Genomic DNA, 57671 nt, shown 5'->3' on the forward strand with positions numbered 1-57671 from the left:
GGTTTAATTACCGGCAGCATCGTCGAGGTTGTTAAAACCGGTTCGGCCATCCCGTTGATGTATACCGATAACTGGCTCAAGGACTTGTACATGAAGTCGCTTGATCCAGAGCGGCTGCGGGCGATGGCTGAAGCCGGCGAGTTCCTGAAAGATGCCCGGGAGGTCGCGGGTCTTAATCTGAAGGAGCTGGCGGAGATTCTCGGGCTCAAGGATGAGGAACTACTTCAGGAGGTTGAAAGCGGGCGTGCGACCCTGCCTTTCGACATGATTTTGCGCATAGCTGCGCTGGTGGCCCGCCACGACCCGATCCCTTTTATCCTTAAATTTGTGCGCACATACAATCCGGCACTTGAACAACGGCTGGATGAACTCGGCATTATGCAACTGCCCAAGCAGTATGAGCGGGAGCGGCGTTACGTAAACCTGCTGCGCAAGCATGACCGACTGCGAGCCATGAGAGACAGCGAATTCGAGCATTTTATCGCGTTACAGGAAAAGGCTGTCGACTTCAGTTTGCATGTGCTGGAGGCTGCGAATACGTCGAAGAACAAGTCGTCGAAGAAACCGAGCAAGAAGAAAAGCGCTTCCAGCTCAAAGAGCAAAAACAGTTAGTGCGTCAAAAAAACTTGCGGAATTCCACGCCGGTATCGGTGAGCCGCAATTCCATCTTGCCGCTCTTGCTACGAAACAGTGTGTCTTCCGGTGCGTAGCGAACCATCGCCATGCTGTCGTTGAAGCCCGGTCGCAGCCAGTTGGCATTGAGCGAGTGCGGGGACGCTTTTTTGACCGCCGCGTGTACTGTTCCCCAAGCAGGTTCACTCTCTTTTCCCGTGTCGGCAAAGCAGGGGTTGCCCATTGCCAGCAGTGCGGCGCATGCAGCGGCGATCAGTTTTTGCTGTAGGCGCAGAAAGCGCGTCAGGGCTTTGAGGGTAATCGACCCACGTTTCAGCAGGACCATGCCGAGCGGGACGCGAGAGGCCTTATGTTGTTCCAGTGCGGCCTGCAATTCTTCTGGCTTAATCTGACCTTCGGCAAGCAATAGGTCACCGAGTCGGCAATGTAGCTGTTCGACATTGTGTTGTTCCGGCGAACGCAGGTGGTCTTGTAGCTTCAGAAGGGCATTTTTTTCAAGCCGGTCTAGGCGCCGTTGACGCTGGAGTACCTGACACAGGGGGACATGATGTCGGCTGGCGATGCTTAGGGCAGACTGCAATTCCCGGCGCGAAATAAAGCCTCCGGCTACCAGCAGGTCACCAATGCGGCTGGGATCCGTCGAAGATGTCAGAGCATGGGGAAGCATGAGCTCTCCTGCGCACCGTCTGCGGGTTTGGGCAGTACAGTATTGGCAGGGAGGCGGGTGGTGAACAATACGTATAGCCCGCAATTGATTCGCTGTTCGGGCTCTACGGCGGGAGCTTTAAATCACGCTCAGACGTAGTTCAATGGCAATGCCGGGCGGTCAACGACCTTGCGCATCACAAAGCTGGAATGCACCCCGGTTACGCCGGGGATGCGGGTGATGCGCTCCAGCAGCAGGGACTGATAGGCATCCATATCCGGCACAATCACCTGTAGCAGGTAATCTGCATCCTGCCCGGTAATTAGGTAGCAGGCTTGCACTTCCGGGTAGCCGGCGACGGTTTTCTCAAAGGTCTCGAAGCGGTCTGGCGTGTGGCGATCCATGCCGATCTGCACCATGGCGGTCAGGGTCAGGCCGAGCTTGCGGGCGTTGAGCACCGTGACCTTGCGCACGATGATGCCGGCCTCTTCCAGCAGTCGGACCCGGCGCAGACAGGGTGACGGCGACAATCCGACCCTGTCGGCCAGATCGGTGTTGCTGAGATCGCCGTTTTCTTGCAGCTGGGCGAGAATGCTGCGGTCAATTCTGTCGAGTTTGACTAAGCTCTTTTCTTCCATTGGTGTAATATTCCAATATTTAGCTTTAGGCTGGAATAAATATCTCATATTGGCGCCAAATAAAGCAACTTAGCAAGAAAATTGCGCGCGGAAGGGCGTAGAGTGGTCACCATCTGACAGGGCAGGCACACCGGCGCGAACATCGCGAGTGTGGGCGCCGGGGCCAAAAGCCCTAAGCGCCACTGCCGCAGGTTTGCGGGCGGGGTGCTTTCCCACCGGAGAGTGCCCTGTCGGTAAAGATCCCCTTAGCTAAAGAACCCGCTGGAGCTCGACATGTCTTTCGACCATCGCAAATACCGCCGCTTTGACGTGCCTAACAAGCCCGACCGTCAGTGGCCTAATCACCGTATCGACAGCGCCCCGCGCTGGTGTGCGGTTGACCTGCGCGATGGTAACCAGGCGCTGGTCAAACCAATGAGTCCGGCGCAAAAGCAGCGCCTGTTTGACCTGCTGGTAAAGGTCGGCTGTAAAGAGATCGAAATCGGTTTCCCTTCGGCCTCGCAGCCCGATTTTGATTTCTGCCGCAAACTGATTGAGGAAAACCGTATTCCTGATGACGTGACTATTCAGGTACTGACTCAGGCTCGCCCCGAGCTGATTGAAAGAAGTTTTGAGGCGTTGAAAGGAGCGCGTCGCGCCATCGTGCATGTCTATAACTCCACCTCGGTGGTGCAGCGAGAGCAGGTGTTTTCGATGGATAAGGCCGGCATCAAACAGATCGCGGTTAGCGGCGCCCAGCTGGTCAAAGATGAAGCCGCTAAGTATCCCGCGACGGAATGGGTCTTCCAGTATTCGCCGGAGAGTTTTACCGGAACCGAAACCGATTATGCGATTGAAGTGATCGACGCGGTCAATGCGGTGTGGCAACCGGAAAACGGGCAGGAAGTCATTATCAACCTCCCGGCCACGGTGGAAATGTCCAGTCCCAATGTCTTTGCGGATCAGGTGGAAACGGTTTGCGAAGGCATCAAACATCGCGAGCATCTCACCATTAGTCTTCACACCCACAATGACCGTGGCTGTGCAGTGGCAGCGGCCGAGCTAGGTGTGATGGCCGGTGCCGACCGTATTGAGGGCACGCTGATGGGTAACGGCGAGCGCACCGGCAATATGGATCTGATCACCATGGCCATGAATCTGTATTCCCAAGGGATCGATCCCAAACTGAATTTTGAAAACATGGCGGAGATTCGCGAGGTGGTGGAGAGCTGCACCGATATCGCGACCCACCCGCGCCACCCCTATGTAGGCGAGCTGGTCTTTACTGCTTTCTCCGGCAGTCATCAGGATGCTATCCGCAAATGTCTGGTGCGGCGCGAGGAGGGGGATATCTGGAATGTGGCCTATCTGCCCATCGACCCTCACGATCTTGGGCGTCGCTACGAAGAAGTGGTGCGCATCAACAGTCAGTCCGGCAAGGGCGGTGTGGCGCATGTACTCGAGCGCGACTACAACATTGATCTGCCGCGTTGGCTGCAGCAGGAGTTTTCGCGTTTGGTGCAGAAGGCCGCGGAAGATCAGGGCGGAGAAATCGATTCACTGACGATTCGCCGTCTGTTTGACGAGCATTATCTGGCGGTGGCCGAGGGGTGGCAGCTGGAAAACTACGATCTGCATCGAAGTGACAGCGGCGTCTCTGCGAAGGTCATTGCCGGTGGTTGCGAATTCAGTGGTGTGGCCCAGGGCGTCCTTGAAGCGGTTGTGCAGGCGGTCAGCGCCCAGACCGGTGCCAGTATTGATATCGATGAATACAACGAGTTTGCGGTTGAGTGGGGGACGCATGCCAGTGCGCTGGCCTGTATTCGTGCAGATATCGACGGCCAAAGTTTTTCTGCGGCCTCTCTGGGTGAAGATACGACCTCGGCCATGCTGCAGGCGCTGTTGTCGGTGGTGGGCCAACAGCAGAAGGTAGCGCAGCGCGCCGCTTAGGCGGAAATGGGGCTGTTATATCGCTCTAAGGGCTTCTTACAGGTTAGATAATTCTATATATGATATTTGAGGGTCTTAATTTATCAGTTAAGGCCTTTTTTTATGTCTAGATAACATAAATTTCGCGCTCCGGGCCGACTATATTTTCAGAAACACTCTGGAAGTCTATCAGTCATGACCCAACGCAAGATTTCTCTCGACGACAAGTATGCCCTCGATACGACCCGCGCCTACCTGACCGGCATTGAGGCTCTGGTGCGGCTGCCGATACTGCAGCACCAGCGGGATCTGGAGGCGGGTTTGCATACGGCCGGCTTTATTTCCGGGTATCGGGGGTCGCCGCTTGGCGGGGTGGATCAGGCCTTGTGGAAGGCCGGCAAATACCTCGACAAGCACAACATCACCTTTCAGCCCGGGGTTAATGAAGACCTTGCCGCCACTGCCGTGTGGGGCAGTCAGCAGGTGGGGCTCTTTCCCGGTGCCAAATACGATGGCGTGTTCGGCATGTGGTATGGCAAGGGGCCGGGGGTGGATCGCAGCATGGATGTGATCAAACACGCCAACGCGGCCGGTACCGCCAAATTCGGCGGCGTGCTGGCCGTTGCGGGTGACGACCATGCGGCCAAATCCTCAACCTTGCCCCATCAGTCCGAACATATGTTTATGGGTGCCTCCATGCCCGTGCTGGCGCCGGCCAATGTTCAGGAAGTGCTCGACCTCGGTATTTATGGCTGGGAGCTGTCGCGTTATAGCGGCTGTTGGGTTGGTCTGAAAGCTATTACCGAAAACATGGATTCGGCCATCTCTGCGGAGATTGATCCGCACCGCATCAATATCGTGATTCCCGATCAATTCGAACTCCCGTCTGATGGTGTGCATATCCGCCACCCGGATAACGCACTGGATCAGGAGCGGCGGCTAAACAAATTCAAGATTTACGCGGCGCGGGAGTTTGCGCGCGTTAACAACCTGAATCGCACCGTTATCGATAGCCCCAAGGCGCGTCTCGGCATCATTACCAGCGGCAAGAGCTACCTGGATGTGTTACAGGCTTTGGAAGATCTCGGCATTGATCAGCGCAAGGCTGCCGATATCGGGCTACGGGTGTTTAAGGTGGGTATGCCCTGGCCGCTGGAGCCCGTCGCCACGCACGCCTTTGCAGATGGGCTGGAAGAGATTCTGGTGGTGGAAGAGAAACGCTCCATTATTGAAGATCAGCTGACAGGGCAGCTATACAACTGGCCGGTGGATCGCCGACCCCGTGTGATCGGCGAGTTCGACGAGCAGGGCAAGGATCTATTGCCCAACCTGAGTGAGCTGACACCGGCGATGGTGGCCCGCGCCATTGCTTCGCGAATCCGCCGCTTCTATCAGAGCGAGGAAATTGAAAAACGCCTGAGTTTCTACAACCAGAAAGAGCAGTCCTTGGCCAGCAAGCGCAACAAGATCGCGCGCTTGCCTCATTACTGTTCGGGTTGCCCGCATAACACTTCGACGCAGGTGCCGGAAGGCAGTCAAGCCATGGGCGGGATTGGCTGTCACTACATGAGCACCTTTATGGAAAGTCGTCCGGCCAAGACCTTTACCCAAATGGGCGGCGAAGGGGTGACCTGGGTGGGGCAGGCCCATTTCACGGACAACAAACACATCTTTCAAAACCTTGGCGACGGCACCTATTTCCACTCGGGTTTGCTGGCCATTCGTCAGGCGGTCGCCTCCGGCGTCAATATCACCTACAAACTGCTCTATAACGATGCGGTCGCGATGACCGGAGGCCAGCCGGTCGACGGCTCGCTCAGTGTCGAGCAGATTATTTTGCAGCTGCGCGGTGAAGGGGTGAAGCGTATTGCGGTGGTATCGGATGCCCCCGAGAAATTTAACTTCAAAAAAGAAGACGACGTCAGTCTCGACCACCGCGATCGTTTGATGGCGGTGCAGAAGGAGCTGCGGGAAATCCCCGGTACCACGGTTCTGATCTACGAACAGACATGTGCCGCGGAAAAACGTCGTCGCCGTAAAAAAGGGCTGATGGAGGATCCGAATCGCCGCATTTTTATCAATCCGGCGGTCTGTGAGGGCTGCGGCGATTGTGGCAAGAAATCCAATTGCTTGTCTGTGATCCCGAAAGAAACCGAGCTGGGTCGCAAGCGTCAGATCGATCAGAGTGCCTGCAATAAAGATTATTCCTGTGTTGAGGGTTTTTGCCCGAGCTTTGTCTCTGTGATTGGCGGTACTCCGCGCAAAAACAAGGCGGCCAGTGGCGTTACCGAATTCGCAGCCCTGCCCGAGCCGGTACATCCTGCGCTGGATCAGCCCTGGAATATCGTGGTCACCGGCGTGGGGGGGACGGGCGTGCTCACCGTTACCGCCGTTCTGGCAATGGCGGCACACATTGAAGGCAAGGGCTGCGCCACCATGAACCAGACGGGCTTGGCACAAAAGTTTGGTCCGGTGGTAAGCCACTTGCGTGTGGCAGCCAAGCAGGACGATATCAATGCGGTGCGGATTCCCGCGGGTGATGCGGATCTCTTGCTGGGCTGCGATCTGGTGGTAAGTACCAACGATGAGGCCATTGCCAAGGTCAATGTCGAGCGCTCCTACGCCGTGATCAACGAAACCGAAGCGCCGACGGCCGAGTTTGTCTACAACCCGGATGCCCAGTTCCCGATGGACTCCATGAAACGCATCATCGTGGAAGAAGTGGGTGAGGGTAAGGTCGACTTTATCGAAGCCACAGATATCGCTACGCACCTGTTGGGCGATGCGGTAGCCACCAACTTTTTCATGCTCGGTCACGCTTATCAGAAGGGCTATATCCCGGTTAGCGCAGAAGCTATTGATGAAGCCATTGCCCTGAACGGTGTTGCGATTGAGTTCAATCGTCAGGCCTTCGTGTGGGGACGCCGCTGTGTGGTAGATAAAGAATCGGTCAAGAAACTCGCAGGCGTCGGCAAAACCCACTGGGAGCCGCTGGAATCACTGGACGAGATAGTGGCGTTTCGAGTCGACCATCTGACCAAGTATCAGGATGAAGCCTATGCCCGTCGTTATCGTGAGCGAGTGGAGCAGGTGCGCGCAGTGGAAGAAACGCTGGATGCCACTGGCGAGCTGAAATTCACTAAGGCGATTGCCAAAGCCCTGCATAAACTGATGGCTTACAAGGATGAATACGAAGTTGCCCGTCTGTTTAGCGACTCGGCCTTTACCGATGCATTGACTGAAACTTTTGAAGGTGACATGAAATTGCAGTTCCACATGGCACCGCCAATCTTGTCAAAAATCGACCCCGATACAGGCTTGCCCAAAAAACGTGTCTTTGGTGGCTGGATGCTGCCGATGTTCCGTGTGCTCGCGCGATTTAAAAACCTGCGTGGCACGCGCTGGGATATTTTCGGCTACAGCGCTGAGCGGAAAACCGAGCGCGCCTTGATAGGCGAGTTTGAAAACACGCTGGACACCATGCTGCCAAAACTGACCGCAGCCAAGTTGCCGTTGGCTATTGAATGTGCCGAATTGGTGCAGTCCATTCGTGGCTTTGGCCATGTAAAAGACGCAGCAATTGCGCAGTACCGCGAGCGTGACAAGGTATTGGCCCAACGCTTTGACGACAACGTCGTGCAAATCGTCGAGATAGAGTCTGCTGCTTAAAGTAGTAAGGAATAGATAATGAGTATTTTTTCTGATCCTGCGTTTGATGGTCACGAACTGGTGGCTTTTCACGAGCATGCCGCTTCCGGATTGCGCGCCATTGTGGCGGTCCATAATGCCAGTCTCGGGCCAGCCGTTGGCGGCTGCCGGATGTATGCCTACGACAGCGACGCCGCAGCGCTCAACGATGTTTTGCGCTTGTCGCGGGGCATGACTTATAAATCCGCGCTGGCCGGCATCCCGCTGGGCGGAGGCAAGTCGGTGATTATTGGCGACCCGAAAAAACTCAAAAACCGAGAGCTGTTGCTGGCCTTTGGTGAGTTTATTGACAGCCTCAATGGTCGCTATGTGACTGCAGAGGATTCCGGTACCACGGTGGCGGATATGAAAGTCATAGGCGAGCGCACCGCCCATGTTTCCGGTGTGACCAGTCAGCAGCGCTTTGGGGGCGATCCTTCGCCTTACACTGCCTATGGCGTGTACTGCGGTATTCGCGCAGCGCTTCGCTTTCAGCGCGGTACTGATGACCTTAAAGGTCTGCGCATCGCGATCCAGGGTGTCGGTGCTGTAGGTCGCCACCTTGCCGAGCGATTGTTGCGACAAGGCGCCGACGTGATTGTTGCAGATGTTTGCCGGGACAACCTGTCACGTGCAGAAAAGCTCGGTGCCCGAATCGTGCCTGTCGAGGATATCCTGTCTGTCCGCTGTGACGTGCTGGCACCTTGCGCTATGGGTGCAGTGATCAACCCACAAACCGTTACTACACTGCGTACCGATATCGTTGCCGGTGCGGCCAACAACCAGCTCGCCACACCACTTCAGTCAGAACAACTGCTACAGCGCGGCATTCTGTACGCGCCGGATTTTGTGATTAACGCTGGCGGCATAATCGACGTCTACTACCAGCAGCAGGGTGGCAGTAGCGAGCAGAGCGAAAAGCATGTGGAGCGGATTGCGGATACGTTGACCGAGATTTTTAACAAGGCTGAAGGCGAGCGGCAGTCAACGCATGCGATTGCAGAAGCCATGGCGGAATCTATATTTCGCGGGGAAAAGGGCTTCGGGGTTAAGGCGAGTGCTTAACCCCATCGAGTCGGTAACCCTGCGGTTCGGCTAACATGGTTACGGGCGATTGCGCCCGTACTGGTCATGGCTTGAGACCCATTCGTCGGATACGATCGCGGCGGCGAGTGACAGATCACCCGCCAGCACCGTCGCGCCGATGATTTCTGCCAATTTTCGCGCCTTGCCCTTGCCGTAACAGCCCATCATTTCCAGACACTCGCGCTGGGTCGCGAGCCCGGTTCCGCCGCCGTAAGACGCACAGATAACCGAAGGCAGTGTGACCGAGTAGTACAGATCTCCCTCGTCAGTCAGTTCCATAAAGGCGATGCCGGTGTGAGATTCCACCACATTGGCTTCATCCTGCCCGGTGGCGATAAATAGCGAGGCGATGCCATTGGCTGAATGAGGGCCGTTGTAGGCCGAGCCCGCCAGCAGACTGCCCAATATGGTCCGCTGGCGCAGTTTGACCATTTTGGCCGGGTCGGCGCGCATGGTATTCAACAAAATATCTTTCTTGATGACAGCTTCGGCTACTACGCGCTTGCCGCGAGGATGCAGCAGGTTCATGTGGGAATGCTTCTTATCGGTTTCGATGCCGCCGGAGAGAGAAAAGTTGGTAAAGGCGCCATCGTAGTTTTTCAATATCCACTGGCAGGCCACATGCGTTGCCTTGCCCGTCATGTTCTGACCGGCGGCATCGCCCGTGGTGTAGTTGAAGCGGGTAAAGAGTTTGTTGGCGATTACCCACTTTTGTATATGCTGTAATTTGGCGACCGAGCTGCTGCTTTCCGCCTGCGCTTTGATGTCGTCGTAGCGTTCTTCCAGCCAGCGGGAAAAGGCAATGGCTTCACGAGCGGTGGCAAATTCAAACAGGGGCGCCCGCTGCATGAATTCATCGACGACGCTGACGGAGACGCCGCCGGACTCGCTCACAACGCGCATCCCGCGAGAATATGAGGCTACCAGCGTGCCCTCCGTGGTCGCCAGCGGAATGTAAAACTCCCCCTGCGCATGTTCGCCATTAATCTGATAGGGGCCCGCAACGCCCACCGGCATTTGCACCACGCCGATAAAGTTTTCGGTATTGCCGGTCAGTGACTCAGGCGGCAGTGAATAGTGGGCCGTATGATTAAGCGCGGCGCCGGTTTTGCGGCTGAGAAAGTCGCGGCGCTGCTGGGCGGCCTCTTCGCTGTAGTCGTTGCCTTTCAGTCTCGGTATTTTGCGATCGTCGCTCATCGGGGTTTCCTTTATTTGATCCATGCGTTTTGTACCGCGTTGCCTGCTGTCTCTGCAACTCTGTGCATCTATTGCCTTTACTCCGCCAGTTTCAATACGCACTATGGGTGCTTGTTGAAACGGGAGGTAGAAAATGAGAACACGCGCCGCAGTTGCACTGGAAGCCGGTAAGCCACTGGAAATCATGGACGTTAATCTCGACGGCCCCAAGGCCGGTGAGGTGCTGGTTGAAATTAAGGCAACGGGCATTTGCCACACCGACGATTTCACCCGGTCTGGCGCTGACCCGGAAGGTCTGTTTCCCGCCATCCTTGGCCATGAAGGCGCCGGAGTGGTGCGGGAGGTTGGCGAGGGCGTGACTACCCTAAAACCGGGAGATCACGTGATTCCGCTCTATACCCCCGAATGTCGTCAGTGCCACGCCTGCCTTAGCGGCAAAACCAATCTCTGTACGGCGATTCGCGGCACACAGGGCCAGGGTCTCATGCCCGACGGTACCACCCGGTTTTCCATGTTGGATGGTACGCCCATCTACCACTACATGGGCTGTTCTACCTTTGCCAACCACACGGTGATGCCGGAGATCGCGCTGGCGAAGGTGCGCGACGACGCGCCTTTCGACAAGATCTGCTACATCGGCTGCGGCGTCACCACGGGCATTGGGGCGGTGATCAATACCGCAGGTGTGGAGATCGGTTCTACCGCTGCGGTGTTTGGTCTCGGAGGCATCGGGCTGAATGTGATTCAGGGCCTGCGCATGGCCGGCGCCGATAAAATCATTGGTGTGGACCTTAATGATGCAAAAGAAGCGATGGCGCGGCAGTTTGGCATGACCGACTTTGTAAACCCTTCAAAACTCAGCGGCTCGGTGACCGAGGCGATCATCGAGATGACCAAAACCGAGCGCGATCCCTTTGGCGGTGTCGACTATTCCTTCGATGCCACGGGTAACGTGAATGTCATGCGCGAGGCGCTGGAATGCTCTCACCGTGGCTGGGGTGTATCGGTGATTATTGGTGTGGCACCGGCTGGCGCGGAGATCAGCACGCGGCCCTTCCAGCTGGTAACCGGTCGTGTCTGGAAGGGCACCGCCTTTGGTGGTGCTAAAGGCCGTACCGATGTGCCGCGAATTGTTGATTGGTATATGGATGGCAAGATCGACATTGATCCGATGATTACCCACACCATGCCGCTGGATGACATCAATACGGCCTTTGATCTGATGCACTCCGGGGAGAGCATTCGATCGGTCGTTTTGTATTGATGGAGGGATGACGCCAATGGAGAAAGTTTCGGAAGTTCGCTGTTTCGATGGCTGGCAGCTGCGCTACAAGCACCGCGCTGCGTCCCTGAATTGTGTCATGCATTTTTCCGTTTATCTGCCACCGCATGCAGAAACACAGCGGGTACCGGTGCTGTATTGGCTGTCGGGACTGACCTGTACCGACGAGAACTTTGTGACCAAGGCGGGAGCGCAGCGCTACGCGGCTGAGCACGGCATTGCGATTGTTGCACCCGACACCAGCCCCCGGGGTGATAATGTGCCCGATGATCCGGAAGGCGCCTACGATTTTGGTCTGGGCGCGGGGTTTTATGTAAACGCCACGCAGCCGCCGTGGTCCAGCTATTACCGGATGTACGACTACATCGTCGATGAGTTGCCCGCCTTGGTGGCTGAGCATCTGCCGGTCGATGCCGGGCGGGAGTCGGTGTTCGGTCATTCGATGGGTGGCCACGGCGCGCTGACCATCGCGCTGAAGAATCCGGGGCGTTTTCGTTCGGTCTCGGCGTTTGCGCCGATTTGCGCGCCAACCCAGTGCCCGTGGGGAGAGAAGGCCTTTACCGGATATCTCGGTAACAATCGGGAAGATTGGCAAGCCTATGACGCGGTTGAACTGATCACTGCCGGTGCCAGGCTGCCGCCATTAAAGGTGGATCAGGGCCGCAGTGATAACTTTCTGGCGGAGCAATTGCACGCGGATCGGCTGATTCAGGCCTGCAAAGCCAAGGGGATCGCTGCCGATATTCAATACCGCGATGATTACGATCACAGTTACTTTTTTATCGCGAGCTTTATCGGTGAGCACATCGCGTTTCACAGTGCGGCGCTTTCTGCGCAGTAGGCTGTGAGCGCCTGATCCAAATAGTCTATGCTTTCGTAAATATTAACTTTTATGGGGACAAACGATGGCTGCAATTTTCCGGGCGCTGATCGTCATTCTGGTCAGCGTCGGTCTGGCTTTGGGGCTTGCGTTAGTTGTCGATAACAGTCAGCAGCAGCTTTTCGGGCTGCCTGCGCTGGTGGCTTTGGCGCTGGTAGCGCTAGGCATTCAGTGGTTGGTGTTTATTCCGTCCTACCTCTTTCAGACCGAAATTTACTATGACCTCACCGGCAGTCTGACCTACCTGCTGGTGACAGGCGTTGCCGTGGCGTTTCTCGCCGGTAGTGAGCCCTCATTGCGCGCGGTATTGTTGGCGGCCTTGGTTGTTATCTGGGCACTGAGGCTCGGCCCCTTTCTTTTTCGGCGCATCAAAAAAGCGGGTAAAGACGGTCGTTTCGACGAGATCAAAACCCGCTGGCCGCGCTTTCTGGTCACCTGGACGCTGCAGGGGCTTTGGGTCTTTATCACCTTGCTGGCGGCGCTGGTTGCCATCACCACGCCGGATGCCAAACCGCTCGGTGTGACGGCACTGATCGGCTTTGCTATGTGGCTGATTGGCTTTACCTTCGAGGCGGTTGCCGATGCCCAGAAATCAGCCTTCAATAGCGACCCCGCCAACCAGGGCCGCTTCGTGGACGTCGGTCTCTGGCGCTGGTCGCGTCACCCGAATTATTTTGGCGAGATTCTGTTGTGGATGGGTGTGGCCGTTATCGCCGCCCCGGTTTTCCAGGGCTTGCAGTGGCTTGCACTCATTTCGCCGCTGTTCGTTATTTTCCTGCTGATGAAGGTCAGCGGTGTGCCCTTGCTGGAAAAACGCGCCGACGAAAAGTGGGGCGATAGCCCCGAGTACCAGCGCTACAAGAAAGATGTTCCCGTGTTGTTGCCAAGGCCCCCTCGATGAAGAAATGTTTGTCCCTGCTAGCCCTTGCGGTTGCGGCACAGGGTATCTATGCCAAGCCCGTGCTTGAGGAAGTTATAGTCACGGCCCAAAAGCGTGAAGAGAGTCTGCAGGATGTGCCGATCTCGGTGGTGGCCGTTGACGCGCAGATGATGCGCGACGCCAACATGGAAGATATGGCGGATATTGCCGTGTTTACGCCCAACCTGAGTGTTTACAGCCATCCGCCCTTTACCTCCTTGCGTGTGCGCGGTCTGGGTTCCCCGTTTGATAAGGGCTTTGAGCACTCGGCCGGGCTCTTCCTCGACGGTGTGTATGTCGGCCGTTTGGCGTTTCTGGATGCTGCCTTTCTCGATGTGCAGAGCGTGGAAATTTTGCGCGGCCCGCAAGGTACCCTGTTCGGTAAAAACACGATTTCCGGCGCGATCAGTATTCGCTCGGTGCAGCCCTCGCAGGATCTTTCCGCCAGTGGTTCTGTCAGCGGCGGCGATGAGAATCTGAAAAAATACTCCCTAGCCGGCAACCTGCCGCTGGGTGACAGGCTGGCTGTGCGTGCGGCTTTTATGTCGAACGAGCGCGACGGACCGGTATACAACACGACACTGGATCGCGATGAAGGCAGTACTGATGCCGAATCCAGCCGCATTCAGGTGCGCTGGGACGCCCTAGATTGGCTGGATGTTACGCTGGCTGCCGCGCAGACCGAGCAGCTATTTCGGCTAGGCAGCTTTCAGGTGATGACGGCGAGCGACGACCAGTTTCAGCTGATGCAGTTTTACGATCCGCAAGTCGAGCGCGATGTAACCGATCACCAGAGCTCACAGAATTTTCCTTCAGAAACCGAGCAGGATGGCAGCAAACTGGATCTTCGTTTTAATGCCAGCTTGTGGGAGCACGAGTTCGCGCTGATAGCCGCGCGCAGTGAGATAGAAGAAGGTTCGCGAACCGACCTCGACTTTTCGCCCATCCCCTTGCTGTTCTTTTTTAATGGCGAAGATTACGAACAGGACAGCGTCGAGCTACGTGTGGTGTCGCCGCTCGGTCTGTTTGATGGCAAGCTCGATTACGTGGCCGGTATCTATGCCGCTGAAAGTGAAACCGCGATTCAGGTCATTATCGATGCCGCGCCCGATCCCGCTGCATTGGCCAATGGCCTGACGGCGACTGGCGGAGGCCTTGGCGCGGTTACCCCACTGCTTGGTCCCGCGGTGGGTAACGAACCCGGCGAACGCCTGTTGATCAACGGGTTTCAGGAAGGCAGCAGTCGGGCCATCTACGGTCAGGCGAGCTGGCATTTCAGCCCCGAGTGGACGCTCACTGCCGGGCTGCGTTTTTCCCGTGAGGAGAAAACGGTCGATCAGACCCTGAAGCTGTTCAGCGGCGGTACGGACGCGGACGGGCCAATCTTTACCCAGCTGGTGACTGCCGAAGAATACCGACTGATAGACAAGCGTGTGGACCGCGACGTAGACCCTAAACTCTCGCTGAGCTGGAACCCCAACGATGAGCTGACCGTATACGCCAGTGCGGCCGAAGGCTTTAAGGGTGGAGGCTATAGCGGCTCTGCGGTGCGCGCGGAGATCACAGAGGTCGAGCCCGAAAACTCCCTGACCTATGAGAGCGGCGTAAAAACGCGTCTGCTGGAAGGTTCGGCAACACTGAACTTCGCCGTCTTTTATACCGAGTTTGAAGACCTGCAGCTGACCATCTTCGAAGGCAATGTGAGCCGGATCTCCAACGCCGCCGGTGCGATATCCAAAGGTGCTGAGCTGGACGCTGCCTTTATCACCGACTTCGGTGTTTCCGGCAATTTCTCTGTGGCCTATCTCGACGCTCGCTTTACCGACTACGAGAACGGCCCCTGCCCGGCGGGCGAGGATCCCCCCTGCGACCTGACTGACGACCACCTGTCCTTTGCGCCGTTCTGGAAAAGCAGCCTGAGCCTGAACTACCAAAATCAGCTGTTCGATTGGCCGCTCACCTGGCTGGTGGGTTTTGATGTGCTGTTCGAGGATGAGAAATTGCTACAACCGGATCAGGACCCCATCGACCAGCAGGGCGCCTACACCACCTACAATGTGCGGGCGCGGCTGGCGGATATCGACGAGCGCTGGTCGCTACAGGCTTTTCTGCGCAATGCCAGCGATGAGCATGCTCTGGATGGCAGCGGCGATATTCCTACCCTCACCGGCGCCCATTTTGGCCGCGCCATCGCCCCCCGGCAGCTGGATATCACCCTGCGTTTTGACTTCTGAAGGGTCTGAAATGGCCCTTTTGGGACCCAAAATCCCGGTTTCTGGCCATTTTCGACCGAAATCGGGGGGAATTTAAAAAATAAACGAGAAATTTTTGCTCACTTCCAGTATCGTAGGCGCCCATTTTTAACCCAGTTTACTTTTCAAGAGAGCGCCGTGACTGACTTATCCTTTTACCGCAACATCGGTATTTTCGCCCACGTAGATGCCGGAAAAACCACCACGACTGAGCGTATCCTCAAGCTCACCGGTAAAATCCACAAGATCGGTGAGGTTCACGAAGGTGAGTCTACGACTGACTTCATGGAGCAGGAAGCTGAGCGTGGTATTACCATCCAGTCTGCTGCCGTTACCTGTGAATGGAACGGTCACCGTCTGAACGTCATCGACACCCCCGGGCACGTTGACTTCACTGTAGAAGTTTATCGCTCGCTGAAAGTGCTGGACGGCGGTATCGGCGTATTCTGTGGTTCCGGCGGCGTTGAGCCCCAGTCTGAAACCAACTGGCGCTACGCGAATGACTCCAAAGTTTCTCGTCTGATCTTCGTGAACAAGCTGGACCGTATCGGTGCTGACTTCCTGCGCGTTACTGACCAGGTTAAGAAAGTACTGGGTGCCACCCCGCTGATCATGACCCTGCCGATTGGCCGCGAAGACACTTTCAAAGGTGTTGTCGACCTGCTGACGCGTAAAGCCTACGTGTGGGACGACTCTGGCCAGCCCGAGAACTACACCGTTGAAGACGTGCCTGCCGATATGGTCGACGACGTTGAAATGTACCGCGAGCAGCTGATCGAAAATGCGGTTGAGCAAGACGACGATGTGATGATGGCTTACATGGAAGGTGAAGAGCCCTCCCTGGAAGACATCAAGCGCTGCATCCGTAAAGGTACGCTGGAACTGGCTTTCTTCCCGACCTACTGTGGTTCTGCGTTCAAGAACAAGGGCATGCAGCTGCTGCTGGACGCGGTTGTTGACTACCTGCCGTCTCCGACCGAAGTTAACCCGCAGCCGCTGACTGACGAAGAGGGTAACCCGACTGGCGAGCACGCCATCGTTTCTGCGGACGAGCCTTTCCGCGCTCTGGCGTTTAAGATCATGGACGACCGTTTCGGCGCCCTGACCTTCGTTCGTATCTACTCCGGTAAGCTGAACAAGGGTGACACCATCCTGAACTCCTTCACCGGCAAGACCGAGCGTGTTGGCCGTATGTGTGAGATGCAGGCGGACGAGCGCAACGAACTGACACACGCGCAAGCGGGTGACATCATTGCGATCATCGGTATGAAGAACGTACAGACCGGTCACACCCTGTGTGACGTGGACCACCCCTGTACGCTGGAAGCGATGGTCTTCCCTGATCCGGTTATCTCTATCGCGGTGACTCCGAAAGACAAAGGTTCAACCGAGAAAATGGGTATCGCCATCGGTAAGATGGTTGCAGAAGATCCCTCATTCCGCGTTGAAACCGACGAAGACTCCGGTGAAACCATCCTGAAAGGTATGGGTGAACTGCACCTGGATATCAAAGTCGACATCCTCAAACGTACCTACGGTGTTGAGCTGGAAGTTGGCCAGCCTCAGGTTGCCTACCGCGAGACCATCACCCAGAAGATCGAAGACAGCTACACCCACAAGAAACAGTCTGGTGGTTCTGGTCAGTTTGGTAAGATCGACTACACCATCGAGCCCGGCGAGCCCGGCACTGGCTTCGAGTTCAGCTCCACGGTTGTGGGCGGTAACGTACCGAAGGAATTCTTCCCGGCTATCGAGAAGGGCTTCAAGTCCATGATGGAAACTGGCCCGCTGGCTGGCTTCCCTGTGTTGGACGTGAAAGTTAACCTGCACGACGGTGCGTACCACGCGGTTGACTCCTCGGCAGTGGCCTTCGAAATCGCCGCTAAGGGCGCTTTCCGTCAGTCCATGCCGAAAGCTGGCGCCCAACTGCTGGAGCCGGTCATGAAGGTTGACGTATTCAGCCCCGAAGACAACGTCGGTGACGTTATCGGTGACCTGAACCGTCGTCGCGGTATGATCTCTGGTCAGGAGCCCGGTGCAACTGGCGTTCGTATCAAGGCGTCCGTACCGCTGTCTGAAATGTTCGGTTATATCAGCAGCCTGCGTACCATGACCTCCGGTCGCGGCCAGTTCTCCATGGAGTTCTCGCACTACGCTCCGTGTCCTGCCAACGTGGCGGAAGAAGTCATTGCGAAAGAGAAAGAGAAGCGCGCGGCGAAAGCCAAGTAAGCTCTCTGCTCAAAAAAACACAAGCCCCGTCAGCGATGCTGGCGGGGCTTTTTTTATGCCTTTGAATCAGCGGAGCGAAGCCAGCTCTACCACCTCAGCCTGTGGGGTTTCCACCTCACCTTCTACCAGAAAGAAGCGCCAGAACATCAAACCCAGCACTCGCCCCTCGGTATCGATCCAATTCGGCAAGCCCGGATCTTCATGGGCGAGAATCATTTTAAAGCTGCCATCCGGCTCCAACTGGGTTTGCGCCCGGTTCAGCGATACCGTGCGATTGCAGTAGTCATAGGTCTGCTGGTGGCGTGTCCACAAATCGAGGCTGCCAAAACGGCAGATGGGCCAGCGTCCGGTAATCACCAGCGCCTGATGGGGCTCAAGGTAGTAGGGCGCCATTGAGTAATGCGCATCAAAGGCCGACAGACCGAAATCACCCGGCACCACCGGCTTGGGAAATTGATTGGGCGTCAATGCCACGAACGCTGGTTGTTTCTCTACGTTTGCCATGGGCGGCATACCCAGCGTGCGGCTGCGTACAAACCCGGCAACGCGCTTTATGCCCTCAGCAATGGACTGGTCGTTGGGAACGGCTGGCGCACGCTCGGGATTGATGGCGTCAATATACAGTGCCGGTTCTAACGCCGGGTCTCCCGCACCGCACTGTTTGTGTTCGAAGTAATGGCGCGTGGTGATACGGGAAGCTCCCTCGGGTAGCGGCAGCCAGTTGCGTTCGGCGGGCTCGCCGCCCAATCGCAGCTCGAACCAGCCGTTAGCATCGACATCAAATTGGGTGTCGTTAATGACACCGGCGGTCTTCGACGCCATACTGCCGTCTTCTGTACCCATTTCCACAGTAATCGAAACGTAGACAGCCCCATTGATCTGACCACGCACCCGGTACTCATAATCGGCGCTAACCGGCGCATCAAAATAGATGGCGTCGCCATTGTCGCCGGTAAATTTGCGCCAGGGCGTCACAATGCGTCGGAACTGCGGGTAGGCCACATCGTTTTCAAACATGGTGGCCAGGCCGCCTTCAAGCACATGCATCAGCGAGCGATGCGCAGCCGCAACATCTTCGGGCGAGTGCAGGTTCCATTCCGGGCCGGCCCAGCGCTCGTCGATCTCTTCCAGTAGGTTAATCAAATCCCGCAGTGCCGAGCGGCTGGCAGTTTGCACAGTCATTGCAAATATCCTTTTTGATTATGGTTGGTACAATTTACCGTATGGTATACGCTTATTGGGCCTCGGGCGCAATACTTCAGCGAAAATACGGATCTGTAGGCGGGAGAGTTCAATATCAGTCATCGCGCGGGCCCAACGCTAGCAGCCCCGCTGCGGCCTGTCGTCTGCCATTGTGGCAAATGCCGAGGAGAGGAATATACTCAAACAACGTAGGCCTGCTGCTGGCCTGCAATCAGTACCCGATTGCTTCAGCCTCGATAACCGATAAATGATGACGTTAATGGGTTGGTGATATGGAAAAAAGAAAAATAAAAGTCGGGTTATTGCTGGATACTTTCGAAGTGCCAGCGTGGGCAGCGAGACTGATCGAAAATATCGCTGCCAGTGATTTTGCTGAAATTACACTGGTCGTTCTAAATGACAACACAGAAGAAGTACCCGCACCTAACAAAGCACTTGTCAGCAAACTCATCAATAATCGCGACCGCCTGGGATCGGTCGTCGTTAGAAAGCTGCTGGAAACAGCCTATTCAGCGCTAATTGAGCGCAATACCTACTTGCCCGATGCGAACCAGCCAATTAATTGCGAGTCCCTGATAAAGCATTGTCCCGTGATCAAGGCGAAAACACGTCGCACAACATGGTGCGACTATTTTTATGAGGATGACATCGAGGCAATAAGAAACCTTGCCCCCGACCTGCTTTTCCGATGTGGATTCCGAATTCTGAAGGGCGACATCCTGAGCTGCGCCAAATACGGCGTCTGGTCATTTCATCATGGCGACAACCTGACCAATCGGGGCGGGCCTGCGGGCTTTTGGGAATCCATGGAAAGCTGGCCGGAGACAGGCTCGATTCTGCAAATACTGACAGAAGATATCGATAACGGTGCAGTTTTGTACCGATCGCACTCGTGCACCAACACAATGTCGGTGCACGACAACGTCAACAATTACTACTGGAAATCCCTGTCGTTTATGCAGCGTAAGATACGCGAGCTCTATGACAGGGGAGAAAGCGAGTTTTTTTCAGACGTTGCCTTTAATAACAGACACCCGGTCTTCTACTCGGAACGCCTGTACAGACGCCCGACAAACCGCGAGCTCGCAAGACTGACTGTCAATAAAATCATCGAAAAAACAAAGCTCTTATATACAAACGCCTTCTTTCTCGATCAATGGATACTGCTGTTTCACCTGAAAAATGAATTCTCATCCTCACTGTGGCGCTACCAAAAAATCATTCCCCCGAAAGACCGCTTCTGGGCTGACCCGCACGTGATCAGGAGGCATAACAAATATTACATTTTCATCGAAGAGTACCTTTATTCAACGCAAAAGGGGCATATCGCGGTCATGGAGATGGATGATGACGGATGCTACAGCGAGCCCGCCCCCATCCTTGAAGCTCCCTATCACCTCTCCTATCCCTTTGTTTTTGAGCACCACAATGAGCTTTACATGATTCCCGAGTCCGCCGAGAACAGAACCATCGAGCTCTACAAATGTGTTGAATTCCCTAGCAAGTGGGAATTCCAGATGAACCTAATGGAAGATGTTGAAGCCGTAGATACCACTATTTATTTCCAGAACAACAGATTCTGGATGTTTACCAACTTGGCTGAGAATGTCGGTGCGTCGACCTGGGATGAACTGTTTCTATTTTACTCAAACACCTTTCCTTCCAGAAACTGGACACCCCACCCGCAGAATCCGGTTGTCTCTGACTGCAAGTCAGCTCGGCCCGCTGGAAAGCTATTTCTTGAGAATGGCCGGTTGTACCGGCCGTCCCAGAACTGCTCACACCACTACGGTTACGGCTTCAATCTCAACGAGATAACCAGGCTCGACGACAAGGCTTATGCAGAAAATGTCGTCTCGCGGGTTAAACCTCATTGGGATCAACAAATTCGGGGTTGCCACACTTTTAACCGCGAACACTCACTGCACATCATCGATGCCATCTACAGGCGCCGAAAATACCTTTAACGCTTCCTCAACACCAGCGATCACCACAATTCAGGTTTTTACCAGCAACAATTAGTATTTTTCCCTGTCGAGTCCCGCCGGGCAGGGTCCTACCATGGTGGAAAATCAGTCTCTTACTTTAAAGAGCGACAGGCAGCGCAGGTTTTTCGCGAGCCACGCAGGAAAAGCCATACGTGAAATACAGAGCTGAGGTAGACGGACTCCGGGCTTTGGCGGTTGTCCCGGTTATACTATTCCACGCTGGCTTTGAGCCTTTCAGCGGCGGCTATGTCGGTGTCGACGTCTTTTTCGTTATCAGTGGTTACCTCATTACCACTATCCTGATTGACGATATAGAAAACAACCGCTTTAGCGTTATCAATTTCTATGAGAGACGCGCTAGAAGGATCGTTCCGGCGCTCGCCTTTGTCATGCTGTGCTGCGTACCCTTTGCTTGGATGTGGATGCTGCCTCACCAGCTCAAGGACTTTTCCCAAAGCTTTATAGCCGTCACCTTATTCTCGTCGAACGTTCTGTTTTGGTTGGAAAGCGACTATTTCGATGCCGCATCCGAAGAAAAACCACTGTTGCATACTTGGAGCTTGGCGGTTGAGGAGCAGTACTACGTCCTATTCCCTATCTTCCTGTTTTTATGCTGGAAAACAGGAAAGAACCGCACCTTTTGGATAATCGTTGTCATCGCCGCCATGAGCTTTCTGCTCAGCGAGTGGAGTTCCCGAAACCATCCCGCCGCTAATTTCTACCTTGCTCCGACCAGAGCCTGGGAGCTTTTTGCCGGATCCATCACAGCCTTTATTGCGCAAAGGCACGGCGTACGGACTAACAACCTACTCTCCAGTATCGGGATGGCGGCCATCGTCACCGCTATCTTTGCCTACGATCATACAACACCGTTCCCGGGTGTCTACGCGCTGCTACCGGTTCTTGGTACGGTATTGGTGATACTGTTCGCGACCCGGCACACCCTGGTCGGGGCCGTTCTCAACATTCGCATCGTGGTCGGAATCGGCTTGATAAGTTACAGCGCCTATCTCTGGCATCAGCCGCTTCTTGCATTTGCACGAATCAGATCCATCGAGCTACCAAGCCAAACTCTGATGACAGTGTTAGCTGCGCTGTCACTGGTTCTCGCGTCGTTCAGCTACCGCTATGTTGAACAGCCTTTTAGAAACAAACGCACTTGCTCCCGCTCCTTCATTTTTTCCTCGTCAGCTGCAGTGGCCGTGCTATGCCTTGGGCTGGGCGCAAGCGGATATTTTACCAAGGGACTACCCACGCGATTCCAGCAGGAGCTTTTTGTTAATTGGGAAGACACCGACCGCTGTACCAAACAGGGGGTCAGATCCGAGACCGAGCTCGCAGAGATCACCGGCGACTGCTTTCCCTCAACAGTTGACAAAAAATACATTTTGATCGGCGACTCACATGCAGAAACTGTGAGCAAGCCCCTGCGTAGAGTGATCGAGGCGAATAACGGCGCGCTCATTACCTTGATCGATAAAGGTTGCCTGCCCATCCCCGGCACATCAAGATACCCGATCCAGAAAAACTGCATCTTTGCCAAAGACTTGTTCTGGCGAATCGCAAACCAGACCGACGCGACCGTCATTTTGTCGGCGCGCTGGCGCCTCTATTTCGAAGGCACCCGCTACAACAACGGCGAGGGCGGCGTCGAATACGGCGACAACTGGGCGAACTACGTTTTCGACAACACGGCGCGGGATATCTACCAGTACACGCGCGACGAACTGATTGATCTCGCCCTGAAAAACCCCGTAGTTATCCTGTCACAGATACCCGAAACCGGCTGGAAAGTTCCGGAAGTGGTAGCCAAGTACCGCAAATACAGAAATGAGAACAGTGTTACCGTGAGCACCAGCTATGAGATTTACCTTGAAAAAAACAGACAGGTCAATCGCTGGCTCAGAGAATTAGAATCCCATGAGACGATTTCAGTATTGCGCACCGAAGATATCGTGTGTGACTTCAGTACAATGCGCTGCGCCAACGCCAGAAACGGAGTATCCCTTTACCGGGACAACAACCATCCAAGTCCACGATACGCGGCGATGATTGCGCAGAAATTCAAGGATTTGTATCTTCATAAGAATAGCGCCGTTGACACGCTATAGTGTGACGCGCTTTGAACCAGCCTGTCTTTCCTGACGAACAGATTCCGCTGACCCCCCACCCGATAACACAGCCCGACGAAGGTGTATCAGGGAATTACCTAGGCAGCTTTCAGGCTTTCCCCTGATCGCGACAACTCGGTATGTAACTTATTCTCTAAATCTCGGGGGGAATCGGTTAACTACTAACCAGGAAGATTTCCAGAAAGCGCCGCCACGCAAGGACGCGACAACAGACAATACCAAGGCGCAGAGCACAAACCCAAACCCAAACCATAGACTAGCCGAAGCCAAAAATGGCCGAAGGGGCGAAGCTTTGCCGGTAACTAATCATCGAGACAGCAACTTCTACTTGGACGACAGCAAAACTGCACTTTCTGAACTGGGTGAAAACGAAGCTGCTTGGCACGTCGTCTGGACCCGCAGCAACTGTGAGCACTTGGTGTCCGACCTGCTGGAAGCAAAAGGCTACGAGGTCTTCCTTCCACTCATTGAAGAATGGCGAATGCCAACCAAAACCAATTCCGGTCGGCCTGTAGGGCTGGCATCCAACCCCATGTTCAAGGGCTACCTTTTCGTCAAACACTGCATAGACAGAGAGGCGTTTTTGGATATTTCCAACACCAGAGGCGTTGCCCACCTGCTGGGTTCTCGCTGGAATGCCTTGGCGCGCGTGCCCGAGGAGGAAATACAGTCCATAAAATGCCTGATGAACAGCCAACTGCCGCTAATGCCACACCCCTACCTTGAAAAAGGTGACAAAGTGTTGATTACCCGCGGAATGCTTGCCAACACCAACGGCATTTTAACTGAGAAATCCAATGAAAAAGGAATTTTCGTTGTCTCCATCTCGTTGCTCAAAAGTAGTGTTGCTGTCAGTGTTGACTACAACGATTTGATACCCGTATGACGCTGACAAAGAAGACAAAATCGTCCTCGGCAACGCGTCGCGCAGGTATCGCAATGGTGCTCGCAGCAATAGACCTACCTATGCTCGCTTGGGCTGACGGAGGCTACTATCTTGAACCCTCCCTGTCTGTCTACACGATCTACGACGACAATATCTTCTATACATTTACTGACGAGGAATCCTCGCACATTGCGCGTTATAGCCCCTCCTTGGGTTTGGGTTATGAGCAGTCAATACTGAACTGGAATGTCGTCTACCGTATCGATTTGGAAGATTATATAGATAACGACAACATCAGTGACGGCGTTATAAGGCGGTTCGCCGACACGTCTCTGCATTATCAACCAATCCCCCGGTTAATATTGAGCGGCGACGTCAGGTATACCAAGACAGATACACCTGCCGATTTGACGCTAGTGCCTGGCGGATCGGTGAGAGGTTCCCTGCAGGAGCGGACCAATGTCAAGCGAATCTCCTTCAACCCTTCGGTGACCTACCGACTTTCACCTACGGCCACTGGAATCCTGTCCTACATCCGCACCGAAGATAGCATCTCCAGCCTGCTTGAGACCGATATCCGGCGCATGGCAATCGAAATGCAGCATGCAATCACATCCAAAACGTCTATCTTGTACGGCTACTTTGAACGCGAGGTTCGCTACGATGAATCTCCATCTTCCTCGAGTAGTGCGGACAATGCATCGAGCGAAAGTTCTGGTACTACCTGGGTCGGCCTCTCACGTGATTTGACACCGACTATCGTCGCGAGCGTGCGCGGCGGGAGCAGATCCGCGAATGGTAGAAGCAGCCCCTACTGGACGCTTAGCATTGAGAAAGACTATCGCCGGGGAGAAGCCGTGCTAGCTTTTGAGCGTAATGAAACTACCGCCCCCGGAACTACCGACAGTCAGGAATTTGAGACTGTAAATGCAACGATTGTGCATAAGTATGGATTGAACTGGGTCACCACGATCACACCGAGTTACGCGAAAATCACTCAGCGTTCGGGATCGCAGAAAATCTACCGTCTGGCGATAAGTTCTAACTACCGGTTTAACGAGTTCTGGTCACTGACCGCGTCCTACGAACGCAATCACCAGCCTATTGAATTCTCGGAAGCCGATGACGAATCCATTGATCGAAATGTCGCGCTTATTGGCATCACTTACATTTATCCGAAGTGAGCATAACGTGCGTAGCTTGATATCGTGAAAAGTCGAGCTGATCTCACGCACGCCGAATTGGAAGATGCAAATGCCTTCGTTTCGCGGGGCTGCCATGAAAATTAATACTGTATCGATAGCGCTCATTATTCTAGCTATCGCGTTCTCGGGTTGCTCGACCACAAACACCACTAAGGCCTCAAGTAACAACCAAGCCATAGCCGACCGTTATCACATCGGTGCCTCTGACGTGCTGACAATAAACGTTTGGAACCGTTCCAATCTTGATCGCAGTGTCACAGTCAGGCCGGACGGGAAGATATCCTTTCCTCTGGTCGGTGATATCTACGTCGCCGGCCTGCAACCGACGGAGCTCCAATTAGCTCTGGAGGAAGCGCTACGTAAATACATGAAAGTTATTCCCGGGGAGGTTTCCGTCACCGTGGACGAAGTCCATAGCTATAAGGTGTCGGTTCTCGGTGAAGTACGTGCGCCCGGGCGATTCGAGTTCCAAACTCAGGTGTCGATTCTGGAAGCACTCGCGCAGGCCGGCGGTCTGACTGAATTTGCGACCCGCGACCGGATTCTGATTATACGAAACTATCTGGGAAACAAAGAGGATATTGTCTTCGATTACCAGAAGGCGGCAAAGCTAAGGGGAGGCAGCGATCCCTTAATGCTGCTGCCGGGCGACGTGGTACTTGTGCCCTGAAAGACCGATTAGGCACTGGTTCGGCACTAGCGATAATTTGACTGAGACTCGATCATGACCGCGAACGAAGACTCGCTTTTTGAAACACTGCTAGATCAATGGAAGCGGCAGAAGTGTCTTATTGCAGCTGTATTCATCCTTATTGTGTCTGTTTTTGGGAGTTTGATAGTGACCCTGCCGTCATTGTATCGCTCTTCTACGACCATTCTGTTTGGTGAAGGAAATATCGCAACATCGATGGTGAAGAGCGGGGCGGGCAATGAACTCGAAATGCGACTTGGCGTTATTCAGCAAGCAGTATTGAGCCGGTCTCAGCTGCAGGAAATCATTACTAAGTTTGACCTGTACTCTCCATGGCGAGGAAAGGCCTCACCAGAGCTGCTAATCGAGCGCATGAGAAAGGATATAAAAATACAGAAAAGAACCTCTACCCAACCGCAGTGGGGCCAGAACTCTACCTATGCCATCACTATAACCTACCAGGGCTGGGACGCTGACGTCGTCGCGGCAGTAACCAATGATCTCGCCGACAGATTCCGATCCGAAAACGAGCGTATCCGCATCAGTCAGGCATCAAACACTGCAGCGTTTATTCGCCAGGAACTCGAAGCCGCCAGAAACGAATTTATCAACCAGGAACTGCGAATAAACGCCTTTAGAAATGATCATATTGGCAAGCTTCCCGAGCAGCAGCAAATGAACTTGGCGACGCTGGAACGACTGAATGCAGACCTTAGGCTGAACCGAGAGCGGCAATTGCAGATGCTGAAAGAGCGCTCGGTACTGGTAGCAAGCGATTCAAGCAGTGTCGATATCTCTGGACCATTGAGGCTTCAGAAACTCAAGGCCGAGCTTGCCAACCTGCGAACCAGCTACAAGGAGACCTACCCCGGTATACTTCGGCTTAAAAATGAGATTCATTCTCTGAGTATCGAACTCGGTATTGATCCAGATGCGAGTTATATTGACAAGAACGAAGCCAACGCCATCGATAAGACCGACCTCGAGCTTAACACCTTGCGTCAGGAAGAGCGTAGGCTCAACGACACCATACAAGCCACGATGCGCCGGATAGAGAGCGCTCCGAAGATCGATCAGCAACTCAAGCAGTTCGCCTACGACTACGAAATAGCCAAAGAACGCTATCTGTCTTTGCAAAAGAAACACCAGGAGGCCCAGTTGGCTGAATCGCTGGAGGCTGAGCAGAACCAGCAAATACGAGTTGTAGACGCAGCGATTCCAGCTGCATTCCCCGCCGCACCCAACAAGGCAGCACTGTTACTTATAACTTTGATTGTAGGCCTTGCAGTCGCGGGAAACGCCGCATTTATGTCAGATCAGGCTGATCGAAGCTTCCACTCGACTGCCTCGATCCGTCAGTTTACGAATGTTCCGCTGCTGGCGAGTATTAATACGATCCCGGCACGAGTCGATCATATCGAAGCGTCGGCCCGCAATTCGGTAGCTGCAGTGAGCTTTCTAGCTGTGGTCGTAATACTGTCGGTCGTAGCTTACGAGGCCGGGAAAGGGGCACAAAATCTCGTCTGGATACTGGCTGGTTAGCCTGCTTTTGATTAGAGCGGAGAGACACAACCTCCGTGTCCAATGACTCTAGCTTGCCCTTATGGGCCAGATAATTTTGGAACCTACTATGACCCCAGTACAGTATTTGGAAGGGAAACTAAAAACTGCGCGAGAGTTTAGCGAGTTAGAAAGCCTCGTACCTAGTTGTGAGTCACCTCAGATTGATCCACGTTTGGTCTGTCTATTGCGACCCAACTCTGAGTTATCTGAAACCTATTCTCGCCTTCGTTTAGCGCTGGAGAATAGCTTCACAGAACAGGAGGGTGCGGTACTGGGCATAACCAGCGCCTCAGCCCATGACGGTAAAACTCTTACGGCAATCAACGTTGCCAGCGCTCTCGCCAGTGGGCCTGACAATCGCGTGCTATTGGTAGATTTGGTGCTAAGGCCTGCCTCCAGACGGGTGGCCGATTACCTCAACTTCAACAACAATGACGCATCCGGCATAACCGAATGGCTGGATAACTCGGAACTCTCGTATGTTGAGCCCCAGCTTCGTTACCTCAGGCCATACAATCTGCATATTTTGACCGCGGGGAAAGCTGCTAAGGCGCCTTATGAAGTCCTTAAATCAAAACGGCTGATGCGATTTTTCGAAACTGCCCGTAAACGCTTTGACTTTATCATCGTAGACACCCCAAAGGTCCTCAACCTACCCGATACGGAGTTGATATCTCGGCTGCTGGATAAGTTTGTTCTGGTGGTCCGCGCGAATAAAACCAAACGCCGGGAGCTTGAAGAGACTTTGAGTCTGATGTCACCGGACAAAGTTGCCGGGCTAGTATTCAACGACAACGGCCGATAGCAGATAAAAGCGACCTACCGATAACGCCCAATGATCAAGCCTCAGATTTACTGTAACGGATACCAATAGTTATGCTTTCACGTCGACCAGCCCGGCGTACCCTGTTGATTGGTTCGGGCTCATTAATGGAAAGGCTGCTCACCGAAAGCAAAATTTTACAGGGTGAGCAGTATGCTATCACTGGCGCCGTGGCTAGCAAGCAAGGCGTAGCTGAATGGCAAGGCTTGCCAATCGTCGGCACGATATATGATCTCCCTGCTATCGCAAAGCAGCATACACCCGATGTAATAATTGTAGGTGACGTTTTGGATGTCGGGCGCGACGGGCATAAATCCCGCGAAAGGTTCAATCATTTCCTGCTTGAAGCAAAACTGTTTCACAATGTCCACATAGAATCGGTGGCGAGTGTCTATGAGCGTCTGACCGGAAAACTCCCGATCGAAGCCTATGCACCCGAGGACATTCTGAGGGGGCCTGACTACCACGATCACCACATCTCCGATTTCATCGAACGCCTAGTGAGCAGCGTAGCCTCCGGTCTTGCACTGCTGCTGCTGTTTCCGTTTCTACTGATACTCGGTGTTCTGGTCAGACTGGACTCCGATGGCCCTGCGCTCTTCGTACAGGAAAGAGTAGGGCTAAATGGCAGGCGTTTTAAACTTTTCAAGTTCAGGACCATGAGGCCGTCAATCGCTGAACATACCGAATGGGCCCGCGACAATTGCGAACGTATCACGGCCCTTGGAGGATGGCTAAGACGTTTTCGGCTGGATGAGCTTCCACAGTTCATCAATGTTCTGCGGGGCGATATGAACCTGGTTGGCCCTCGCCCACACCCGGCATCAAACTTTGAACTGTTCGCGCTTACATCGAGAAATACGCCGGAGTCCGGAAGCGAAATACCTTTCTACCAGCTTCGCTGCTCAGTCAGGCCGGGTATCACCGGCTGGGCGCAGGTCCGGTACCGCTACGCCAACAACCTCGACGAAGAAATAGAAAAGCTGCGCTACGACCTCTACTACATCCGTCACCGCTCGGTGTACTTAAACATTCGGATACTGTTTGCCACCATCGCTACCATCATCAAAGGACATGGTGTCGCAGGCAAACCAGTTGCTACGCCATCCTACAAAAGCAACAGCAACGATAACGGTTTCGCCGCTCATTCTGAATCTGGCACAAACAACACTGACTCGACCTCCAAGGCAGTTTCCTAACAAAGGATCTTTGTCATGAACGAAATCGCACAAACATCGCCGCTCACTGGCGAATTCACCTACGTTGACTTGCTCGAAAAAATCCAACTAAAAGAAGCAGCTGTCTCTGTGGTCGGACAGGGCTACGTTGGTCTTCCGCTCGCTGTGGCATTTGCACAATCCGGATTCCAGGTTAACGGGCTCGATATCGACGCTGAACGCGTGAGCCGTCTCCGGCAGTGCGACGCGAACAGCCCTGACATCGAAGATAGTGAACTGGCGCGGCTGAGTACCTCCGGGCACTATAAGCCCTCCGGGGATTTTTCCCTTCTGTGCGAAAGCGACGTAATCTTAATCTGTGTACCAACACCGCTAAGAAAGTCCAAAGACCCGGATATATCCTACGTCATCGACGTCGCAGAAACCCTTGCGATAACTCTGTCTCCCGGAAAATTGATCATTCTGGAATCGACAACCTACCCTGGCACAACGGAGGAGGTACTGCTGCCACTGTTCGAAGACAAGGGGCTGGTGTGCGGCAGGGACTTCTTTCTGGCGTTCTCACCGGAAAGGATAGATCCGGGTAACAAGCAGTACAGTGTAAGCGAAATACCCAAGGTTACGGGTGGTGTAACCAAACAGTGTACAACTTTGGCTGCAGCCCTCTACCGGCAGATTGTCGACCATGTCGTAGAGGTATCATCACCCAAGGTAGCGGAATTAGCGAAGCTCTATGAGAACGTATTCCGAAGTGTAAATATTGCTCTCGCCAATGAGTTTTCAATCATGTGCCGGGAGCTCAACATCTGCTCTCGGGAGGTAATTGATGCGGCCGCCAGCAAGCCCTTTGGCTTCATGCCCTTCTATCCCGGTCCCGGCATCGGCGGGCATTGCATTCCAGTCGACCCGGCTTATCTTGCTTGGAAAATGCGCTTCAGCAACTACCAGGCCAGGTTTATCCCACTGGCAGAGGAAATCAATCAATCCATGCCGGGGCACGTCGTAAAGCTTGTCAACGAGTCCCTGAACAGGCGCAAGCGCTGCGTAAACGGTGCCCGCATACTCGCTCTGGGCGTCGCTTACAAAGCAGGTGTCGGCGATATACGCGAATCCCCTGCACTGGGAATACTCAATACACTGATTTGTAGCGGCGCCGAAATTTCGTATATCGACCCCTATGTGCCCTCTATTGATATTGCCGGAATCCATTTTTTGTCGTCGAATCTCACTAGCGATCTGCTGGAGAAAACCGATTGCATACTCATACTCACTGACCATCCGAGCTTCGACTACACGACAATACTGGATTCCGGAAAGCTGGTGGTTGATACCCGCGATGCAACCTGGGGCTATCGGGCAGATGCTGGGCAGGTGGTGCGTTTGTGACTGCTTTACCACAGACACCATGGTGGCGGGACGATGCCCCAGAGGTTTTGGACAAGACACTGGTGGCCTGCAATCTCCGTTCAGCGCCGGGATCGCCAGTGGCCTTCTGGGCGCTTATCGCGTTTGCCTTTGTGCTGCTGCTTGCACCGCAAAACTATATCCCGGCGCTGGCGCCCCTGCGCATCGCGCTGCTGGCTGCGGCCGTTTCCATCGCCGCTCATATACTAAACCGACTTAAGGCCAAACGCCCCATCATTGAACTGGAACCCGCGATTGTTACGCTGTTCTACTTTCTTTGCTGGACAATTCTGACAATCCCGTTCTCCCAATGGCCCGGCGGTAGTGTCGCCTTCCTGATGGAGCTCTACCTAAAGACGGTGATCGTCTTTATCCTGCTAACTCAGGTACTCGATACGCCGGATCGACTTATGCGCCTGACCTCCGCTCTAGTCCTTATGGCTATTCCAATGGCAGGCACCACGGTGTCTAACTTTATGGCAGGTGCTTACGCGGTCGACGGCAATCGTGTGGCGGGTTACTTAGCAGGCCTTACCGAAAATCCGAACGACATGGCACTGATGCTGAATCTGCTTTTGCCGCTGGCAATTGCACTCGCAATAGACGCTGACAAAAGGCTGCCGAAGCTAATTTACTTTGCGGTTTCGGTGCTTATCGTACTCGGTGTTATCTCAACTTTCTCTAGAGGAGGCTTTCTTACCCTCATCACGATCGGCCTGTGCTATGGCTGGTCCATGAAGAAATACCTGAGTCAGTTTTTGCTGCCGGTAATCGTCATTTTCGGCATCGGCGGAGCTTCGCTACTACCCGATGACTATATAAACCGCATTTCGACGATTACCAGTATTGAAAGCGACGAAACAGGTTCCGCGCAGGTTAGGCTGCACGATATGAAGAGCGCGATGAAGCACGCCATTACCCACCCCTTGATAGGATCGGGTGTCGGCATGAACGAGCTGACCATGAATGACATCAGAGGAGAAACCTGGACAGAAATCCACAACGTCTACTTGCAGATTTTGCTGGAGCTCGGTGCGCCGGGTCTGATCCTTTACCTTATGTTGCTCAAGAGAGCCTTCGGCGCCACACGATGCGCCACTACGGAGGGTCAACCGCACCCGCTGGCGCCACTTAAGCGGGGCTTGCGCATCAGCCTGATCGCATTCTGTGTCGCCGCGCTATTTCATCCGGTTGCCTACCACTTCTACTTCTACATAATCGCCGGAATAGCATTCGCCGCAGGACGAATTTCGACAACCGCCGCTTTCGGTGCCGACAATGTTTGACACTGCGTCTCGCGGAATCTACACCCGGAAGGTACTCAAAGTCTTGCCCAACTACTGCAAGGGCGGTACCGAAGGACAAGTGCTCAATCTGATCGCCAATCTGGACAATCAGTTGTTTGATATCAGTTCAGCTTGTTTTAGCCGAAGCGGAAATATACTGAGTGAGTTTGAGAGTCTCGTTAGCAGTATAACGGAGTACCCGATTAACAAGCTCTACCACCCTTTAACACTGCTGAAGCAGCTTCATTTCGCCGCGGATATTCGTAAACAGCAGTATCAAATTGTGCATAGCTACAACTTCTACGCTAACTGTTTCTCTATCCCGGCGGCCAAGCTGGCAGGCGTACCCGTTGTCATTGCATCAATCCGCGATCAGGGGGTCTACCTCAGCCCGGCCAAAAAACGCGTGCAGAAGGTGATATGTAATCTCGCCGATCGGATACTCGTAAATGCGGATTCAATTCGAAGCTGGCTGCTGGAAGAAGGCTATAGCGAGCCCAAAATCACGGTGATCAAAAACGGCATCGATCTGTCGCTCTACGATTCAAATATGGCTAATCAGAGCATACGAGAAGAGTTCTCAATTCCGCAGGACGCCCCGCTCATCGTCATGCTCGCGCGCCTTAACCCTCAGAAAGGCTTTGACGACCTTATTGCCGCCGCGGAAAAGCTCAAGCAACGTCATCCGACGGCGTGTTATATGATCGTCGGTGCAAACAAGATATTAATTGGCGATCAGTACGTCGATGACCAGACCTATCTGAATCAGCTTAAGTCAATGACCGCTAAAGCGGGCGTAGATCACGCCTTTATCTTTACCGGACATCGACAGGACACCGCAGCAATACTTGCGGCCGCAGATATATCGGTACTGCCATCGCACAGTGAGGGGTTGTCAAATTCAATTCTCGAATCTATGGCTGCCGGAACGCCAGTAGTTGCAACTCGCGTTGGAGGAACCCCTGAACTCATCCAGCATGGCGCAAATGGATTGCTGATACCGGTAAAATCGCCGGACTTACTTGCTCAAGCGCTCGATACCCTGATAACGGATTCTGCTCTCAGACAAGCACTAGGCGCAAAGGGCCGGTGTACCGCCGAGAGGGAATATTCCATCGAAAAGACCGCTCGCGATACCAGCGTACTGTATCTATCGGAGTTAGACAGGGCGTGCCCCTCGCTGGCTCGGCTCTAGACGATCACGTATGGTTAATAGCGCCTTCGAACTAGGACCGCACGCACCAATACCGGACGCTCGAGAGCTAACGAATCCTGTATTCTCGACCGAGCTGATCGACGGTAAGGCACTGCTGAAGCGCTATGCTTCCCAGTTACAAGAGCTCATCAGCAATGCAATAGAGCCTAATATTTGCTACGAGCCGTGGTTTATGGCATCAGCGATCAAGTATCTAGGTGAAGAAAGCTGCCCCGTGTTTATCGCCATTTCGATAACCTCCCCAGAAAAAGACAATACGCTGCTGTGTGGACTAATTCCGATATGCTTCAAAAAGCGCTATCGTGGGGTTCCTGTCCGAACGATCACCCTGTGGCAGCACGACCACTGCTTTAATGCTACTCCTGTAATACATCTGGATTTCGCCAGACAATGCGCCGACCAAGTCCTGCGCTGGTTTAAACGTGATTGTTCGGCATCGGTCATGGCGTTTAATCTGATCTCCGCCAGGAACACTTTCATTGAAAGCTTTATCGATCATCTTTGCAGCTCGCCGTTGCGTAGCCGATGCTGGTACTACGATCGAGGCTGCGCCATTAAAGCCCGACAGCGAAACGCGTCCTGCATCAACCAATTATCGAAGAAGACACTCAGCGAAGATCGCCGTCGCTTAAAGCGTCTGTCGGAACTAGGCAAAACAAGCTGGACTCAGTATGAGAGCAATGACGATATAGAGCAGTGGATTGTGGAGTTCATTTTTCTTGAATCCTCGGGCTGGAAGGGAGAAAGCAATACGGCAATTGCCTCGTCCAGAAAGGACGATAACTTTTTCAGAGCGATCATGCACGCAGCCCATCGTGAAAATAGGTTGAGAATTCTTGCGCTAAGATTGGATGGTAAAGCGATCGCAATAATTATAGTGTTTGTTTCCCACCGGATCGCACATACCTATAAAGTCGCCTTCGACGAGGACTATCGACAGTGCGCACCGGGAGTGATGGCCAATATTGAGCTGCTTCGTCGAGCGGATAAGTGGGATGATATCGACTGCATTGACTCCTGTGCTGCGTACGACAGCAGCCTGACTCGGCGGCTTTATGTTGACCGCATTCCCTTGTGCAACATTGCTATCACTAAACCTTTCACAGTCGGCAGCCTGGTTGCTTTCGCAGCGCATGCAGTCACCAAAGCCAGACAACATCTCCAATCATTAAACCGGCGCCCGCAGCATTAGACCAGTCTTAGAACAAGAACCACTTTGCCCAGTACACCCCGGAGTACATCATGCTAAGCACTCGCATAATCGACAATCTTGATGAATTGAGAAGCATCCGACACGAATGGGCAGATCTATTAGCCGACAGCGCTTGTAACAACCTGTTTCTCAGTTGGGAGTGGATGCATACTTGGTGGATACACATGGCTGAAAATAGAGAACTCTACGTTATCCTCGTCCGTCTCGAGAACGAGCTTATCGGTATTGCGCCGTTAGCGGTGTCACCACCTAAATATTCACGACTAATGCCGTTTCTGCACTTGGAGTTCATCGCTTCGGGCAATATCGGCTCAGACTACCTTAGCTTTATCTTGCGTAATTCATACGAACAAACGGCAATGAAAGCCATAAGCCAACAAATTACCGCGAAAGGGTATATGGTGGAGCTCACCAGAGTAGAGGAAGCCAGCAGCTTCACAACTCAGTTGCCACAGCTTATCCAGATGAGTGGCGGAAGCAGTCACTCCTCGAGGACTAATATCTGCCCGTATATCGATATTCGGGATAAAACTTGGCAAGACTATTGTTCCGAGCTGAGCCGAACGCATCAGAAGTACTTCATGAGAAAGCTCAGAAAGCTGAAGAAAGACTTTTCTGTTGATTTTTTATCGACAACCACGGAAATGGATATGGCTGACGCCATGTCAGAGTTTTTCGACCTTCATTTGGATCATTGGCGAAATCGGGGAGAATTGACGGTGTTTAATGACCCACGCATCGTCGCGTTTCATCAGGATTTTTCCAGAATCGCCTCTGACGCTGGCTGGCTCAGACTGTTCCGCCTCAGGCTGGACGGTGTAACCGCTGCTTGCGTCTATCAGTTTCGCTATCTCGACTCCTACTACTATTTCCAGTCAGCGCTGAACGACAGCTATACCAAGTATAGCGTTGGTATGCTGACCTTGGGTTTGTCAATACAGCAGGCGATTAGCGAAGGCGTGCACACCTTTGACCTCCTGCACGATAACGAAGAATACAAGTACCTCTGGACTGACAAGGAACGTTTCCTGGCGCGGCTGGAGGTTTACCCGGCCTCTTTCTATGGCACGGTTTGCCGAAATCTGGTGAAGCTAAAGCACTTTATCCGGCCACCTGCCATAGCTTACAGGAGGGCTGCCTAGTGACCAGAAAACCCGGCAACACCAGACCACGTATCCGACGCGCCGCCAAGTCAGGGTGCGCCGCAGCACTGCACTTGACGGGAGTCGATCAGCTGATTGGAAAGACGCTCGGGATGAACAACATGCCTCTAGTGCTGGGCTACCACCGAGTGGTGACCGACTTTGACTCAGCCGCACAGGCTTCGATCGAGCCAAATCTTATCAGTGTTGAAACGCTGAAACACCAGCTTGAGTACTTCGCACAAGACTATACCTTTGTATCACTGGACGAGCTGGTGGCATCTCTGTATCAAGGCAGCCGTGAGGGTAACAAGCTCGCCGCGGTAACCTTCGACGACGGTTACGCTGACGTCTACCACAATGCCTATCCCTTGCTTCGTGACATGAATATACCCTTCACGGTGTTCGTCGTTAGCAATCTTATCGGAACTGACCAGCTACTACCTCACGACCATCTCTACCTCCTTGTATCCGAGGCGATCAATACCAGCAGAGTTGACGTCTTCCGTGCGATAGGCGAGCTTCAGGACGCCACTTGTCAGATCGCCAAGGAACTGGAGAACGAGCTCTATGCCTCTTCTGATGCTTTTGATGCAACCCGTCGTATTCTTGATTCACTGAATCTTGAGGGCATAAAGACACTGATCAACCGTATGGAATCCCGACTTTGCCTGCCCGAGGACAGGAAACAAGCATTTCGGGGCCTCAGCCCGGACATGTTGTCGGAGATGCTTGGCGCGGGTGTAACGGTTGGTTCGCATACGGTATCTCACGCCGTACTTGCAAACGAGACAGCGGACAACGTTCGGGCAGAAGTCGTTCGATCTAAACACTATCTTCAGAATTGTCTGAACACAGAGATTAAGCATTTTGCTTACCCCGATGGCAGTTTCAATGCGCTGGTGATTGCTGAAGTAGCCCGCGCAGGATACACCTCAGCTGTAACCACCTGTACACACCAGGATCGGGCACGCCCCGAGCTCACGATCCCGCGCCACCTGCTTTGGGAAAAATCCAGCATAAACGGGTTTAACAATCTTTCGACCGCCGTGCTGTCCTGCCAGGCAAACGGCATTTTCGATCCGGCCACCAAATGCTCGCGGATGCACTTCGCCTAGTGGGTTCGTTCTGAGTCTACACCACCGTAACCATGACGCTAAAAAAATCCTTATTTGCCTTTCGAGCTTCGGATAGTCCTGTCGGTGATTCTAAAATTGCAGGTGCGCTCGGGCGTGGCTGAATCCGCTGCGGCGCCCGCTGGCCTGCCCCAGCAGGAGGCCATATTTCGTCCGGCGCTGATACTCATGGCCGGTAGATTGTTTGGCTTTCTGGCGGCTTTTGCCATACCCATGGTTCTGGCGAGGCTCTTCGAGCCCGCCGAGTTTGGCACCTACAAGCAGATCTTCCTTATCTTTGGGACTCTGTTCGTTGTCGCTCAGGCTGGCATGGCGGAAAGCCTCTACTACTTTCTGCCATCCGATTGCGAGCGAGCGGGGACCTACATTTGTAACACACTGCTTGTGCTCGCGACGCTGGGCGTGCTGTCGCTGGTGGGCTTGAGTCTCTACACCAATGAACTAGCTCGACTCCTGAATAATCCCGAGCTAGGCAGTTATATTCCATTGGTCGGACTCTACCTTCTGTTTATGCTAGTTGCAGTGGTTCTGGAAATCGTGATGACCGTACGCAAGCAACACCTGTACGCGTCATCAGCCTACGGTATATCAGATCTATCGCGGGCGCTGTGTTACATACTACCGGTTTTGCTGATCGCCGACCTGAAAGCGTTGATGATTGGCGCGATCGCCTTCGCGCTGGCGCGTCTGGCGGCAACCATCCTTTATGTGACACGCGAATACCGTACCAGCCTACATGCTGACCCCGGGGTACTGGGTATCCATCTGGCCTATGCCATCCCGTTTGGCGCGGCAGCACTAATCGAGGTCATTCAGGTCAATTACCACTTGTATGCAGTGTCCTACTACTTCAACGCGGCTACCTTTGCCATCTACGCAGTAGGCTGTCTGCAGATACCCATCTCCGATTTTCTGATGACCTCTACCTGCAATGTGATGATGATCAACATGCAGGAGAAAATTAAATCAGGCGCCTACCGCGAGGTGGTTTCCATTTGGCTGGATAGTATCCGCAAGCTCGCGCTCATATTCTTTCCCATGGTCGCTATGCTGATGATGTTGGCAGAACCCTTAATTGTCTTTCTGTTCACCGATACCTATCTGGAGAGCGTTCCCATTTTCATGGTGTGTACCTTATCGATGCTGCTCGCTACATTTCTGACCGATGGTGCACTCAGAGTTTTCGGACAGACCCATTTCCTTATTCTGCAGAATATTGTACGGCTGGCGATTGTCGTAATGTTTATGCCGTGGTTTCTCGAACACTACCACTTGGTTGGGGCGATCACGGTAACGCTACTCGCGACGCTGGTATCGAAAGCACTGGCGCTCTACCGGATAAAGCAAGTTCTGGGCGTTGGCCTTGAGGAGCTTTTACCCTGGCGCGCGATTGTTATGACGCTATCGATGGCGGCCCTTGCGCTAATTCCGGCGGTGATGGTTATCACTGCAATAGAGGCCACCGGCTTCTGGAAACTGTCAGTCGGTGCCATCGTCTATCTGGCTGGTTACCACCGCCTGGTCATGATGATCGGCCCGATGGCCGACGACGAGAAGGCAATGCTTTCCCGGTATTTAAATCGGCCAATTAATTGTCTTAGAAGCCGGATCAGCGCCTGAACTTTTCGTCATCACAACCTTATAAAACGGAGACAACCTATGTGCGGGATCGCAGGTATTTTCGGAACCTCGGGGCAACGGGTAGAGCCCGTTGATGTCGTCGCCATGTGTGACGCACTGCGAAGCCGTGGCCCGGATGATGACGGTTACTATATCAACAATGATATTGGGTTAGGCATGCGCCGACTGAGCATTATAGATCTTGAGACCGGCAACCAGCCGATTTTTAATGAGGATAGATCCATCGTCGTAGTGCTCAATGGTGAAATCTACAACTACCGCTCGCTCAAACAGTCCCTGATTAAAAAAAAGCATTCCTTTTACACCGAGTCGGACACGGAGGTTATCGTTCACCTCTACGAAGAGTACGGTGACCAATGCGTCCATCAACTACGCGGGATGTTCGCTTTTGCACTGTGGGACAATAATCGTAGGAAACTCTTGCTTGCCAGAGACCGACTCGGAATCAAACCGCTGTTTTACGGTCATTTTCACGGCCATTTTGTGTTTGGCTCAGAACTGAAATCTATACTGCAGTTACCTTGGGTGGAGCGGCAACTCGACTGGAATGCTGTAGCCCATCTGTTTACTTTTCTAACAACCCCGAGAGCTCAAAGTATCTTGTCTGGCATTAACAAGCTGGAAGCAGGTCACATGCTTACGGTCGAATCTAATCGATTGCCCGTGGTCACACGCTACTGGGACGTCGAATTCGAGCCGGATTACGACCGCTCAGAGGACAGTTTTGTTGAGGAATTGCGTGCCAGACTCGAAGAGTCGGTCAGATTGCGATTGATCTGCGATGTACCTTTCGGCGCTTTTCTGAGTGGTGGAATAGATTCCAGTTCGGTTGTTGCGACAATGGCCAGACAATGTTCTCAGCCGATTAAAACCTTCAGCGTCGGTTTTTCGGAACAGGCCTTTAATGAGTTGGCCCATGCCCGGAAGGTGGCCGAAGCTTTTGGTACTGATCATCACGAACTGATACTCGAGCCCGATGTTATTAACGTTCTCGATGATATCGTGTGGGATCTCGATGAACCCTTTGGTGATTCCTCGGCAATACCGACCTACATGGTATCCAAACTCGCATCGCAACACGTCAAAGTTGTTCAGTCCGGCGACGGTGGCGATGAGCTCTTTGCAGGCTATGACCGTTACTGTGTCGAGCAGCGAGAGCGCCGCTACCGCTATATACCCGGCATGGTCCGATCGCTGATGGGCGTAGTGGGCGCCCAGCTCTCGGAAGGCACCCGAGGTCGAAATTTTCTCAAGCATATCGCGCTCAATGGGCCTGATCGCTATCTCGACGCTGGCACTCTGTTTGCCAAAGATTCTCAACACTCACTGTTTCATCACTCGGCGGCCGAGGCCGTACTGCAAGCCGATCCGTGGAAGGATATGCTGGAATCCCTGCCGGATGACGAGGTGCACTGGCTGTCGGCCCTGCAGTACCTCGACATAAAAAACTATCTCTCTCTCGACATCCTTACCAAGGTCGACCGCATGAGTATGGCAAACTCCCTCGAAGTCAGAGTTCCCCTGCTCGACCACAAATTTGTCGAATTTGCGGCAACCATCCCCCCCGAATTCCGTCTCCACAAAGGCAATACCAAGCATATTTTTAAACGAGCGATGCGGGGAATTCTTCCGGAAGATATTATCGACAGGCCCAAGCAGGGTTTTGCGATTCCGCTGGGCGAATGGTTCCGGCGCGATTTAAGTAGCTTTGTAAGAGACCTGCTGCTGTCGCATACCAGCCAATCCCGTAACATTTTTAACGCCGACTACATCGAAAGGCTACTGTCTATGCACGGCCAAGGCCGCCCGCTCGATCAGCAGTTGTGGACGCTGATCTCGTTTGAGCTTTGGTGTCGTAGATTTCTGGATTCGCCGCTCTTTCCAGCGGTCGACCACAAGCCGCTCAGACGTAACTGGCAGTCGAAAATCCATAAATCGGCAATGCCCCGGGTTCACTAGCCATGCCGACTGTTCACAGCGCCGAAACGCGTAACCTAACCGTAAATCAGGGTGTAGAGATTGATCGCGTCGCCATTGTTGCGCCGAATCTGGATATACTTGGAGGGCAGGGCGTGCAGGCATTCAGTCTCGCAGAAGCCCTGGCCAAAGACGGAATACAGGTGGATTTTGTCGCGGTAAATCCGCGATTTCCCAAAGGGCTGCGCTGGGTTCGGCGAATTCCGCTGCTGCGAACTTTGCTCAACCAGATTTTCTATACCGCAAGCCTTTTGCGACTCCGCGACGCCGATGTGGTTCATATTTTCTCCGCGTCGTACTGGTCTTTCATGCTGGCACCCCTACCGGCGCTGATAGCAGCGAAACTGTTTTCCAAGCCTTCGGTTCTGAACTACCACAGCGGTGAAGCGGATGACCATCTTCGAAATTGGGGCTATCGCGTCCACCCTTGGCTTCGTCTGGCTGATCGCATCGTGGTGCCGTCGGTGTATCTGCAGCAGACTTTTCGCCGATACGGCTATCACGCCGATGTCGTTTGCAACGTGATCGATTTAGATGCGTTCACTTATCGACAGCGCGTCTCGATAAAGCCCAGGCTTTTGTCGAACCGAAATCTGGAAAGCCACTACGGTGTCGACAAGATACTCAAAGCCTTCGCTATCCTGAAGCGAAGTTACCCGCAAGCAACGCTGACCGTCGCCGGTTATGGCAGTCAGGAAAAATCGCTGCGCCAGTGGGTAGCCGCTGAGGGCATCTCGGACATTCAGTTTGTCGGACGAATCGAGCCTGAGCTCATGCCCGCGCTATACAATCGGTCAGATATCTTCATCAATGCCTCCAGCATCGATAACCAGCCGATATCCATTTTGGAGGCCTTCGCCTCCGGACTTACGGTCATTTCCACTCCTATCGGTGACATTCCTAACATGATGGGTGAGGGCGAGCGGGGACTCCTTCTGGAAAATGGAGATCCCTCGTCTATCGCCGACGCAGTGCGCACTCTGCTGGAATGTCCCTCACAGGGACAGGAACTGGCCCGCCGCGCCCGAGCTGATGTGGAGCGCTACACCTGGGCGCAGGTTAGGGATTGCTGGATAAACGCCTACCATTCGGCGGCGGCTGCTCATCGCCCGGACAACGCGATAAACCGCAAGGCTAAGTTCGATGAAACTACAACGCATTCTTAAAATGAGCCACTCAGAACTGGCGTTCCGCAGCCGCCAGCGCGCCATTATTGTGGCAGAGCGGCTTAAGCAGCCTCCCTGTTGGGGGCTGGATGCCGCACACTGCAGCTTTGATAGTCGCCACTGCGACACGATTTTGCGGGACGTGGTGGCACGAGTCCATAGCGGCCATGGTAATCTCGCCAAAGCGGAGTTACAAAACCGTCTAGCCCAGTCAATGGCTTTGCGCTTCTTCACAAGCCTCAAGGATGAGCAAAGCAGGAGCCGTATGGTTAATCACTTAGCCGCAGACCTGAGCGGCCATAACCGCGAATTGATAGCGCGCGCCAATGCAATATGCCGGGGAGAATTCGACCTGCTAGGTTATGCGGCGCTGTCATTTGGCGAGCCGATTGACTGGCATCTCGATCCGGTCGCAATGCGCAAATCGCCTCTCGTTCACTGGAGCCGGATCGACCCACTATCCTATGAACAGGTAGGCGACAGCAAAGTGGTCTGGGAACTTAACCGTCATCAGTGGATCCTCGATCTGGGCCAAGCTTATCTGGTCACCGGTGACACCCGCTACGCGGAGCAATTCTCTGAACTGATAGAAAGCTGGATCAAGGCTAACCCGCCCTGTTATGGCATCAACTGGTGCAGCGCGCTGGAAGCCTCCATGCGAATTATTTCCTGGTGCTGGGGACTTCAGCTATTTCGCGGAGCCGAGGCGCTGACAGCCGAGCTTTTCTATACCATGCTTGGTTTGATTCAGCGTCAGGCACGCTATATAGAACGCAATTACTCGCGCTATTTCTCACCCAACACCCATCTAACTGTCGAGGCACTGGGTCTTTTCTACGTTGGCACACTGCTACCGGAACTAGAGGGCGCTGATCGCTGGCGATCACTGGGACGGGAGACGCTCCTAGATCAGCTCACAACACAGGTGCACCCTGACGGTGGCTATTTTGAGCAGTCGACGCGCTATCAATACTATACGGTTGAGATCTATCTGCACTTCCTTATCCTCGCGAGAATCAATCAGGGGGAGTTGCCTGGTCTTGTAGAAAACAAGCTGAGAGACATGGTCAGCTTTTTACTGCAGTTGCGCCGTCCCGACGGTACATTGCCACAAATCGGCGATACGGACGGAGGCTGTCTGCTGCCCCTCGTTCGGCGGCACAGCGGCGATTATCGCGGGCTCTTCTCCACAGCATCGGTTCTGTTTCGCAACCGCTCATTTTCATGGGCTGCGGGCGAGCTCGCGCCGGAGGCTCTCTGGCTGCTGGGCGACGATGCGCAGGCGCCTCGCCCGCAACCACCAGCGCCGAGTCCTTTACATTGCTTCAAGGACAGTGGCTACGCGGTTATGCGCAACAGCTGGGATTGCAAAGCACACCAGATGATTGTCGATTTCGGGCCACTCGGCTGCCCGGTGAGCAGCGGTCACGGCCACGCCGACCTGCTCAGCCTTCAATGCAGCTGTTGGGGCGAAAATTTTCTGGTCGATCCGGGTACCTACTGCTACACCGCCGACCCTGTCTGGCGCGATCATTTCCGCAGCAGTAACGCGCATAGCACCTTGATTATTGACGGCCAGAACCAGGCTATACCAAAAGCGGCCTTCTCCTGGCATAGCCGTCCTGAGGCGTGTCTGAATCAATGCCACGCCCTGCCTGAATACAGCATCGTCGATGCCAGCCATACGGCTTACGTAAATGCAGAGGCGCCCATAACGCACCGTCGCCGCGTCCTGTTTATTGAACAACGCTACTGGCTGGTGATAGATGATGTCATTGGGCTGGGCGAGCACGACATCGATCTTCGCTATCAGTTCGCGCCACTCTCCGTTGTGCAAACAGATAACTCCACCGTCTGCGCACAGGGCCTTAACAGTAAGTTACAACTGCGTGTTCTCGGCAGCTCCGAGACACACTGCGCCATCTTTACCGGCAGCGACTTCCCCCGGCTGGGCTGGTACTCGCAAAACTACGGGCAGCGAGTCCCCGCGCCGCTCGTCTCTTTCTCCTCCAACAGAAAACTGCCGCTGCGCCTGGCGACGCTGATCTACCCGTCGAATCCTGAGCCGCAGTTCTCGTTCGAGAAAGCAGTGCGTAAAGCAGAGACCCTGCTGGGCGGCTTGTCGCCAGTAGTGCAGAGCTAGGTCCTGGCTGCGGCAACTATCAGTTTTTACTGACCAAAAACCGGAAAGCAAACCATGTGCGGAATTAGCGGCATTGTCAGTTTTGATCCCAGCACCACGGTCGACGAGGGGCGTCTTCTGACCATGCGCGATAGCCTTATACATCGCGGGCCCGATGGCGCAGGCATCATGTGCCGCGGCCCTGTGGGTCTCGCTCATAGGCGTTTGTCGATCATCGATGTTGGTGGCGGGCATCAACCAATGGCTAACCCGACGCGGGACATGTGGATCACTTACAACGGGGAACTCTACAACTTTCGCGCGCTGCGAAAAGAACTGTCGGCGAGAGGCTGCACCTTCGCGACCCAATCTGACACCGAGGTTGTTCTTCGCGCCTATGAAATCTTTGGGCCGGAATGTGTCGTGCGCCTTGAAGGCATGTTCGCATTCGCCGTCTGGGACAGCCAAAAACAAACACTGTTTCTCGCGCGAGACCGGCTCGGAATCAAGCCGCTTTACTATTCCTTGTCAGACTCGGAGCTGGTCTTCGCATCAGAGATCAAAGCCATTCTGGCTGGTAGCTCCAGCCAACCAGCGTTGAATCGCGCCATACTACCCGAGTACTTCGCATCGCGTTATATCGCAGGCGAGGGCACATTCTTCGAGGGAATTAACAAGTTGCGTCCGGCCAGAACGTTGACTTGGTCGCTTGCTACCGGCGCTGTTGAACATCAGTACTGGCACCCACCGTCGGTTAACGCTACAGGCCATTTACGCTATGAGGATTACCAGCATGAGGTCCGCAAGGGTTTGGAAGAGGCCGTCGAAAGCCACCTGGTTAGCGATGTGCCGGTTGGGCTCTTCCTGTCCGGCGGTATCGACTCCACAATTCTGGCGGGCTTGATGGCGCCCAGAGTCAGCGGCCCCATAAAAACCTTCTCCATTGGTTTTGAGGATGCCTCTGCCAATGAGCTAGCTTACGCGCGGCTGGCGGCTGAAGCGGTGGAGGCAGAACACCGAGAGATAACGCTGTCGGCTGAGCAGTTCTTTGCCGAACTGCCCAGTCTGTTGTGGCACGAGGACGAACCGATTGCCTTCACCTCGAGTATTCCACTTCATATCGTGTCACGACTCGCCAGCAACCATGTCAAAGTGGTATTGACCGGCGAAGGTGCTGACGAACTCTTCCTGGGCTATGGACACCGATACCGGACGACGATCTGGAATTGCCGGCTCGGGAAATTCTACAAAGGTATAACGCCTGCGGCCTTGAGGGAGGCAATCGCCGGGAAAGTCGAAACCCTTCCCCGCGCTTTGCGCCGCTACGCCGAGCGTTCCTTTCTGGCGCTCGATTGCTCTGCAAAAGGGCTGTTCTTCGACAATTTTTCCGTCTATCGGCCCGAACACAGATCGCTGCTGTTCAGTGATAGCTGTATGGAACACGCCCGCGACATCTTTTCTCCACATCTCGCACATTACCGGGCTGCCGGAGACGATGTGCTGGCCTCCATGAGCCGCGCCGACGTACAAACCTACCTCGTCGAGCTGCTGATGAAACAGGATCAGATGAGTATGGCGGCTTCACTGGAAAGCAGAGTCCCCTTTCTCGATCATCGTTTGGTCGAAAAGGTACTGGCGATTCCCGGTCGCTACCGGCTACGGGGCGGAAAAACCAAGGCTTTGCTGCGCGATGCGGTAAGGGACATCGTACCCCAGGAGATTATGAATCGTAGAAAAATGGGCTTCCCTGTGCCGATCCGCGCATGGCTGCGCGATCGCTACCGCTGGATTGTCGAGGATTTGGTGCTTGGTGAGCGTGCGCTGTCACGCGATCAATTTAACGCTGATTACGTAAAAGCGCTCGCTTACCGCCACTTCAATGGCTCGGAAGACAACGCAGAGCGTTTGTGGATGCTTATCAACCTGGAAATCTGGCAGCGCATCTTTATCGATGGCGAGCCTGTTGAAAGCATCTACAGTCAACGCAGCCCTGCCGCATCGCCGCAGTCGGCAAGCACATCACAGTGGGTATCCGTATGACAGGCAATATGCGCAACCTCGACGATGGCAATTCAGCCACTAGCGCCAACCAAAACGCCGGCGACGAGTTGCACTCGAGCAGCCAAGCCAGGCTGAACATCCTGTGGTTGAAAGTCGGTGGACTGTGGCCACTGAATACCGGTGGTCGGCTGCGCAGCTTTTATCTGTTGCAGGCACTATCCCGGTGGCACAACGTCACGGTGGTTACTACCCATGGCCCCGCTGACGATCCTGAGGGTCTGAAAGCGCAGCTAGCCAACTGCCGGAAATTGCATTCTATTCCCTACTGCCCGGCAAAAAAGAACAGTGCCCGTTTTCTGTTCGCACTGGCTCGCTCGCTGCTATCAACACTGCCGGTAGATCTGTACAAAAACCGAATACCAGCAGTAAAAAAGATCGTTTCCCAGCTATTGGACAGTGATGCCTACGATATCTGCATTGCCGATTTTCTCGTGGCGATGCCCAATCTGCCACAGCAGCTGGATATCCCACTGCTGTTCTTCGAGCACAATGTGGAATACATGATCTGGCAACGGCTGGAAAAGGTTCAGTCCCGTGTTCTGACCCGCGTGCTGCTCGCTTTGGAATGGCGAAAAATGCGTCGTTATGAACTCCGGTGCTGCCGTAGAGCCGGCATGACGCTGGCGGTATCAAAGGATGATCAGGCCCTACTCAGCGAGGGCGCTCCGCAAGGCGACATCGTATCCATAGCGACTGGCGTGGATGTCGACTACTTCCAGCCGGACCGAACCGTGGTAGAGCTGCCCGCCGAGATTGTGTTCACCGGTTCAATGGATTGGCATCCCAATGAAGATGCCATGCTGTACTTTATTGATGCCATCTGGCCGCGCATTCTCCGCGAGGTACCGGAAGCCGCGACCACCATGGTTGGGCGCAACCCGAGTAGGAAACTGAGAGACGCGGCTGACGCGGTCGGTATTCGCCTCACCGGCACCGTAGTGGATGTCAGGCCCTACATCGCAAAAGCGGCGGTCTATGTGGTGCCCCTGCGAGTGGGCGGCGGCACGCGGCTGAAAATCTACGAAGCCCTAGCGATGGGCAAGGCGGTCGTCAGCACAACCATAGGCGCCGAAGGGCTCCCTCTGGTCGATGGCAATCACATCGCTATCGCCGATGATCCCGAAACCTTCGCCGCAACCACCGTCAACCTCATCCGCAATCAAGCCGCCCGCGAGAGCCTAGCCCTCAATGGTCGCGAACTGGTGGTTCAACAGTATTCATGGGAGCGGGTTGGAGCTGACTTCGAAGGCTATATCCGCGAATTGCTTGCTCGCGAGGCTTCTATTAGAAGAGGCCGCCGCGATTGTCCGGTGACAAGCGTCCCGCAATAAAAACTGTTCAACTTCCCCAGCCCAGCTCCCTGTGACAGTGCTCTATAACCAGGAGTCATACTCTATGAAACATTCAATAAGCGTTTTTGGTCTCGGCTACGTCGGTTGCGTCAGCGCGGCCTGCTTTGCACGGGCCGGACATTCTGTAATCGGCGTAGATATCAACGACGAAAAAGTACGCTTGATCAACGAGGAACACACTTCTCCCATCGTCGAACCCGGGTTGGCTGACCTCATCGGTGCCATGACCGAAGCGGGAAGGTTAAAGGCGACCACCTCATGCACAGAAGCCATCAGCCAGAGTTCGATTGCTTTTATCTGTGTGGGCACACCGGGAGACCGACACGGCAAGCTGGACCTGAACGGATTGTCCAATGTCTGCCGGGAAATCGGTGAAGCACTGCAAGGGCTGGAGCGCGAATTTACCGTGGTGGTTCGCAGTACCGTGCTCCCCGGTACTGTCGAAAACACCGCGAAGAGAGCTCTGTTTGCGGGCGCAGGGCAGGCGGCCCGGCGCTGGCTTCGGGTCGCGGTAAACCCAGAATTTATCCGCGAAGGCACAGCACTGAGCGATTTCTTCAAGCCGCCGTTCACACTGGTCGGTTGCGACGAGGAGCCAACGGCGAATTTGCTGGAAGACATCTATTCGATGGTGCCCGCGCCCATCATTCGCACACAAATACCCACAGCGGAAACGGTCAAGTATGTCTCCAATGTTTTTCACGCACTTAAGATATGCTTCGCTAACGAAATTGGCGATGTGTGTGCCGGGCTGGGTGTTGACGCTCAGGAAGTGATGCGGATATTTCGCCTCGATACCAAGCTGAATATCTCGGAAGCTTATCTCCGACCGGGATTCGCGTTCGGCGGTTCATGCCTGCCAAAGGACATCAAGGCACTGCTCTATGCCGCACATCACGCGGATGTAGCGCTACCCATGCTGGATGCCATTCTGCCGTCCAACAATGCCCAGATCAGCCGCGCGGTTGAAACCGTCATGGCGACCGGAAAGAAACAGATTGGTGTTTTCGGTCTCGCATTCAAGCCTGACACGGACGATCTCAGGGAAAGCCCGATGGTCACACTGGTAGAAACGCTGCTCGGGAAGGGCTGCGATATACGCATCCTCGACCGTAACGTCGCCATCGCCAAGCTAACCGGTGCCAATCGCCGCTATATCGTTGAAGAAATCCCTCATATTTCCACCCTGATGTGTGATTCGGTAAACGCATTGCTCGATCACGCAGACGTGGTGGTCGTGAGTGATGCAAGTGAATCGCTCGACCTGATTCGCTCCGACCAGATTGTGATCGACCTGACGCGGGGTGCAGTGGAAATACGCCCGGCCGTGAAGAAAGCAAGTTAGGTTACCGCCGTGGCTAATCGCAATCATTCTCTGTTGCGACGCTTTGCCCTTGCGACCTGGACATTGGCTGCGCTCTCTCTGCTGGCCTCGCCTGTGCCAGATGCTGAGGCAAAGCGACCCGCTCTGCCAGAGCGGCAAGCTGCGACCACCGCGATTTCACCCGGAAACATTATCAAGCTCAGCGCCGGGCAGGATTTCCAGGACGCACTGAATACAGCGTCGCCCGGTGATGTCATCCTGCTCACCGCAGGTGCAACATTTTCCGGACCGTTTACGCTACCCGCAAAGCCCGGCACGGACGAAACAACATCGCGCTGGATTACCATACGCTCCAGTGCCAGCCCGCCGATGCTGCCCGAAGCCGGGCAACGGGTTTCGCCCGCTCACGCTGGCGCGATGGCAACACTGACGTCATCGCGCGGCGCCATAATCAGCACACAGCCCGGAGCACGTTTCTACCGTTTTATCGGTATAAAGTTCACGCCGGCATCGTCTTCTGACGGTGTTTGGCTGAAAGAGTTGGTCAGGCTCGACAATCACACGCTATCCAGCCCCTGGCGCAACACAGTTCCGCAAGCCCGGCACTTTATATTTGAGCGCTGCTACTTTCACGGTGACGCTCGGGTAGGTACGCGCCGGGGGGTCGTTCTGAATGCAGGCAGCACCGCAATACTGGACTCCCATTTTTCCGACTTCAAAATACGCGGTGAGGATTCTCAGGCAATTGTTGGCTGGAATGGCACCGGGCCCTACCTGATACGCAATAACTATCTCGAGGCCGCAGGCGAAAATATTATGTTTGGCGGTGGCGATCCTTCGGTCGAGAATCTTGTACCCAGTGATATTACGATCACAGGCAACCATCTGACGAAACCACTATCATGGCGGTCATCGGATCGCTGGACTATCAAGAACCTTCTGGAGCTTAAAAATGCGCGCCGGGTACTGATTCAGGGCAATCTACTGGAATACAACTGGCCACAGGCACAGAACGGATTTTCGGTACTGTTTACTGTGCGCAATCAGGATGGCAGTGCCCCCTGGTCGACGGTCGAAGACATTACCTTCAGCCACAATATCATTCGCCATGTCGCCAGCGGTATCAACATACTCGGGCACGATGATCACCACCCCAGTCAGCAGACCCGTCGGATTTTGATACACAACAATGTGTTTTACGATATCGGCGGCGACTGGGGTGAAGGCCGCCTGCTGCAGCTTCTTGAGGGCGCAGCCGATATCTCATTTACACACAATACTGCGCTGGTTAGTGGCAATGTGCTTACCGCCGAGGGTCGCCCAAATCCGGACCTGATCTTCACGCGGAATATCGTCAGCCACAATGCCTATGGCATCGTCGGGCGCGATAAGTCTCCAGGAAGCGCGAGTCTGGCCTTCTACTTTCCGAATGCTCGCATCAACCGCAACATCTTCATTGGTGGATCAGCGCGGTTTTACCCCGGCGACAACTACTTTCCGAAAACGATCACTCGCGTTGGCTTTGCTGACCCCAAGTCACACGACTATCGCCTCGCGGAAACAGGAGTGCCGGATGCAGGTGCGTCAATTGCCGAGCTATGCGGGTTCATATCGAACGCCGACAAGCCGGTTTTCTGCGAACAATAAACGCTCGCTACATATTCTTGCGCTCGCAAGAGAAAACACTCCGGGTAATCGGAATCACTAGAGGAGGAATCATCTCATGATGATCAAGTCCCTTTTATTGCTCATGGTATCACTGGGTGCAGGCTACCTTGCTGTTGGAACCGACCTGCTAAATCAGGGCATGTGTTTAGTCAGTGGCTGATGTGCGAGGGGCGCTATCGGCGCCAACCCTTTTTTCTCACTTGCTCTGCAGGCAACGCGATGAACTCAATCGAGACAAGCCTAGCTACCTTGATAACAATCGTTGTCTACACCTACGTACTTTACCCATTATTACTTGGCCTGGTGGGCCGCAGGTGCAACGGAAACTTGCAGGCTGTGCCTGCTATCCCCAGCGTTAGCATACTGGTAGTGGCGCATAACGAGTCGATGTGTATCGCGCAGCGGTTGGAGAATATTTTTTCGCTTGCGTATGACTTGAACAAACTGGAGGTCGTCGTCGCCTCCGACGGCTCCACCGACAATACCGCGGAGATTGCCTCCGGCTTCAGCCAACGAGGGGTAAAAGTGATTGCATTTCAAACCAATCGCGGCAAGCCCACGGTTCTGAACCGGATTGTCCCGACACTCAAAGGCGAGATTGTTGTGCTGCTTGACGCTAGGCAAACTCTAGAGCCTGATGCCTTGCCGATAATCACTGAAGATTTTGGTGATAAAACTGTGGGAGCGGTTAGCGGTGAGCTGGTATTTGCGGCACCCGACAAGGACCAAGGCCAAATGGCAGGCACTGGTCTTTATTGGCGCTACGAAAAATACATTCGCTTGAATGAAAGTCGGATTGATTCGGTTATTGGTGCGACCGGGGCTTTCTACGCCTTTCGCAAAGACTTGTTTGAGCCAGTACCGGACGACACACTGATAGAGGATGTGCTGATCCCCATGACAATCACGCGCAGGGGATACCGGGTAATTTTCAAGCAAGGTGCGACCGTTTACGACGCTCTGCCTTCTGCTCCCGAAACAGAATTCAGACGCAAAGTCCGCACAATCGCAGGTAATTTCCAGTTATTCCACAGGCATCACTGGCTGTTAAACCCAGTCAAAAACCGCTTGTGGATTCAGACAATATCACACAAGGCTCTGCGGCTGGTGATCCCGGCCTGTCTGGTGGCTATTTTTGCACTTAATGCTGTGCTGCTGAGCGGGCCCATATATCAGGCAATGTTCTCGCTACAGCTGTTGTTCTACAGCGCCGCTGGCGCCGCTCATTTATGGCCCTCACTACGTAGCAAATCTCCGCTAGTATCCCTGGCCTATACCTTCTGCTTGCTGAACTGGTCAACGGTTGTCGGGTTTTACCGCTACATTCGCGGTCAGCAACGCGTTACCTGGCGCAGCCAACGCGCCTAGGCAATCGCCTTTATTCACCGTTGGCAAACCATAGAGTCGTTTCATTCGCTGTATCACATCTCACTGGAGAGGGAGGTTCACCATGACAGCATCAGCCAGGCGTGAATGCCAAACCGCAGGAGAATCATCGAAAAATGGCCTCAGGACGCTGGTCACCGGAGGCGCTGGATTTATTGGATCACACATTGTCAGGCACCTGCTCGCCAGGGGCGATGAAGTCATTGTGCTCGACAACTTTTCCACCGGAAAGCGCGAGAACATCGAAGACCTAGATATCACACTTATCGAAGCAGACATTCGCGACATTAATGCGGTTAAAGAATCCGTCCGGGAGGTGGATACCGTTTTTCATCAGGCTGCTTTGTGCTCAGTTGCACGCTCAGTCAAAGACCCCATTAGCACTCACAGCGTTAACGCCAGCGGCACACTGAATGTATTCGAGGCTAGTCGACTGGCCGGTGTGCGCCGAGTCGTCTATGCCTCGTCCTCATCGGTCTATGGCGAATCACAGACTCTGCCCAAGCGCGAGTCCATGCCTACTTCACCGCTGTCGCCCTATGCAGTATCAAAATTGTCGACCGAATACTATGGCGAGTTATATGGAAGAATGTACGGGCTGGAAACAGTAGGGCTCCGTTATTTCAATGTTTTTGGCCCACGTCAGGATCCGAACTCGGACTACGCTGCGGTTATACCCAAGTTTGTCAAAGCGTTACTGGAGAAAAAAACTATTCAGATGTATGGCGATGGGACGCAAACCCGCGACTTCACTTACATTGACAATGTGGTGCAGGCAAACCTGCTAGCCGCAATCAGCCCGACAGCACCGGGCCAGGCTATCAACGTCGCCTGCGGCAATGCGTGGAGCCTACTGGAGCTAGTAGCCACACTGGAAAGCATTACTCACGAGAAAACAGACATTATGTTCTGTGAGTCGCGGCCAGGTGATATCAAACACTCACTCGCGGCCATTGAAAAAGCTGAGGAAATACTGGGCTACAAACCTATAGTCCAGTTTGCACAGGGCATCCGCGAAACGCTGGACTGGTTTATACAGACTGGGTTGCCGACACTACAAACAAAACCACCAGTCATGGGTGAGCATGCTGGCAGTGTCTTTCGCTAGGCCGGTCGAAAAACCCAGCCGAGCTTGTCAGTAACGGGTTACTGGGTAACCGCCATCGACGCGCCGCGGACGATGCCGCCGACCGACAACAGTCGACTGTAAGCCCGCATTGGGTAGGCTGGCGTGTCCCCGCTAACGTAGATCGAGGTGCCATTGAGCACGTAGCTTACAACACCGTCGACGACGCTGATCCTGATCAGGTCACCGCAGTAAATCGCCATATCATCGGTGCGGCGCGCACCATTCTCTCGAACCGAGACATAGCCGGATTGTATTTCCAGCCCAAAATTGAGGTTAGACGCAGTCGTACCGCTTGACTCTGAGGATAAGCCAAAATATTGCGGCTTGTGACTGTCCATCACCCTAAGCTCCAGATAGGTATCACCCCGGTTGGCAACTTGCTGGGATACCGCACCTGCGTCGTCACATCCCTCACAGCCCAATGTTTTGATTAGGGTGTCGCCGTAAACCGCGGCATTAATCAGTTGATCCCAGATCACCTCGACCGGATCACCAACAACGTCAGGCTCCGGCGCGGCACTGCCATCGCCGAGATCGACAATCACCGCGTCGGAAACACTGCTGTCCATATCCAGTAAGGTTGTATAACCGTTCATCGGATAGGTGGGTGCCGTCGAACTGATGTAGAAAATCTCGGCGTTCACTGAATAGCTAACGACGCCGTCTATCACACTTATGCGAATCACATCACCGCTGCCTACTACGATATCTGCGCGATATGTGCCGTTTTCACGCACTTCGGCATAGCCTCCCTGTAGGCTTACTGCGAAGTCGATCTCCGTAGAGTCGGTACCGGATTCGGACACTGACAAGCCGACGTAGTGCAGTTTGTAGGGGTCTAGCACCGTGAACTCCAGATAGCCATCGCCGCTGCGAATCTGCTCGCTGGAAACCGCCCCGGCGTCGTCACAGCCATCGCAACCCGAGGTCTTGGTCAAGAGAGCTCCATTCAGTGAAGCATTGATCAGGTCTGTCCATACGCTGCCGTCGGGCTCTGGCTCAGGGTCCGGTTGTGGCTCAGGGTCCGGTTGTGGCTCAGGTCCCGGTTGTGGCTGGGGTTCGGGCTCGGGGGTAGGATCGGGAGACTGAGTTGCCTCCGCGGTCAGCAGATGGCTCGGCACCTTGACGAGGAATGCATCCAGGCGATCGCCACCCATATTGCTGGTCCACACGAAATACTGCCCGGAGACGTCGATGTTTCCTTTGGGTGCTTTGGCGTAGGCATCGCCGCCGCCAAAGGCATCTAGATTCGTCATGACCGGGGCGACCACCAGCGCCTCGTCGGCACCGTCGTGGCCAAAACAGATAATTTCATTGGCTCCGGCAGCATTGTTGTAGTTAACACTTGATCCGCAAGAGTATTGCTGCTCGGCAGCACCGGCTGTTGCATTGCCATGACTGACATGGGCTGGCGCAAAAACATTCCAATTTGCGTTGTGATAGACCTGCTTTCCCTGTAGTGGGCTATCACTAAACTTCCAGAGTTTGTTGCTGTTGGCATCGCTGGCGTAGTTGTCAGCAGCAATCATGTAGCCGTAACCCATATCGGAGTGGCCCGCTGCGCCGTCGCGATCCAGCAGAATTTTCTCTTCCCCGGTCTGCAAGTTGATGATCCGGTTGTCTTCGCCGTCGAGGCCATCCACGTCTTCCTTGATCAGTAGCCACTCACCACTTTTGTCGATCTGGCATTCATCGTAGCTACCCTGACTGGCAAAAAATGTGAAACTCGCGTCTGACTCCGAATAGACCATGCAGCCCAGCGACGCATAAGTATCGGAGCTTTTAACGGTGGCAGAATGAATTCTGTCATCGGCACTGGAATGGAACTGGTGGAGGTAATGTCCACTCCCCATATGATCCGCCACCGAAAACACGATATGAAAGGTCTTGTTCACCACATCAAAGCGCTGAAGACTCGCACCGTTATTGACATACAAACTGTAGGGCTGGGTAGCACTAAAGTACCAGCCCTCTCCAGTCGCCCAGCTCAGACTGTTTGATTCAGGGAACAGTGGCCCGAGATTTGTCACTTGATCGGTCACCTTGTTGTATTCCAACAGGGATGGCCCGGCGCCGCCGCGGGTTCGGTCCATGCCGACAAAGATCAACATGGTATCTTGGTTGACATGATTATTAATATTGTTCCAGTAGGAATAGCCCACGTAATTGATGCAGTCTGCGCTGTTACAATCGCTGCCGTTCGTCAGCCTGACACCAACGGTGTCGTAGGGTGCGGGAAAGGTGAACGCTCCGCGTTCCGGCAACATCGATTCAATCTGGGATCGGCTCAAGATTGCGCGAGGCTGAGCGGAACTTGGCTGTTCGAGAAATCCTCCAGGGAAGTCACTTGCTGATGCAAAGGCGGAAAGGCTTAGCAAAAAATTAAATAGTACACGCTTCGTATAAGTGTTTTTCATTCGGATGCTCCACAACTTCAAAACTACTGTTGGATATACCGTCTGCCATATGGCCGGCGCGAACATCCGAAGTCGTCTATTTATACAGGGGATTTACTGTAGATATGTATCGATCATGTAACGACTATCTAACAACAGCTTTCGATGTGATGAATAGGGCAACCGTTCCGTGAACTAATGCATGATTTGCGCGACCGCAGCGGTGGATATAGCCATGTTTATTCGTTGACTAATAGGATGTATACCCGATGGGCGGCGTCCTCGGAGAGACGGTAGCATCACACCGAACTATCGAAAAACGTAGCACAAGATTAACGACAACTACGGATGCTAAGAGGGGATATTATGAGAGCGCTGAGAATCAGTGAAGCTGACCGTTCTGTAAGCAACGTGGCTTCGTTAAATCATCGCGCGACGTTTGACCTGCCGTATTCTTCAGTCAAAAGCGATCCGATCGCCATACTGGTTTGGGAGACTGATGATATTGTCATCGCCCGACAAGCTGGTCGTCGGCTTGGCAGTAAGCTTGGTTGCTCAGACAGCAAAATTGCGCTGATAACCACGGCTATCTCCGAGCTGGCACGCAATATGATTCTGTATGCCGGGCAGGGTGAGCTCAGTGTGTCTTCAAGCTTTCTTGGCAATTCAAAAGCCGTTCTGATTACTGCGCAGGACGATGGTCCAGGGATCGACGATCTCGATTCTGCTCTGGCTGGAGGCTACTCTACCTCAGGAGGTATTGGCCTTGGCTTGAGTGGGCTGAGTCGAATTTCGGACAAGTTTGAAATTTACTCCGACGCTAACGGAACTTGCGTAAAAGTTACATTTCGAGCCGATACCATATAAGAAAATCGCCTTAGCGATTCAACCGTAAGACGATCTAATTTCTAGCCAAATCTGAGTGATTAAAATATGCTCACTGTGTGTTAATGTCTTTGGGCTAGAGTCAGAAAACTGTAACACTCACTTATCCTAGTGATAACAAATGACTCTAACATTTTATCACGCCTTCTAACTCCATGGACGAGTGTTATGAAGTATAAACGTACAGCACAGCAGGGGGCAGGAGTAGCCCCGTGTTTTCACTCCGACTTCGCACCGGTAGAGCCCAACGGTCGTATTACATACGAAAACTTCGAGAAGTTTGACCGGCCACTTGATCGACGTCGTCTGCCCAACGATGCAAGCTCCGACAGGTCGCGCTTCTTTCATATTCACCTTGGAGAGCTCGATTTTATTCGGCGCGCGATCGCGCCCAGGACTCGAGATGCCGATGAGGATGATCCAAACAATTTACTAACTGCACTCTACGAAGCTCAGGAGGAGTCTGCCCGCCGTGTGGCGCAAAGACTACACGATGATGCTAGCCAGATGTTGGCGGTTGTCTATTTGGAACTTGCAAAAATTAAACAGCAATGCGTTGGGGAGCTTGCTGCTAAAGTTGAGGGCGTCGAGGCGTTGCTTGATGACGTCTGCGAACAGATTCATGGTCTTTCTCACGAGCTGCATCCCCCAGCTCTTTCACATCTAGGTCTTAGTGCTGCATTGGATTTTCTTGCCGAAGGCTTGAGTCTGCGCTCCGCGCTTACGGTCTCTATTGTCGGCGATCTGGAAAGACTCGATAGTACACTCGAAATCGCGTTGTACCGGGTTGTACAGGAGGCACTGTCCAATGTTGTTCGTCATGCCAATGCTACCCAGGCCGAAGTGAGACTCTGGACCGAACCGGAGCGGGTATGTTGCAGCATCACTGACAATGGCGCTGGTTTCCAAGTGCCGGGTGAGACAACCCACACAACTCACGGGCTGGGTCTTCTCGGCATTTACGAACGGGTCACCGCGCTAGGCGGGCGATGCGACATCATCTCATGTCGCCGAAAAGGTACCCATTTCACCGAGATCCAAGTAGAACTACCACTATGAAAAATGGAAAAATCGATGTTGTCATTGCCGACGATCATCAAATGTTTCGTCAGGGTATCAAGACCATACTTGAGTCCGAGCATTTCGATGTCGTTGGCGAAGCCGCTGACGGTCAAGATGCAATGCGTCTGGTCAGAAAGTTTTCACCATCGCTGGCGTTGCTGGATTTCAGAATGCCACAGCTAAATGGTATTGATGCCGCGCATGAGATTCAGCGTCTGTCACCGCACACAAAAGTGATACTGCTAACCATGCACGATGATGAGCAATTTGCACTAGATGCGCTAAAAAGTGGGGTCCGGGGTTATATCCTTAAGAGTCAGGCGGCAAATGAACTGATTTACGCCGTCAGCGAAGTGCTCAAGGGTGCGGTGTATCTTAGCCCGGGTATCTCGGAGGGAGTTGTCAATGCCTTGTTGTCGAAGAAGGATACGCCAGACGAAATTTTGACGTGTCGGGAAAAGCAAGTGCTGCAATTGATCGCCGAGGGACGGACCACAAAAGACATCGCAGATCTCTTGCATCTCAGCGTCAAAACCGCGGAATCTCATCGTTCCCATATCATGCAACGACTGGACATCCACAACGTTGCTGGCCTTGTTCGTTACGCCATTAGGCAGGGGCTGATCGATGCCTGAAAAACACTGAATAAAATGCCCATCGGTAAAAGACTAGTGCCGCAACCAGTCTGGCGACACTTTAATTCGGTAACCCACATTGCGAACCGTCACGATACTATCCGCTGATCCCCCCAGCTTTTGCCGTAAACGACTCATGTGAACATCCAGTGTACGTGATTCGACAGAGCACGCCCGCTTGTAGCCCCAGACTTTCTCCAGCAGCTCTTCGCGCGTAAGCACACGCCCTTCAACTTCCATCAATTCCTGCAGAATGCGGTATTCCGTCTCTGTCAGATCAATCGGCTGCCCGGAAACATACACCACCCACTGCTCTGGTACCATTTGGATTGTGCCGGCCTTCAATATGTGCTGCTGCTCGTTACGCTGCGCCTGCGGTGTCAGCATGATTTTATCAAGCAATTCAGACTTGCCAAATGGCCATAGAAGGTAGTCATCCGCACC

General features: G+C 53.8%; 42 protein-coding genes (2 of these 42 running past the window's edge). 36 read left to right on the forward strand and 6 right to left on the reverse strand.

Going from position 1 to position 57671, the window contains the following annotated elements; all coding sequences use genetic code 11:
* A protein-coding gene (locus FHR99_RS10260; protein WP_183410560.1) for a helix-turn-helix domain-containing protein crosses the window boundary here: on the forward strand, nt 1–612 show its 3' portion. It extends 114 nt beyond the left edge of the window; only the last 612 of its 726 coding nucleotides appear in the window; its start codon lies off the left edge, out of view; its stop codon occupies nt 610–612.
* Between the two features lie 4 nt (nt 613–616).
* Here the strand turns inward: FHR99_RS10260 and FHR99_RS10265 are convergent, their stop codons facing one another.
* Nucleotides 617–1300, reverse strand: coding sequence for a cyclic di-GMP-binding domain-containing protein, MshE-related (locus tag FHR99_RS10265; RefSeq protein WP_183410561.1), 684 nt, complete (start codon nt 1298–1300; stop codon nt 617–619).
* Nucleotides 1301–1428: 128 nt separating this feature from the next.
* Nucleotides 1429–1917, reverse strand: a complete 489-nt coding sequence (locus tag FHR99_RS10270; RefSeq protein WP_183410562.1) for an Lrp/AsnC family transcriptional regulator — start codon at nt 1915–1917, stop codon at nt 1429–1431.
* Between the two features lie 273 nt (nt 1918–2190).
* Here FHR99_RS10270 and FHR99_RS10275 point away from each other — a divergent pair, with 273 nt between their 5' ends.
* The 3 genes from FHR99_RS10275 (at nt 2191) to FHR99_RS10285 (ending at nt 8577) form a co-directional block, all read left to right on the forward strand.
* A complete protein-coding gene (locus tag FHR99_RS10275; protein WP_183410563.1) occupies nt 2191–3846 on the forward strand; it encodes a 2-isopropylmalate synthase in 1656 nt (551 codons plus the stop codon).
* Between the two features lie 174 nt (nt 3847–4020).
* A complete protein-coding gene (locus FHR99_RS10280; protein ID WP_183410564.1) occupies nt 4021–7494 on the forward strand; it encodes an indolepyruvate ferredoxin oxidoreductase family protein in 3474 nt (1157 codons plus the stop codon).
* An 18-nt stretch (nt 7495–7512) separates the two neighbouring features.
* Nucleotides 7513–8577, forward strand: coding sequence for a Glu/Leu/Phe/Val family dehydrogenase (locus FHR99_RS10285; RefSeq protein WP_183410565.1), 1065 nt, complete (start codon nt 7513–7515; stop codon nt 8575–8577).
* A gap of 39 nt (nt 8578–8616) precedes the next feature.
* Here the strand turns inward: FHR99_RS10285 and FHR99_RS10290 are convergent, their stop codons facing one another.
* Nucleotides 8617–9795 (reverse strand): hydroxymethylglutaryl-CoA reductase, encoded by a 1179-nt coding sequence (locus FHR99_RS10290; protein ID WP_183410566.1) that lies wholly within the window; start codon nt 9793–9795, stop codon nt 8617–8619.
* 133 nt (nt 9796–9928) lie between these two features.
* On the opposite strand from FHR99_RS10290, the gene FHR99_RS10295 reads away from it, so the two are divergent.
* From FHR99_RS10295 to fusA, 5 genes are all read left to right on the forward strand, one after another.
* Nucleotides 9929–11059, forward strand: coding sequence for an S-(hydroxymethyl)glutathione dehydrogenase/class III alcohol dehydrogenase (locus tag FHR99_RS10295; protein WP_183410567.1), 1131 nt, complete (start codon nt 9929–9931; stop codon nt 11057–11059).
* A 16-nt stretch (nt 11060–11075) separates the two neighbouring features.
* A complete protein-coding gene (gene fghA, locus FHR99_RS10300; protein WP_183410568.1) occupies nt 11076–11918 on the forward strand; it encodes an S-formylglutathione hydrolase in 843 nt (280 codons plus the stop codon).
* A gap of 64 nt (nt 11919–11982) precedes the next feature.
* The gene (locus FHR99_RS10305; RefSeq protein ID WP_183410569.1) at nt 11983–12858 is read left to right on the forward strand and encodes a DUF1295 domain-containing protein; all 876 of its coding nucleotides are present in this window, start codon (nt 11983–11985) and stop codon (nt 12856–12858) included.
* Complete coding sequence (locus FHR99_RS10310; RefSeq protein WP_183410570.1) at nt 12855–15110, forward strand: TonB-dependent receptor; 2256 nt, start codon at nt 12855–12857, stop codon at nt 15108–15110. Before FHR99_RS10305 ends, FHR99_RS10310 begins: the two co-directional genes overlap by 4 nt.
* A gap of 156 nt (nt 15111–15266) precedes the next feature.
* Nucleotides 15267–17357, forward strand: a complete 2091-nt coding sequence (fusA, locus tag FHR99_RS10315) for an elongation factor G (protein WP_183410571.1) — start codon at nt 15267–15269, stop codon at nt 17355–17357.
* A gap of 66 nt (nt 17358–17423) precedes the next feature.
* Here the strand turns inward: fusA and FHR99_RS10320 are convergent, their stop codons facing one another.
* Nucleotides 17424–18539, reverse strand: a complete 1116-nt coding sequence (locus FHR99_RS10320; RefSeq protein WP_183410572.1) for a DUF1214 domain-containing protein — start codon at nt 18537–18539, stop codon at nt 17424–17426.
* A gap of 293 nt (nt 18540–18832) precedes the next feature.
* Between FHR99_RS10320 and FHR99_RS10325 the strand changes: the two genes are divergently transcribed.
* The 24 genes from FHR99_RS10325 (at nt 18833) to FHR99_RS10440 (ending at nt 52228) form a co-directional block, all read left to right on the forward strand.
* Nucleotides 18833–20527, forward strand: a complete 1695-nt coding sequence (locus tag FHR99_RS10325; RefSeq protein WP_183410573.1) for a glucosamine inositolphosphorylceramide transferase family protein — start codon at nt 18833–18835, stop codon at nt 20525–20527.
* A gap of 173 nt (nt 20528–20700) precedes the next feature.
* On the forward strand, nt 20701–22659 hold the full coding sequence (locus FHR99_RS16590; RefSeq protein ID WP_183410574.1) for an SGNH hydrolase domain-containing protein: 1959 nt from the start codon (nt 20701–20703) through the stop codon (nt 22657–22659).
* 349 nt (nt 22660–23008) lie between these two features.
* Nucleotides 23009–23566: a transcription termination/antitermination protein NusG gene (gene nusG / locus FHR99_RS10335; protein WP_183410575.1), complete on the forward strand. Its 558-nt coding sequence runs from the start codon at nt 23009–23011 to the stop codon at nt 23564–23566.
* Nucleotides 23563–24750 (forward strand): porin family protein, encoded by a 1188-nt coding sequence (locus FHR99_RS10340; protein WP_183410576.1) that lies wholly within the window; start codon nt 23563–23565, stop codon nt 24748–24750. The genes nusG and FHR99_RS10340 overlap by 4 nt, the downstream gene beginning before the upstream one ends.
* Before the next feature lie 94 nt (nt 24751–24844).
* Entirely contained in the window at nt 24845–25441 is a 597-nt protein-coding gene (locus FHR99_RS10345; protein WP_183410577.1) for a polysaccharide biosynthesis/export family protein, read from the forward strand.
* Nucleotides 25442–25495: 54 nt separating this feature from the next.
* Nucleotides 25496–27004, forward strand: a complete 1509-nt coding sequence (locus tag FHR99_RS10350; RefSeq protein ID WP_183410578.1) for a GumC family protein — start codon at nt 25496–25498, stop codon at nt 27002–27004.
* A gap of 88 nt (nt 27005–27092) precedes the next feature.
* The gene (locus tag FHR99_RS10355; RefSeq protein WP_183410579.1) at nt 27093–27830 is read left to right on the forward strand and encodes a CpsD/CapB family tyrosine-protein kinase; all 738 of its coding nucleotides are present in this window, start codon (nt 27093–27095) and stop codon (nt 27828–27830) included.
* Between the two features lie 125 nt (nt 27831–27955).
* Complete coding sequence (locus FHR99_RS10360; RefSeq protein WP_183410580.1) at nt 27956–29047, forward strand: sugar transferase; 1092 nt, start codon at nt 27956–27958, stop codon at nt 29045–29047.
* A 15-nt stretch (nt 29048–29062) separates the two neighbouring features.
* Nucleotides 29063–30412, forward strand: coding sequence for a nucleotide sugar dehydrogenase (locus FHR99_RS10365; protein WP_183410581.1), 1350 nt, complete (start codon nt 29063–29065; stop codon nt 30410–30412).
* A gap of 47 nt (nt 30413–30459) precedes the next feature.
* A complete protein-coding gene (locus FHR99_RS10370; protein ID WP_183410582.1) occupies nt 30460–31716 on the forward strand; it encodes an O-antigen ligase family protein in 1257 nt (418 codons plus the stop codon).
* Complete coding sequence (locus FHR99_RS10375) at nt 31709–32911, forward strand: glycosyltransferase family 4 protein (protein WP_183410583.1); 1203 nt, start codon at nt 31709–31711, stop codon at nt 32909–32911. The genes FHR99_RS10370 and FHR99_RS10375 overlap by 8 nt, the downstream gene beginning before the upstream one ends.
* Before the next feature lie 10 nt (nt 32912–32921).
* Nucleotides 32922–34124, forward strand: coding sequence for a GNAT family N-acetyltransferase (locus FHR99_RS10380; RefSeq protein ID WP_183410584.1), 1203 nt, complete (start codon nt 32922–32924; stop codon nt 34122–34124).
* 50 nt (nt 34125–34174) lie between these two features.
* Nucleotides 34175–35287: a GNAT family N-acetyltransferase gene (locus FHR99_RS10385; protein ID WP_183410585.1), complete on the forward strand. Its 1113-nt coding sequence runs from the start codon at nt 34175–34177 to the stop codon at nt 35285–35287.
* Entirely contained in the window at nt 35287–36405 is a 1119-nt protein-coding gene (locus tag FHR99_RS10390) for a polysaccharide deacetylase family protein (RefSeq protein ID WP_183410586.1), read from the forward strand. The genes FHR99_RS10385 and FHR99_RS10390 overlap by 1 nt, the downstream gene beginning before the upstream one ends.
* 114 nt (nt 36406–36519) lie before the next feature.
* Complete coding sequence (locus FHR99_RS10395; protein ID WP_183410587.1) at nt 36520–38043, forward strand: oligosaccharide flippase family protein; 1524 nt, start codon at nt 36520–36522, stop codon at nt 38041–38043.
* 39 nt (nt 38044–38082) lie between these two features.
* Nucleotides 38083–40023 carry an asparagine synthase (glutamine-hydrolyzing) gene (asnB, locus tag FHR99_RS10400; protein ID WP_183410588.1) on the forward strand — a complete coding sequence of 647 codons (1941 nt, stop codon included), beginning with the start codon at nt 38083–38085 and terminating at the stop codon, nt 40021–40023.
* Between the two features lie 2 nt (nt 40024–40025).
* Nucleotides 40026–41207 carry a glycosyltransferase family 4 protein gene (locus FHR99_RS10405; RefSeq protein WP_183410589.1) on the forward strand — a complete coding sequence of 394 codons (1182 nt, stop codon included), beginning with the start codon at nt 40026–40028 and terminating at the stop codon, nt 41205–41207.
* Nucleotides 41185–43350, forward strand: coding sequence for an alginate lyase family protein (locus FHR99_RS10410; RefSeq protein ID WP_183410590.1), 2166 nt, complete (start codon nt 41185–41187; stop codon nt 43348–43350). The genes FHR99_RS10405 and FHR99_RS10410 overlap by 23 nt, the downstream gene beginning before the upstream one ends.
* A gap of 54 nt (nt 43351–43404) precedes the next feature.
* The gene (gene asnB / locus FHR99_RS10415; RefSeq protein ID WP_183410591.1) at nt 43405–45369 is read left to right on the forward strand and encodes an asparagine synthase (glutamine-hydrolyzing); all 1965 of its coding nucleotides are present in this window, start codon (nt 43405–43407) and stop codon (nt 45367–45369) included.
* Nucleotides 45366–46721 (forward strand): glycosyltransferase family 4 protein, encoded by a 1356-nt coding sequence (locus FHR99_RS10420; protein ID WP_183410592.1) that lies wholly within the window; start codon nt 45366–45368, stop codon nt 46719–46721. Before asnB (FHR99_RS10415) ends, FHR99_RS10420 begins: the two co-directional genes overlap by 4 nt.
* 64 nt (nt 46722–46785) lie before the next feature.
* A complete protein-coding gene (locus FHR99_RS10425) occupies nt 46786–48087 on the forward strand; it encodes a nucleotide sugar dehydrogenase (RefSeq protein WP_183410593.1) in 1302 nt (433 codons plus the stop codon).
* Nucleotides 48088–48096: 9 nt separating this feature from the next.
* Nucleotides 48097–49713 carry a right-handed parallel beta-helix repeat-containing protein gene (locus tag FHR99_RS10430; RefSeq protein ID WP_183410594.1) on the forward strand — a complete coding sequence of 539 codons (1617 nt, stop codon included), beginning with the start codon at nt 48097–48099 and terminating at the stop codon, nt 49711–49713.
* Nucleotides 49714–49953: 240 nt separating this feature from the next.
* Nucleotides 49954–51102, forward strand: a complete 1149-nt coding sequence (locus FHR99_RS10435) for a glycosyltransferase family 2 protein (protein WP_183410595.1) — start codon at nt 49954–49956, stop codon at nt 51100–51102.
* 82 nt (nt 51103–51184) lie between these two features.
* Nucleotides 51185–52228 (forward strand): SDR family oxidoreductase, encoded by a 1044-nt coding sequence (locus FHR99_RS10440; protein WP_183410596.1) that lies wholly within the window; start codon nt 51185–51187, stop codon nt 52226–52228.
* 38 nt (nt 52229–52266) lie between these two features.
* Here FHR99_RS10440 and FHR99_RS10445 read toward each other — a convergent pair whose 3' ends face one another.
* Nucleotides 52267–54516, reverse strand: coding sequence for a hypothetical protein (locus tag FHR99_RS10445; RefSeq protein ID WP_183410597.1), 2250 nt, complete (start codon nt 54514–54516; stop codon nt 52267–52269).
* Nucleotides 54517–55011: 495 nt separating this feature from the next.
* Here FHR99_RS10445 and FHR99_RS10450 point away from each other — a divergent pair, with 495 nt between their 5' ends.
* From FHR99_RS10450 to FHR99_RS10460, 3 genes are all read left to right on the forward strand, one after another.
* Nucleotides 55012–55512, forward strand: a complete 501-nt coding sequence (locus tag FHR99_RS10450) for an ATP-binding protein (RefSeq protein WP_183410598.1) — start codon at nt 55012–55014, stop codon at nt 55510–55512.
* A 186-nt stretch (nt 55513–55698) separates the two neighbouring features.
* On the forward strand, nt 55699–56589 hold the full coding sequence (locus FHR99_RS10455; protein ID WP_183410599.1) for a sensor histidine kinase: 891 nt from the start codon (nt 55699–55701) through the stop codon (nt 56587–56589).
* The gene (locus FHR99_RS10460; protein ID WP_183410600.1) at nt 56586–57227 is read left to right on the forward strand and encodes a response regulator; all 642 of its coding nucleotides are present in this window, start codon (nt 56586–56588) and stop codon (nt 57225–57227) included. The genes FHR99_RS10455 and FHR99_RS10460 overlap by 4 nt, the downstream gene beginning before the upstream one ends.
* Nucleotides 57228–57260: 33 nt before the next feature.
* Here FHR99_RS10460 and FHR99_RS10465 read toward each other — a convergent pair whose 3' ends face one another.
* Nucleotides 57261–57671 carry the 3' portion of a winged helix-turn-helix domain-containing protein gene (locus FHR99_RS10465; RefSeq protein WP_183410601.1) on the reverse strand. Its footprint extends 303 nt past the window's final position, so 411 of the gene's 714 nt are visible here — the last part of the coding sequence; its start codon lies off the right edge, out of view; its stop codon occupies nt 57261–57263.

The sequence above is a fragment of the Litorivivens lipolytica genome, from assembly GCF_014191715.1.
Taxonomy (GTDB): Bacteria; Pseudomonadota; Gammaproteobacteria; order Pseudomonadales; family Spongiibacteraceae; genus Litorivivens; species Litorivivens lipolytica.

Bases quoted from the DNA above. Each gene is read 5' to 3' on its own strand.
- FHR99_RS10440 (WP_183410596.1), top strand. From the start codon at position 51,185: ATGACAGCATCAGCCAGGCGTGAATGCCAAACCGCAGGAGAATCATCG.
- FHR99_RS10345 (WP_183410577.1), top strand. From the start codon at position 24,845: ATGAAAATTAATACTGTATCGATAGCGCTCATTATTCTAGCTATCGCG.
- FHR99_RS10325 (WP_183410573.1), top strand. From the start codon at position 18,833: ATGGAAAAAAGAAAAATAAAAGTCGGGTTATTGCTGGATACTTTCGAA.
- FHR99_RS10360 (WP_183410580.1), top strand. From the start codon at position 27,956: ATGGAAAGGCTGCTCACCGAAAGCAAAATTTTACAGGGTGAGCAGTAT.
- FHR99_RS10350 (WP_183410578.1), top strand. From the start codon at position 25,496: ATGACCGCGAACGAAGACTCGCTTTTTGAAACACTGCTAGATCAATGG.
- FHR99_RS10460 (WP_183410600.1), top strand. From the start codon at position 56,586: ATGAAAAATGGAAAAATCGATGTTGTCATTGCCGACGATCATCAAATG.
- FHR99_RS10425 (WP_183410593.1), top strand. From the start codon at position 46,786: ATGAAACATTCAATAAGCGTTTTTGGTCTCGGCTACGTCGGTTGCGTC.
- FHR99_RS10285 (WP_183410565.1), top strand. From the start codon at position 7,513: ATGAGTATTTTTTCTGATCCTGCGTTTGATGGTCACGAACTGGTGGCT.
- FHR99_RS10450 (WP_183410598.1), top strand. From the start codon at position 55,012: ATGAGAGCGCTGAGAATCAGTGAAGCTGACCGTTCTGTAAGCAACGTG.
- FHR99_RS10405 (WP_183410589.1), top strand. From the start codon at position 40,026: ATGCCGACTGTTCACAGCGCCGAAACGCGTAACCTAACCGTAAATCAG.
- asnB (WP_183410588.1), top strand. From the start codon at position 38,083: ATGTGCGGGATCGCAGGTATTTTCGGAACCTCGGGGCAACGGGTAGAG.
- FHR99_RS10385 (WP_183410585.1), top strand. From the start codon at position 34,175: ATGCTAAGCACTCGCATAATCGACAATCTTGATGAATTGAGAAGCATC.
- FHR99_RS10290 (WP_183410566.1), bottom strand. From the start codon at position 9,795: ATGAGCGACGATCGCAAAATACCGAGACTGAAAGGCAACGACTACAGC.
- FHR99_RS10380 (WP_183410584.1), top strand. From the start codon at position 32,922: ATGGTTAATAGCGCCTTCGAACTAGGACCGCACGCACCAATACCGGAC.
- FHR99_RS10280 (WP_183410564.1), top strand. From the start codon at position 4,021: ATGACCCAACGCAAGATTTCTCTCGACGACAAGTATGCCCTCGATACG.
- FHR99_RS10340 (WP_183410576.1), top strand. From the start codon at position 23,563: ATGACGCTGACAAAGAAGACAAAATCGTCCTCGGCAACGCGTCGCGCA.
- FHR99_RS10435 (WP_183410595.1), top strand. From the start codon at position 49,954: ATGAACTCAATCGAGACAAGCCTAGCTACCTTGATAACAATCGTTGTC.
- FHR99_RS10320 (WP_183410572.1), bottom strand. From the start codon at position 18,539: ATGACTGTGCAAACTGCCAGCCGCTCGGCACTGCGGGATTTGATTAAC.
- FHR99_RS10455 (WP_183410599.1), top strand. From the start codon at position 55,699: ATGAAGTATAAACGTACAGCACAGCAGGGGGCAGGAGTAGCCCCGTGT.
- FHR99_RS10420 (WP_183410592.1), top strand. From the start codon at position 45,366: ATGACAGGCAATATGCGCAACCTCGACGATGGCAATTCAGCCACTAGC.
- FHR99_RS10295 (WP_183410567.1), top strand. From the start codon at position 9,929: ATGAGAACACGCGCCGCAGTTGCACTGGAAGCCGGTAAGCCACTGGAA.
- asnB (WP_183410591.1), top strand. From the start codon at position 43,405: ATGTGCGGAATTAGCGGCATTGTCAGTTTTGATCCCAGCACCACGGTC.
- FHR99_RS10445 (WP_183410597.1), bottom strand. From the start codon at position 54,516: ATGTTGCCGGAACGCGGAGCGTTCACCTTTCCCGCACCCTACGACACC.
- FHR99_RS10310 (WP_183410570.1), top strand. From the start codon at position 12,855: ATGAAGAAATGTTTGTCCCTGCTAGCCCTTGCGGTTGCGGCACAGGGT.
- FHR99_RS10270 (WP_183410562.1), bottom strand. From the start codon at position 1,917: ATGGAAGAAAAGAGCTTAGTCAAACTCGACAGAATTGACCGCAGCATT.
- FHR99_RS10355 (WP_183410579.1), top strand. From the start codon at position 27,093: ATGACCCCAGTACAGTATTTGGAAGGGAAACTAAAAACTGCGCGAGAG.
- FHR99_RS10410 (WP_183410590.1), top strand. From the start codon at position 41,185: ATGAAACTACAACGCATTCTTAAAATGAGCCACTCAGAACTGGCGTTC.
- FHR99_RS10275 (WP_183410563.1), top strand. From the start codon at position 2,191: ATGTCTTTCGACCATCGCAAATACCGCCGCTTTGACGTGCCTAACAAG.
- FHR99_RS10365 (WP_183410581.1), top strand. From the start codon at position 29,063: ATGAACGAAATCGCACAAACATCGCCGCTCACTGGCGAATTCACCTAC.
- fghA (WP_183410568.1), top strand. From the start codon at position 11,076: ATGGAGAAAGTTTCGGAAGTTCGCTGTTTCGATGGCTGGCAGCTGCGC.
- FHR99_RS10265 (WP_183410561.1), bottom strand. From the start codon at position 1,300: ATGCTTCCCCATGCTCTGACATCTTCGACGGATCCCAGCCGCATTGGT.
- FHR99_RS10305 (WP_183410569.1), top strand. From the start codon at position 11,983: ATGGCTGCAATTTTCCGGGCGCTGATCGTCATTCTGGTCAGCGTCGGT.
- FHR99_RS10375 (WP_183410583.1), top strand. From the start codon at position 31,709: ATGTTTGACACTGCGTCTCGCGGAATCTACACCCGGAAGGTACTCAAA.